The sequence below is a fragment of the Methylobacterium sp. J-090 genome (assembly GCF_022829345.1).
Classification (GTDB): domain Bacteria; phylum Pseudomonadota; class Alphaproteobacteria; order Rhizobiales; family Beijerinckiaceae; genus Methylobacterium.
On record NZ_JAKSXV010000066.1, the window covers coordinates 1 to 55,485 of the forward strand.

The 55,485-nt window shown below is 69.5% G+C and carries 53 protein-coding genes and 1 pseudogene (1 of these 54 only partly in view); 29 read left to right on the top strand and 25 right to left on the bottom strand.

Going from position 1 to position 55,485, the window contains the following annotated elements; translation table 11 throughout:
- Window positions 1–285 (bottom strand): annotated as a pseudogene (locus tag MKK49_RS10215) (oxalate/formate MFS antiporter); the annotation flags it as partial.
- A 330-nt stretch (window positions 286–615) separates the two neighbouring features.
- Here MKK49_RS10215 and MKK49_RS10220 point away from each other — a divergent pair.
- Both MKK49_RS10220 and MKK49_RS10225 read left to right on the top strand, forming a co-directional pair.
- Window positions 616–828: a CsbD family protein gene (locus MKK49_RS10220; RefSeq protein ID WP_056266563.1), complete on the top strand. Its 213-nt coding sequence runs from the start codon at window positions 616–618 to the stop codon at window positions 826–828.
- Window positions 829–938: 110 nt separating this feature from the next.
- On the top strand, window positions 939–1,343 hold the full coding sequence (locus tag MKK49_RS10225) for a CsbD family protein (protein ID WP_244028127.1): 405 nt from the start codon (window positions 939–941) through the stop codon (window positions 1,341–1,343).
- On the opposite strand, the gene MKK49_RS10230 is transcribed toward MKK49_RS10225, so the two are convergent.
- The gene (locus tag MKK49_RS10230) at window positions 1,324–2,250 is read right to left on the bottom strand and encodes a diguanylate cyclase domain-containing protein (protein WP_244028128.1); all 927 of its coding nucleotides are present in this window, start codon (window positions 2,248–2,250) and stop codon (window positions 1,324–1,326) included. The genes MKK49_RS10225 and MKK49_RS10230 overlap by 20 nt on opposite strands.
- A 235-nt stretch (window positions 2,251–2,485) precedes the next feature.
- On the opposite strand from MKK49_RS10230, the gene MKK49_RS10235 reads away from it, so the two are divergent.
- Complete coding sequence (locus tag MKK49_RS10235) at window positions 2,486–3,268, top strand: creatininase family protein (protein WP_244028129.1); 783 nt, start codon at window positions 2,486–2,488, stop codon at window positions 3,266–3,268.
- 13 nt (window positions 3,269–3,281) lie between these two features.
- Here the strand turns inward: MKK49_RS10235 and MKK49_RS10240 are convergent, their stop codons facing one another.
- Entirely contained in the window at window positions 3,282–3,797 is a 516-nt protein-coding gene (locus MKK49_RS10240) for a YcgN family cysteine cluster protein (RefSeq protein ID WP_244028130.1), read from the bottom strand.
- Window positions 3,798–4,053: 256 nt separating this feature from the next.
- Here MKK49_RS10240 and MKK49_RS10245 point away from each other — a divergent pair, with 256 nt between their 5' ends.
- The 3 genes from MKK49_RS10245 to MKK49_RS10255 are packed head-to-tail and all read left to right on the top strand — an operon-like array spanning window position 4,054 to window position 7,578.
- Window positions 4,054–6,264 carry a transglycosylase domain-containing protein gene (locus MKK49_RS10245; protein WP_244028131.1) on the top strand — a complete coding sequence of 737 codons (2,211 nt, stop codon included), beginning with the start codon at window positions 4,054–4,056 and terminating at the stop codon, window positions 6,262–6,264.
- Between the two features lie 34 nt (window positions 6,265–6,298).
- Window positions 6,299–6,985 carry a DUF1214 domain-containing protein gene (locus tag MKK49_RS10250; protein ID WP_244028132.1) on the top strand — a complete coding sequence of 229 codons (687 nt, stop codon included), beginning with the start codon at window positions 6,299–6,301 and terminating at the stop codon, window positions 6,983–6,985.
- Complete coding sequence (locus MKK49_RS10255) at window positions 6,973–7,578, top strand: hypothetical protein (protein WP_244028133.1); 606 nt, start codon at window positions 6,973–6,975, stop codon at window positions 7,576–7,578. Before MKK49_RS10250 ends, MKK49_RS10255 begins: the two co-directional genes overlap by 13 nt.
- Window positions 7,579–7,619: 41 nt before the next feature.
- On the opposite strand, the gene MKK49_RS10260 is transcribed toward MKK49_RS10255, so the two are convergent.
- Both MKK49_RS10260 and MKK49_RS10265 read right to left on the bottom strand, forming a co-directional pair.
- A complete protein-coding gene (locus MKK49_RS10260; RefSeq protein WP_244028134.1) occupies window positions 7,620–8,435 on the bottom strand; it encodes a hypothetical protein in 816 nt (271 codons plus the stop codon).
- Window positions 8,436–8,496: 61 nt separating this feature from the next.
- A complete protein-coding gene (locus tag MKK49_RS10265; RefSeq protein ID WP_244028135.1) occupies window positions 8,497–8,772 on the bottom strand; it encodes a hypothetical protein in 276 nt (91 codons plus the stop codon).
- Between the two features lie 428 nt (window positions 8,773–9,200).
- Here MKK49_RS10265 and MKK49_RS10270 point away from each other — a divergent pair, with 428 nt between their 5' ends.
- Entirely contained in the window at window positions 9,201–9,482 is a 282-nt protein-coding gene (locus MKK49_RS10270; RefSeq protein WP_409565051.1) for a hypothetical protein, read from the top strand.
- 53 nt (window positions 9,483–9,535) lie between these two features.
- Window positions 9,536–10,492: a glutathione synthase gene (gene gshB / locus MKK49_RS10275; RefSeq protein WP_244028136.1), complete on the top strand. Its 957-nt coding sequence runs from the start codon at window positions 9,536–9,538 to the stop codon at window positions 10,490–10,492.
- Window positions 10,493–10,540: 48 nt separating this feature from the next.
- Here gshB and MKK49_RS10280 read toward each other — a convergent pair whose 3' ends face one another.
- A complete protein-coding gene (locus tag MKK49_RS10280) occupies window positions 10,541–12,085 on the bottom strand; it encodes a cation:proton antiporter (RefSeq protein ID WP_244028137.1) in 1,545 nt (514 codons plus the stop codon).
- Between the two features lie 67 nt (window positions 12,086–12,152).
- Entirely contained in the window at window positions 12,153–12,662 is a 510-nt protein-coding gene (locus tag MKK49_RS10285; RefSeq protein WP_244028139.1) for an OsmC family protein, read from the bottom strand.
- Between the two features lie 257 nt (window positions 12,663–12,919).
- Here MKK49_RS10285 and MKK49_RS10290 point away from each other — a divergent pair, with 257 nt between their 5' ends.
- Entirely contained in the window at window positions 12,920–15,709 is a 2,790-nt protein-coding gene (locus tag MKK49_RS10290; protein WP_244028140.1) for a [protein-PII] uridylyltransferase, read from the top strand.
- Between the two features lie 103 nt (window positions 15,710–15,812).
- Complete coding sequence (gene grpE, locus MKK49_RS10295) at window positions 15,813–16,406, top strand: nucleotide exchange factor GrpE (protein ID WP_244028141.1); 594 nt, start codon at window positions 15,813–15,815, stop codon at window positions 16,404–16,406.
- Between the two features lie 88 nt (window positions 16,407–16,494).
- Here grpE and MKK49_RS10300 read toward each other — a convergent pair whose 3' ends face one another.
- The 6 genes from MKK49_RS10300 to MKK49_RS10325 form a co-directional block, all read right to left on the bottom strand.
- Window positions 16,495–17,454 carry a hypothetical protein gene (locus MKK49_RS10300; RefSeq protein WP_244028142.1) on the bottom strand — a complete coding sequence of 320 codons (960 nt, stop codon included), beginning with the start codon at window positions 17,452–17,454 and terminating at the stop codon, window positions 16,495–16,497.
- A gap of 101 nt (window positions 17,455–17,555) precedes the next feature.
- Window positions 17,556–18,266 carry an alpha-ketoglutarate-dependent dioxygenase AlkB gene (locus MKK49_RS10305; RefSeq protein ID WP_244028143.1) on the bottom strand — a complete coding sequence of 237 codons (711 nt, stop codon included), beginning with the start codon at window positions 18,264–18,266 and terminating at the stop codon, window positions 17,556–17,558.
- Window positions 18,266–18,904: a 2,3-bisphosphoglycerate-dependent phosphoglycerate mutase gene (locus MKK49_RS10310; protein ID WP_244028144.1), complete on the bottom strand. Its 639-nt coding sequence runs from the start codon at window positions 18,902–18,904 to the stop codon at window positions 18,266–18,268. The genes MKK49_RS10305 and MKK49_RS10310 overlap by 1 nt, the downstream gene beginning before the upstream one ends.
- Window positions 18,905–19,010: 106 nt before the next feature.
- Complete coding sequence (gene dapB / locus MKK49_RS10315; protein WP_244028145.1) at window positions 19,011–19,808, bottom strand: 4-hydroxy-tetrahydrodipicolinate reductase; 798 nt, start codon at window positions 19,806–19,808, stop codon at window positions 19,011–19,013.
- 107 nt (window positions 19,809–19,915) lie between these two features.
- A complete protein-coding gene (locus MKK49_RS10320) occupies window positions 19,916–20,599 on the bottom strand; it encodes a MarC family protein (RefSeq protein ID WP_244028146.1) in 684 nt (227 codons plus the stop codon).
- A 3-nt stretch (window positions 20,600–20,602) separates the two neighbouring features.
- Window positions 20,603–21,337 carry a class I SAM-dependent methyltransferase gene (locus MKK49_RS10325; protein ID WP_056090835.1) on the bottom strand — a complete coding sequence of 245 codons (735 nt, stop codon included), beginning with the start codon at window positions 21,335–21,337 and terminating at the stop codon, window positions 20,603–20,605.
- Window positions 21,338–21,544: 207 nt separating this feature from the next.
- On the opposite strand from MKK49_RS10325, the gene gloB reads away from it, so the two are divergent.
- The 8 genes from gloB (at window position 21,545) to lpdA (ending at window position 32,733) form a co-directional block, all read left to right on the top strand.
- Window positions 21,545–22,324: a hydroxyacylglutathione hydrolase gene (gene gloB / locus MKK49_RS10330; RefSeq protein ID WP_244028148.1), complete on the top strand. Its 780-nt coding sequence runs from the start codon at window positions 21,545–21,547 to the stop codon at window positions 22,322–22,324.
- A gap of 294 nt (window positions 22,325–22,618) precedes the next feature.
- Window positions 22,619–23,200, top strand: a complete 582-nt coding sequence (locus tag MKK49_RS10335) for a TetR family transcriptional regulator (RefSeq protein ID WP_056091556.1) — start codon at window positions 22,619–22,621, stop codon at window positions 23,198–23,200.
- A gap of 329 nt (window positions 23,201–23,529) precedes the next feature.
- A complete protein-coding gene (mdh, locus tag MKK49_RS10340) occupies window positions 23,530–24,492 on the top strand; it encodes a malate dehydrogenase (RefSeq protein WP_244028152.1) in 963 nt (320 codons plus the stop codon).
- A 102-nt stretch (window positions 24,493–24,594) separates the two neighbouring features.
- Window positions 24,595–25,791: an ADP-forming succinate--CoA ligase subunit beta gene (gene sucC, locus MKK49_RS10345; RefSeq protein WP_244028154.1), complete on the top strand. Its 1,197-nt coding sequence runs from the start codon at window positions 24,595–24,597 to the stop codon at window positions 25,789–25,791.
- An 8-nt stretch (window positions 25,792–25,799) separates the two neighbouring features.
- The gene (gene sucD / locus MKK49_RS10350) at window positions 25,800–26,684 is read left to right on the top strand and encodes a succinate--CoA ligase subunit alpha (RefSeq protein WP_244028157.1); all 885 of its coding nucleotides are present in this window, start codon (window positions 25,800–25,802) and stop codon (window positions 26,682–26,684) included.
- A gap of 184 nt (window positions 26,685–26,868) precedes the next feature.
- Complete coding sequence (locus tag MKK49_RS10355; RefSeq protein WP_244028160.1) at window positions 26,869–29,841, top strand: 2-oxoglutarate dehydrogenase E1 component; 2,973 nt, start codon at window positions 26,869–26,871, stop codon at window positions 29,839–29,841.
- A gap of 65 nt (window positions 29,842–29,906) precedes the next feature.
- On the top strand, window positions 29,907–31,220 hold the full coding sequence (gene odhB / locus MKK49_RS10360; protein WP_244028162.1) for a 2-oxoglutarate dehydrogenase complex dihydrolipoyllysine-residue succinyltransferase: 1,314 nt from the start codon (window positions 29,907–29,909) through the stop codon (window positions 31,218–31,220).
- Between the two features lie 112 nt (window positions 31,221–31,332).
- Complete coding sequence (lpdA, locus tag MKK49_RS10365) at window positions 31,333–32,733, top strand: dihydrolipoyl dehydrogenase (RefSeq protein ID WP_244028163.1); 1,401 nt, start codon at window positions 31,333–31,335, stop codon at window positions 32,731–32,733.
- Between the two features lie 34 nt (window positions 32,734–32,767).
- Here the strand turns inward: lpdA and MKK49_RS10370 are convergent, their stop codons facing one another.
- The 3 genes from MKK49_RS10370 to MKK49_RS10380 all read right to left on the bottom strand — a co-directional run bounded on the left by MKK49_RS10370 (window position 32,768) and on the right by MKK49_RS10380 (window position 37,498).
- On the bottom strand, window positions 32,768–33,982 hold the full coding sequence (locus MKK49_RS10370) for an MFS transporter (protein WP_244028164.1): 1,215 nt from the start codon (window positions 33,980–33,982) through the stop codon (window positions 32,768–32,770).
- A 291-nt stretch (window positions 33,983–34,273) separates the two neighbouring features.
- On the bottom strand, window positions 34,274–35,452 hold the full coding sequence (locus tag MKK49_RS24645; RefSeq protein ID WP_313899157.1) for an OmpA family protein: 1,179 nt from the start codon (window positions 35,450–35,452) through the stop codon (window positions 34,274–34,276).
- 1,014 nt (window positions 35,453–36,466) lie between these two features.
- A complete protein-coding gene (locus MKK49_RS10380; RefSeq protein WP_244028166.1) occupies window positions 36,467–37,498 on the bottom strand; it encodes a DUF2865 domain-containing protein in 1,032 nt (343 codons plus the stop codon).
- Between the two features lie 141 nt (window positions 37,499–37,639).
- Between MKK49_RS10380 and MKK49_RS10385 the strand changes: the two genes are divergently transcribed.
- A complete protein-coding gene (locus tag MKK49_RS10385) occupies window positions 37,640–38,164 on the top strand; it encodes a CreA family protein (protein WP_409565052.1) in 525 nt (174 codons plus the stop codon).
- A gap of 66 nt (window positions 38,165–38,230) precedes the next feature.
- Here the strand turns inward: MKK49_RS10385 and MKK49_RS10390 are convergent, their stop codons facing one another.
- Window positions 38,231–38,590 (bottom strand): hypothetical protein, encoded by a 360-nt coding sequence (locus tag MKK49_RS10390; protein WP_244028168.1) that lies wholly within the window; start codon window positions 38,588–38,590, stop codon window positions 38,231–38,233.
- Between the two features lie 336 nt (window positions 38,591–38,926).
- Here MKK49_RS10390 and cysS point away from each other — a divergent pair, with 336 nt between their 5' ends.
- Window positions 38,927–40,303 (top strand): cysteine--tRNA ligase, encoded by a 1,377-nt coding sequence (cysS, locus tag MKK49_RS10395; protein WP_244028170.1) that lies wholly within the window; start codon window positions 38,927–38,929, stop codon window positions 40,301–40,303.
- Window positions 40,304–40,360: 57 nt separating this feature from the next.
- On the opposite strand, the gene MKK49_RS10400 is transcribed toward cysS, so the two are convergent.
- Window positions 40,361–40,963: a TIGR00730 family Rossman fold protein gene (locus tag MKK49_RS10400; protein ID WP_244028172.1), complete on the bottom strand. Its 603-nt coding sequence runs from the start codon at window positions 40,961–40,963 to the stop codon at window positions 40,361–40,363.
- Window positions 40,964–41,184: 221 nt separating this feature from the next.
- Between MKK49_RS10400 and MKK49_RS10405 the strand changes: the two genes are divergently transcribed.
- A complete protein-coding gene (locus tag MKK49_RS10405) occupies window positions 41,185–42,765 on the top strand; it encodes a LysM peptidoglycan-binding domain-containing protein (RefSeq protein WP_244028173.1) in 1,581 nt (526 codons plus the stop codon).
- 174 nt (window positions 42,766–42,939) lie between these two features.
- Window positions 42,940–44,850: an ABCB family ABC transporter ATP-binding protein/permease gene (locus tag MKK49_RS10410; RefSeq protein ID WP_244028174.1), complete on the top strand. Its 1,911-nt coding sequence runs from the start codon at window positions 42,940–42,942 to the stop codon at window positions 44,848–44,850.
- A 343-nt stretch (window positions 44,851–45,193) separates the two neighbouring features.
- On the opposite strand, the gene MKK49_RS10415 is transcribed toward MKK49_RS10410, so the two are convergent.
- Both MKK49_RS10415 and MKK49_RS10420 read right to left on the bottom strand, forming a co-directional pair.
- The gene (locus MKK49_RS10415; RefSeq protein ID WP_244028175.1) at window positions 45,194–45,922 is read right to left on the bottom strand and encodes a hypothetical protein; all 729 of its coding nucleotides are present in this window, start codon (window positions 45,920–45,922) and stop codon (window positions 45,194–45,196) included.
- On the bottom strand, window positions 45,909–46,412 hold the full coding sequence (locus MKK49_RS10420) for a hypothetical protein (RefSeq protein ID WP_244028176.1): 504 nt from the start codon (window positions 46,410–46,412) through the stop codon (window positions 45,909–45,911). The genes MKK49_RS10415 and MKK49_RS10420 overlap by 14 nt, the downstream gene beginning before the upstream one ends.
- 343 nt (window positions 46,413–46,755) lie before the next feature.
- Between MKK49_RS10420 and MKK49_RS10425 the strand changes: the two genes are divergently transcribed.
- Both MKK49_RS10425 and MKK49_RS10430 read left to right on the top strand, forming a co-directional pair.
- Window positions 46,756–46,989 carry a hypothetical protein gene (locus MKK49_RS10425; protein WP_244028177.1) on the top strand — a complete coding sequence of 78 codons (234 nt, stop codon included), beginning with the start codon at window positions 46,756–46,758 and terminating at the stop codon, window positions 46,987–46,989.
- A complete protein-coding gene (locus MKK49_RS10430) occupies window positions 46,986–47,279 on the top strand; it encodes a type II toxin-antitoxin system RelE/ParE family toxin (RefSeq protein ID WP_244028179.1) in 294 nt (97 codons plus the stop codon). Before MKK49_RS10425 ends, MKK49_RS10430 begins: the two co-directional genes overlap by 4 nt.
- A 67-nt stretch (window positions 47,280–47,346) precedes the next feature.
- Here the strand turns inward: MKK49_RS10430 and MKK49_RS10435 are convergent, their stop codons facing one another.
- A complete protein-coding gene (locus tag MKK49_RS10435) occupies window positions 47,347–47,592 on the bottom strand; it encodes a HigA family addiction module antitoxin (protein WP_244028204.1) in 246 nt (81 codons plus the stop codon).
- A gap of 351 nt (window positions 47,593–47,943) precedes the next feature.
- On the opposite strand from MKK49_RS10435, the gene MKK49_RS10440 reads away from it, so the two are divergent.
- The 3 genes from MKK49_RS10440 to mscL all read left to right on the top strand — a co-directional run bounded on the left by MKK49_RS10440 (window position 47,944) and on the right by mscL (window position 50,055).
- Entirely contained in the window at window positions 47,944–48,654 is a 711-nt protein-coding gene (locus tag MKK49_RS10440) for a phosphatidylserine decarboxylase (RefSeq protein WP_244028180.1), read from the top strand.
- 9 nt (window positions 48,655–48,663) lie between these two features.
- A complete protein-coding gene (gene pssA, locus MKK49_RS10445; RefSeq protein ID WP_244028181.1) occupies window positions 48,664–49,542 on the top strand; it encodes a CDP-diacylglycerol--serine O-phosphatidyltransferase in 879 nt (292 codons plus the stop codon).
- Between the two features lie 69 nt (window positions 49,543–49,611).
- The gene (gene mscL / locus MKK49_RS10450; protein WP_244028182.1) at window positions 49,612–50,055 is read left to right on the top strand and encodes a large conductance mechanosensitive channel protein MscL; all 444 of its coding nucleotides are present in this window, start codon (window positions 49,612–49,614) and stop codon (window positions 50,053–50,055) included.
- On the opposite strand, the gene MKK49_RS10455 is transcribed toward mscL, so the two are convergent.
- Window positions 50,036–50,287, bottom strand: coding sequence for a hypothetical protein (locus MKK49_RS10455; RefSeq protein WP_244028183.1), 252 nt, complete (start codon window positions 50,285–50,287; stop codon window positions 50,036–50,038). The two genes, mscL and MKK49_RS10455, sit on opposite strands and share 20 nt — an antisense overlap.
- Window positions 50,288–50,430: 143 nt before the next feature.
- Window positions 50,431–50,841, bottom strand: coding sequence for a DUF1236 domain-containing protein (locus MKK49_RS10460; protein WP_244028184.1), 411 nt, complete (start codon window positions 50,839–50,841; stop codon window positions 50,431–50,433).
- Window positions 50,842–51,153: 312 nt separating this feature from the next.
- On the opposite strand from MKK49_RS10460, the gene MKK49_RS10465 reads away from it, so the two are divergent.
- Complete coding sequence (locus tag MKK49_RS10465) at window positions 51,154–51,453, top strand: hypothetical protein (protein ID WP_244028185.1); 300 nt, start codon at window positions 51,154–51,156, stop codon at window positions 51,451–51,453.
- Window positions 51,454–51,852: 399 nt separating this feature from the next.
- Here MKK49_RS10465 and MKK49_RS10470 read toward each other — a convergent pair whose 3' ends face one another.
- Window positions 51,853–52,587: a NepR family anti-sigma factor gene (locus tag MKK49_RS10470; RefSeq protein WP_244028187.1), complete on the bottom strand. Its 735-nt coding sequence runs from the start codon at window positions 52,585–52,587 to the stop codon at window positions 51,853–51,855.
- 356 nt (window positions 52,588–52,943) lie between these two features.
- Window positions 52,944–53,759: a class II glutamine amidotransferase gene (locus tag MKK49_RS10475; protein WP_244028189.1), complete on the bottom strand. Its 816-nt coding sequence runs from the start codon at window positions 53,757–53,759 to the stop codon at window positions 52,944–52,946.
- A gap of 266 nt (window positions 53,760–54,025) precedes the next feature.
- Between MKK49_RS10475 and MKK49_RS10480 the strand changes: the two genes are divergently transcribed.
- On the top strand, window positions 54,026–55,485 hold the 5' portion of the coding sequence (locus tag MKK49_RS10480; RefSeq protein ID WP_244028191.1) for a PAS domain-containing sensor histidine kinase. It continues 1,306 nt past the right edge of the window; 1,460 of the gene's 2,766 nt are visible here — the first part of the coding sequence; the start codon lies at window positions 54,026–54,028; its stop codon lies off the right edge, out of view.

Sequence of the window (55,485 nt, forward strand, 5' to 3'; positions counted from 1 at the left end):
GCGCGGGCCGTACTTGTCGACGAACCAGCCCTCGACGGGCACGAGCCAGGTCTCGAACAGGACGAACAGGGTGAAGGCCCACTGGATCGCGGCGCGGTCGAAGCCGAACTTCTTCTGGATGTCGGGCACGAAGAACGTCCACCCGTACTGGAGGTTGGCGATCATCACCATGCAGATCACACCGATGACCAGCTGGCCCCAGCGACCGAACGGGGGCGTGGCGACCGTGGCCGATGCGGCGTCGATGGTCCCACCGGGGACGGGCGCAGCGGTGCGCGCGGTCATGGCGTTGTCCTTGAATCAACTTTTGGTAATGCCCGCTGGTTCTAGCCGCAATTATTTTGAATTCAAGCAGCTTTGCCGTGACTTTGACCGGCCTTCATCTGCGAAAATTTTGCGGCATAGGCAGAAAAATTTTTAGACGAGGGTCTTTGTTCCTGGGTTGCCCCCGGCTGATCTTGCGGTGCAGCACGTCGATCTTGCGATGCAACAAGGTCGGCGCGGCCGGACTGCCGAACCTCCCGGAAGCGGAACATTCCTGCGCCCCGCACCGTTGCGCTTGACCCATGGCGGTCGGTCGCTTCCGGCGACCGCGAGCCTATCGAGGAGAGTTCGATGAGCAGCACGACGGACAAGATCAAGGGTCTGGCCAACGAGGCCGTCGGCAACATCAAGCAGGGCGTCGGCTCCGTCACGGGCAACGAGAAGCTTCAGGCCGAGGGCAAGGCCCAGGAACTGAAGGGCGAGGCCCAGAAGACCGTCGGCGACGCCAAGGACGGCATCAAGAACGCGGCCCAGAGCGCGGCCGATGCCGTGAAGAAGATCTGACATCGACCGCCGACGCGACCGGCACGGGTCACACGAGGTTCGAGCCGCATGAGGTTCGGGGCGGCGGATATCGGGTCCGCCGCCGGATCGAGAACGAGCGAGGTTTCAGGATGAACAGGGATCAGATCGAGGGCGGTCTGCGCAACCTGCGCGGCCGGGGACGCACCGCCCTGGGCGCCGTGACCGGCCGCCCGCGCCAGCAGATCGACGGTGCGGTGGATCAGGTCGCCGGAGCACTCCAGCACGGCTATGGCCGCGCCCGCGAGACGGCGGATGGCCTGCATCGCGACGGGACCCAGTTCATCGACGAGGCCCGCACCAGGGGCCGGGCCATCGCGGGCGATGTCCAGGACCGGGCGGAGGACCTGCACCGGCGCGGGCTGGACTATCGCGACGAAGCCGTCCGGCGGGGTCGGGACGTGGTCGCGCGTGCCGACGACAACCGGGGCACGACGCTCCTGATGGTGGCGGCGGCGGCCTTCGCCACCGGCTGGCTCATGCGCCGGACGCGATGAACCGCGTTTGGGGCGCGGTAGCGCCGGCGACGGGCCCCTGGCGCGCTCTCGAAGCCGGTCGGCCGGCCTTGGCCGCGTAGAGCGCCGCATCGGCCCGTGCGAGGATATCCTCCGGGGTCGAGAGGCCCGGGGAGCAGCGGGTCATCCCCAGGCTGGCGGAGACCATCACGGCGGTGCCGCACAATTCGAAGGGCTCCGTGAGGCTGGAGCGCACGGCGTCGGCGACGGATGGGAGGGTCGAGCCCGCACCATCCCCGGTCACCAGCACGAACTCGTCGCCGCCGAGGCGGAATGCCTGCGCCCGCGCCGCCGCTGCGAGGCAGGCGAAGCGGGCGGCCAGAAGGGTCAGCAGCAGATCGCCCGCGCCGTGCCCGAGCGTGTCGTTGATCGGTTTGAAGTCGTCGAGATCGAGCAGGATCACGCCGAAATCCGGACCGGCGGAATCGGCCAGCGCCGCGAGAAGCCGCTCGCGCAGGGCGAGCCGGTTTCCCAGTCCCGTGAGGTCGTCCCGGCGGGCCAGGCGATGCAGCCAGGCCCGTTCCGCCTCCTGGGTGGTGACGTCCCGGTCAATGCCGCGATACCCCACCAGTTCCCCGTCATCGAGGAGCGGCACGCCGCTCGTCTCGAGGACGACGATGCGTCCATCCCGGTGGATATTGTGATTGATGAGGCCGGCGAAAGCCCGCTTCTCGCGGACGATGTCCGAGAAGGCGGCCGCCACCCGGACGGCCTCGTCCGGCGGCATGAAATCGAACGGCGTCCGTCCCAGGATCTCGCTCGGCTCGTAGCCGAGGATGACCAGGGAATGACGCGAGGCGTAGGTGTAGCGTCCCTGGGCATCGACTTCCCAGATCCAGTCGGAATTGGTGTCGAGCATCGCGCGCAGGCGCGCGATCTCCTGCAGCATCCGTTCGGTGCCGGCGGGCGTCTCCGCGAGGGCGCTGAGCCTCGGGCGTCGATCGCTCCGACCCGGGGCGGACCCGGGATTGCGTGGGCGGGGAGGCGGGCTCATGCAGGACCGGTCGTGACGTCGCGTTGGCGAAGACTAGGGCACGCGACCATAAGGGTTCGTTACGGTACGGATGGTTTTGCCGGATCGACCCGCCTCGCGCGCCGCGACGGGACCGTTGGAGACAGGCCAGATGCCCATCCGTCGATGGTCCGACCTCACCACCACCGACCTCCGGGGCCGGGACATGCGCCGGGCCATCGCGGTGCTGCCGGTGGCGGCCATCGAGCAGCACGGCCCGCACCTGCCCCTCTCCACCGACGTGGACATCGCCGAAGGCTACCTCGCCCGCCTCATGGCCCTGCCGGCCGACGGCCTCGACGCCCTGGTGCTGCCGGTGCAGGGGGTCGGCAAGTCCGACGAGCACGATGCCTTCCCCGGGACCTTGAGCCTCACCACCGCGACGGCGCTGGCCGCCTGGGGCGAGATCGGCGCCGGCGTTCACCGGGCCGGCTGCCACAAGCTCGTCCTCGTCACGTCCCATGGCGGCAACAGCGGCCTCATCGACCTCGTGGCGGCGGATCTGCGCGCGCGCTTCGGCATGGTCGCCGTCACCACCGCGTGGAGCCGCTTCGGCTATCCCGAGGGCCTGTTCCCCGAAGCCGAGATCCGGCACGGCATCCACGGCGGCGGCATCGAGACCGCCCTGATGCTGGCGCTCCGCCCCGAGCGCGTGCGGATCGACCGGATCGCCGACTTCACCCCGCGGACCCTGGCGATGGAGCGCGACTTCACCCACCTGCGCGCCGGGCGCCCGGCGGCCTTCGCCTGGAAGGCCGGCGACCTCAACCCGGCCGGCGCCATCGGCGACGCCCGCCTCGGGACGGCCGAGGCGGGGCACGCCGCCCTCGACCACGGCGCCCGCGCCTTCCTCGAACTCCTGCGCGACGTCGATCGTTTTTCCCTGTCGCCCTGACGCCGTCGAGGCCTCAGTCCTCGGGGTCCTCGGTGGCGGGGATGCGGGCCGGCCAGGTCACGATGCGGTCCAGGAGTTCGTCGGCGGTGAACTCCTCCTCGTTGCCCGAGACGCGGCCCCGGATGGAGATGCCGGCTTCGTGGACGCTCGCCGCCCGGCCGCTCACGAGGGGATGCCAGTCGGGCAGGTCCTGGCCGTCGCGCACGAGGCGGTAGCCGCAGGTCGGCGGCAGCCACGGGATCGTGCGCACGGCCTCCGGCGTCAGGCGCACGCAATCGGGCACCCGCTTCTGGCGGCGCGGGTAGTCCCGGCAATGGCAGCCGTGCCCGTCCAGCAGGGTACAGCCCACATCGGTGTGGTAGACCTCGCCGGTGTCCTCGTCCTCGAGCTTGAGGAGGCAGCAGCGGCCGCAGCCGTCGCACAGGCTCTCCCACTCGGACGGCGACATCGTGTCCAGGCTCTTGGTGCGCCAGAACGGTTCGGTGGAGGCCGGCGGCCCGGACGGGCGTGCGGCCGTGCGATCCCGCATTCGGGAACCCCGGTTCAAGGTATGGAGCGATGGGACGGGCGAACCTTTCCCTTGCCGCAAGGCGCCCCGATGGGCAAGCGCCACCGACGCGCCCCAATCCGGCGTCAAGGTTAATCCGATCTTAATCCGCCGCGCGGGGCGCCGGGCGCGTTGCCCGTGGTATCGGGAGTCTCGCGAACCGGCGCGGAGCTTGATACACTGAACGCCGCGGCGCGGGCCGGGTCGGATCGCCCTCCAGGAACATGAAGAACAGATCGTGCGCCTGCCCAACGCCACCTCCCTGACGACCCGGATCAAGCGCGCGGCCCTGGCCTTCGACGCCTGGGTGAATGCGGGCCTCTACGACAGCGGGCGTTCCGCCGGCGAGACCTACGAGCGCTTCCAGGAGCGCATGAACGTGTTCTCCGTGCGGGGCTGGAAGCGCGGCGCCCTCGATCTGACCAGCGAGGCGGTGACGCTGGGCACCGGCGGCGCGATCGTGATGCTGATGCTCGCCCAGCCCGCCTTCAACCAGACCAGCGACAATTGGCTGAAGGCCCAGGATCTCGCCGTCACCTTCCTGGACCGCTACGGCAACGAGGTCGGCCGGCGCGGGATCAAGCACGACGACTCGCTCAAGCTCGACGACTTTCCCGACATCATGATCAAGGCCCTGGTCTCGACGGAGGACCGGCGCTTCTACGAGCATTGGGGCATCGACCCCATCGGCACCCTGCGCGCCCTCGTGTCGAATTCGCGCGGCGGCGGCAACACCCAGGGCGGTTCCTCGATCACGCAGCAGCTCGCCAAGAACCTGTTCCTGACCAACGAGCGCTCCCTCGAGCGCAAGGTCAACGAGGCGTTCCTGGCCCTGTGGCTGGAGAGCCATCTCACCAAGAACGAGATCCTGAAGCTCTACCTCGACCGGGCCTATATGGGCGGGGGCACCTTCGGGGCCGTCGCGGCGGCCGACTATTATTTCGGCAAGCCGCTCAAGGACATCTCGCTCGCCGAGGCCGCCATGCTCGCCGGCCTGTTCAAGGCGCCGACGAAATACGCGCCCCACGTCAACCTGCCGGCGGCCCGCTCCCGCGCCGTCGACGTGCTGCACAACATGGTCGAGGCCGGCTTCGTCACGGAAGGGCAGATCCAGACCGCCCTGCGCAATCCCGCGACGCCGGTGACCCGCACCCGCGACATCACGGCGGATTACTACCTCGACTGGGCGTTCGGCGAGATCAAGGGCATGGCCGATGCGGGCCGCTTCCGCAGCGACCGCGTGCTGACGGTCAAGACGCCCCTCGACCTGACCATCCAGAAGCGCGCCGACGAGGTGATTCAGAACACCCTGCGCCGCTACGGCGACCAGTACGAGGTCGACGAGGCCGCCATGGTGATCCTCGATCCCGACGGGGCGCTCCGCGCCATGGTGGGCGGGGCCGATTACGGCGAGAGCCAGTTCAACCGCGCCACCGACGCCCTGCGCCAGCCCGGCTCCTCGTTCAAGCCCTACGTCTACGCCGCCGGCCTCACCTCGGGTCTGTACCGTCCCGACACCCGCGTGGTCGATCGCCCGGTCTGCATCGGCAACTGGTGCCCGCAGAATTACGGCCGCTCGTTCTCGGGGGCGACGACCCTCACGGTGGCGGTGGCCAAATCCATCAACACGATCCCGATCCAGATCTCCATCGCGCTCGGCAAGGCCATGGGCATCTCCCACGAGGCCCGCGCGGCCAAGGCCGGGCGCGACAAGATCGTCGACACGGCCCATCGCATGGGCATCACCACCCCGCTCGCCGACACGCCCTCGCTGCCCATCGGCTCGGCCGAGGTCAACGTCATCGACCAGGCCGCCGCCTACGCGGTGTTCGCCAATGGCGGGCGCAAGGCCAAGCCCTACGCCGCCATGGAGGTGAAGAACTCGTCCGGCGAGGTGATCTACCGCCACGCCGACGAGCGGGTCGAGCAGGTGCTGTCGACCCAGGTGGTCGCCGACATGAACTACATGCTCACCAAGGTGGTGGAGGAGGGCACCGGCAGGCGCGCCCAGCTCGAGGGCATCAAGGTCGCGGGCAAGTCCGGCACCACGAACGCCTACCGCGATGCGTGGTTCGTGGCCTATACGGGCAACTACGTCGGCTCCGTCTGGTTCGGCAACGACGACCACACCTCGACCAACAAGATGACCGGCGGCTCGCTCCCCGCCATGGCCTGGCACGACGTGATGGAGACCGCCCACCAGGGCATCGAGCTCAAGGCCATGCCGGGCCTCAAGGAGGTCGGCCGCGCCGTGGCCCAGACCCCGGCCGCCGCCCCGGTCAACCCGGCGGCGAGTGCGGCCGGAAAGCTGTCGCGGCGCTCCTTCGAGGTGATCGGCGGCGTCAACGGCCTGTTCCGCACCGTCGAGGCCAGCGGCGTGGCGCCGCGCCCGGCCGGTGATGTCGCCGACGGGACCAGCCCCGCCGCCGGCCGCATCGCCACCCCGTGAGCGTGAAGGCGTTGGTCGTATGAGAGCCGCCGACATGGCCGCGCCCGTGCGCGCGGAATCCCACGCGGGCGCCGGCGCCGGTGTGCCGACCGCCGCGGCGCGCGTGGCCGGCGCCGTGCGCGAGGCCGTGCGCCGGGCCTCCACCGTCAGCCTCGTCCTCTACGCCCTGGCGCTCGGGGCGGGGCTCGGGCTCGCCACCGCCGACTACGCCACGCGGGGCGGGTACCCGTTCGGCGGCGTCGCCGTCGGAGCCTGGACGGCGTGGCCGCGCACCGGCTCCGTGGGGGCGGACCCCTATGCGCGGGCGGTGAACGCCCGCCGCGGCGAGATTCCGCTCGCCATCGGCGAGGGCATGCTGCTCACCGCCGCCCAGGACGACGAGGGCCGGATGCTCGACGCCACCTGCACCTACGCCATCGCGGGCATCACCCCGCCGGCGCGGGCCTGGACGGTGACGGTCGCCGGACGCGGCCCGCGCGACCCGGACCGCACCATCGTGCGCGAGGGCTACACCTCGACGGAGACCCTGCGCGAGCGCGACGGGCGCTTCGTCATCACCCTCTCGCCCGAGGTCCAGGCCGGCAACTGGCTGCCGATGCCGCGGGCGAGCGGCCCCGTGCGCCTGGCGCTGCGCCTCTACGATACGCCTGTGGCCGCGAGCGCCGGTACCCTCGACCGCACGGCCGTGCCGGCCATCACCCGTACGGGATGCGCCGCGTGACGCCCCGGGGCCGCTTCCTCCTCGCCACCCTGGCGGGCCTCGTCCTGGCGGGCCTCGTCCATATCGGCGTGGTCCTCCTCATCCCGCGCCTGTCGGAGACCGACGCCCTGTCGCGCGCCCGCACCGGCGAGAGCCTCGATCACGCCATGCCGGTCTACACCCTGGTCACCGGCGACGGCCCGGCGCCGCCCGAAGCCTGGCTGCCCATCCCGGATCCGGCGGTGGCGGTCGGCATCTGCGCCTACGACCTCGCCGACGGTCCCATGCGGGTCTCGGCCCGCACCGGTCCCCTGATGCTGTCCCTCGCGGTGCATGGGCGGCGCGGCGCCTTCTACGCCGTCACCGACCAGGCGGCCGTGCGCGGCGCCCTCGACCTCGTGGTGCTGACCCGCGCCCAGTACGACGAGGCCCTCGCCAACGCCGACGAGAACGACGTGAGCCGCGACGTCCGCATCGTCGCGCCCGACCTCAGGGGCTACGTGGTGGTCCGGGTGATCGCCGCCCTGCCGAGTCAGCGGCCCGCCGCCAACACGGCGGTCCAGGCCGTGTCCTGCACCGTGGACCTGCCGGCCGAGGACAAGGCGGGCGGCTGACCGGGATCGACCGGTTCCGGGCGGCGCGAGTCTTCAGATCTTCAATTCTTGGCGACGATGGGCCGGGCCGGGATGGCCCCGGCCGCGTCCATCGCTTCCCCCGCCGCGAAGCCGCACCGGCCCTCCGCTTCGAGGGGGACCAGGGACGCGAGGATCGGCGTGCGCTCCGCCAGGGCTCGGAGCACGCGATCGACGAGGGCCGCCTCCGGCGAGGGGACGGCGACGAGGAGGTGGTCGAGGGCGTAGCGGTAGCGCGTGAGGCGCAGATCGGTCTCGATCCGGACCCAGGCGACGAGGCAGCGGTTCTCGGCCACCCGCATGGCGGCGTGGCGCACGTCGCGGTCGTCGAGGGTCTTGGAAAAGGGCAGGCTGCGCAGGCGCAGGGCATCCGCCTGGATCACCCGGGCGGCGGTGGCGGCGAAGACCGGCAGCAGGCGTGCATCCGCACCGATATCCTCGGACAGCCGATGATAGCGGGATACGGGCGAGCGGAACGGGCCGTCCATGAGGGCGGCGTAATAGGCCTCCGGCGCGTCGGGCCGCCAGGAGGCCGGCAGCACCCGGCTGCGGGTGAGGTTGGCCAGGATGTCCGTGAAGGCCTCGCGTCCGCCCGACGGCATCAGGAAGCGCCAGGCGCGGTCGCGCAGGGTGCCCTCGTCGTCCGTGAGGGGATAGGCCGAGGCCGGCTCCCCCCGCTCCCGCGCCGCCAGGGTCCCGGTGGTCTCGATCAGGCCGTTCCAGGCCCCCGGCTTCGGGCGGCCGAAATCGCCCTGCTGCGCGCAACCGGCGGTGAGCGCCAGGATCGCGGCCAGGATCGTGGTCGTCGGGAGGGCGGTGGCGGCCGGTCGCGGCATCATCGTATCCGGTCGTCGGAAAGGCCTCGGCGGAGCCCGCGTGACGGACGCGGCGGAGACGGGATCAGGAGCGCCGCCGCAGGCGGGGCGCGCGCTTGTCCGGCTCGGCCGGCTTCTCCGGTTCAGCCATGCGCTCGTAGCGGATGCCGGTGAACAGCAGGATCGCCCCGCGCGGGTCCCGCACCGTGTCGTCGGTGCGACGGAAGCGGCGGCGGCCCTCCGCCGGGAAGGTCACGACGGTGGCCGTCGGACGCTCGGGACCTCCCGTATCTGGTGACCTGTCGAGGTTCATCGGCTGCGATCCCGTCCCATTGTTCTCGTGCGTCACGGACTTGCCCATGGGCTCGCCCGGCGCCGTCTCGGCCGCGGGGACGGGCCTGACAAGGGCCGTCCGTTCGCGGTGCTGACGGCGAGATCATCACGGGGTGGTTAACGGATTGTTGCGGACGGGTGCCGCGAGGCGCACCCGGGACCATCCGGGCGACGCCCCGCCGAGCGGGACCGTCCGGTGTGACAAAGGTGTCACGCCGGACGAGAAATCTCTGGCGCATGGATTGCTAGGGTCTCGTCGCCCATGGCGGGCAATCCCTCCCTTGAACTCGGCCCCGCTCGCTCGCGCGAGCGGGGTTTTTTTCCGGCCGACCGGAGGAGGCCGGAGTGCCGCCCGACTGTCGCGGGAACAAGCGTGGGCTTTCGCGCGCTTGCTAAGCGCCGGGGCGGCCCGATATGCCCCAGTCAATCTTTCTCCGAACGCAAGGACACCGCAGGATGCGCGTGGTTACGTCACGACCCTTGAGCCTCTCGACGGCCCTGAAGATCGCGCCGCTCGCCCTGATGCTGCTGGCGACCGGTCCGGCTCAGGCCCAGCGCGAGGACCAGGGCTTGCAGCTCGGCTGCGCCAACGACTATTTCCGCCTCTGTGCCGGTGTCGATCCCAACAGCCAGGACGCCGACCGCTGCATGGAGCGCAACCGTGCCCGCCTGTCGCCCGAGTGCAAGGCCGCCATCGGTGACTACGACAAGCGCACCGGCGGCAAGTCGCAGAAGTAGGCCTCCTGGGCGGCTCTCGGGCATTTCCTGAACTTGCAAGAGGCTTGAGAGCCATGGCCCTAACCGTCGCAGTCCAGATGGATTCCATCCGGGCGATCCGCATCGCCGGTGACACCACCTTCGCCCTGCTGCTCGAAGCGCAGGCGCGGGGGCACCGGCTCCTGCACTACACCCCCGACCGGCTGTCCCTGCAGAACGGCCGGGTCACCGCACGGGTGGAGACCCTGACCGTACAGGATGTCGAGGGCGCGCATGCCGTCCTCGGCGCGCCCGACCGCATCGACCTGTCGGAGGCGGACGTGGTGCTCATGCGCCAGGACCCGCCCTTCGACATGGCCTACATCACCGCCACCCACATGCTGGAGCGGCTGCCGGCCTCGACCCTGGTCGTGAACAACCCGGCCGAGGTCCGCAACGCGCCCGAAAAACTGTTCGTCCTCGACTTCCCCGCCCTGATGCCCCCGACCCTCATCACCCGCGACAAGGCGGAGATCGAGGCGTTCCGGGCCGAGCACGGCGCCGTCGTCATGAAGCCGCTCCACGGCCACGGCGGCGCGGCGGTGTTCCGGGTGCTGCCGGAGGACGCCAATTTCGGCTCGATGTTCGACCTGTTCTCGGTGACGTTCCGGGAACAGTGGGTGGTGCAGCGCTTCCTCCCCCGGATCACCGAGGGCGACAAGCGCATCATCCTCGTCGACGGCGAGCCCCTGGGCGCCATCAACCGGGTGCCGGCCCTGAACGACATCCGCTCGAACATGGTGCGGGGCGGGGCGGCCGCGGCGTCCGATCTCACGCCGCGCGAGCGCGAGATCTGCGCCACCATCGGCCCGGAGCTGCGCCGGCGCGGCTTGATCCTCGTCGGCATCGACGTGATCGACGGCAACCTCACCGAGATCAACGTCACGTCGCCCACGGGCATCCGGGCGATCAAGCGCCTCGGGGGTCCCGATCTGGCGGTGTCCGTGTGGGACGCCATCGAGGCCCGGGTGAGCACGGTGCTCTCCGCCTAGGGCGTCGGCCCGAACGGTGGAGACCGGCTTTCGGGACGACGCTCCCGTTCACCGCTCGGCGCGCGGCGTCGCGTTGAGCTCGGCCCAGTCGAACTCCTCCTCCAGGACGTAGTAGGCGTCGTCGCCGATCTCGCCGGAGCGGCGCAGGGCCAGCACCCGGTCGCGGGCGGCCTCGATGGTGCCGCGCCGCGCGGCGTCGGCCGGCAGGGTCTCGGAGGCGAACCCGTCCTCTTCCTTGCCGGCCTGGTCGAGGGCCGCGCGGAATTCGTCCCGCAGGGCGTCCACGTGGGCGCCGGTCTCGCCCTCGAGGCTGTGGAGCGCCGCGCCGTAGGCCTGCGTGCGACCGTACCCGATCTCGCGGCCCACGGGATCGTCGTCCTTGAGGCCGAGGCGCCCCAGCAGCGGACGCAGGGTCAGGCCCTGGACCGTGAGGGTGCCGATGATGACGCAGAAGGCCGTGAGCACGATGAGGTCGCGGTAGGGAAACCCGGGATCGCCCTCGGGCAGGGCCAGCGCCGTCGCGATGGTGACGATGCCGCGCATGCCGGCCCACGCCACCGCCGTCGCCGCGCCCGGGCCGCTGTCGTCGCTGGTCTCGCCCCGTGCGCCCAAGCGTGAAAAGTGGTTGGCCGACAGCACCCAGACGATGCGGACCACCACCACGGTGAGGAACACCGCCCCGCCCACCAGGGCGTAGGAGATCTGCTGCTCCCGGGTCAGCCGTTCGAGGATCGGGCCGATCTGCAGGCCGATGAGCACGAAGGCGAGCACGTTGAGGACGAACACCGCCGTGTCCCACACGGCGTAGGAGACGATGCGGGTGCGCGGCGGCGTGCGCCCGGCCGTGAGCCGCGCGGCCGTGATGGCGAAGGTGACCACGGTCAGCACGCCCGACAGGTGGACGTGCTCGGCCCCGATCCAGATGCCGAAGGCCGCGACGAACTGCAGGACGATGACGCTCGGCGCGTCCGTGACCGGCCGCATGGCCCGCGTGTAGGCGAAGGCCAGGACGGGGCCGACGACGAGGCTCCCGAGGATGCCGACGAGGAAGGCCGGGCCGATCTCGGCCAGCGAGAAGGTCCCGGTCACGGCGGCCGTGACGCCGAGGCGATAGATCAGGAGAGAGCCCGCGTCGTTGAGCAGGCTCTCCCCGCGGAGGATGGTGGTGAGGCGGTGCGGCAGCTCGACGTGGCGCAGCACCGAGAGCGCCGCCACGGCATCGGGTGGGGCGACGATGGCGCCGAGCACGATGGCGGCCGCGATGGGCATGTCGGGCACGAGGAGCTTGGCCACCAGGGCTACCGCCAGGGTCGAGGCGACCACGGCGCCGAGCGCCAGGCCGGCGATGGGGCGCCAATGGGTCCGCAGGTCCCGGAGCGAGGTGGCGTAGCCGGCGTCCAGCAGGACGGGGGCGAGGAACAGGGCGAGCGCCAGTTCCGGGTCGAGGACGAGGTTCGGCACCGCCGGGACGAAGGCCAGGGCGATGCCGCCCAGTGCCAGGAATACCGGGTAGGGTGCGCCCACCCGCCGCGCGACGGCGGCCAACAGGACGGCGCCGAACAGGACGCCGACGATCCACTCGAAAATCATCATGTGGAAGGGGAGATAGGGCCGGCGCGCCCGAAACGCAGATCTCCCCTTCGCCGATCAGTCCCGCCGGTCAGTCCCGCGTCGTCGAGACCGACAGGTCCGGCTTGTGGTTCAGGGTCTGGAACACCACGCAGTAGCGCTCCGTCAGCTTGAGGAGCTGGTCGAGCTTGTCCTGGGGGGCGTCGGTGTCGAGGGCGAAGGCGAGACGGATCGCCCGGAAGCCCACGGGGGCTGCCTTGTCGACGCCGAGCGTGCCCCGGAAGTCGAGGTCGCCCTCGGCGCTCACGGTGCCGGCGCGGAGCTCGATTTCGAGGGCGGTCGCCACCGCCTTCAGGGTGACGCCGGCGCAGGCGACGAGGGCCTCCAGCAGCATGTCGCCCGAACAGAGTTCGGCGCCGGACCCTCCCGTCGCCGGGTGCAGGCCGGCCACCGCCAGGGCCCGGCCGGTCTCGACCTTGCAGGCGATGGACGTGTCGTCGAGGCTGCCCCTGGCGCGCAGGGTCACCAGAGCGGAGTCGGCGTCGGTGCGGTACTGATCCTTCAGCGGAGCCTGGAGCGAGCGCAGGGCCGACGAGTCCATGGGCGTTTCCTCGTGTGTTTTATGGGGGTTGGTCGCGAACCTAGCGCCTTCGGGCGGCGGCTGCCAGATCGGTCGAATGCGCCGCCGGCCGGTCCGGAACGGGCCTGCGGACGGGGTTTCGCCCCGCGCGGGCCCGATGCCACGACATTCCTGGCCCGGAAGGGCCGCCGTTCGGGTGCCGGGCACGATTCCCGTCGACCTCGGGGGGGTGAGGGGGCCCCTGGCGCCGATCCGCCAACATGCTAACGGGGTTGACTATGTTCGACGCCGTTGCCGCCCTCGCCGATGTCCTCGAGAATCTCGACCGCGACGCCCGGGAGGCGACGCGCCTGCGGGCCGTCCTCGTGCCGGAGCTGCGGCGGGTGATGGAGCTCGGCCGGGCCGATGCCGAGGCCCGGCTCATGGAGGAGCGCGACGGCCTCGCCTGCGCCCGGCGCCTGAGCGACCTCACGGATGCGGTGATCCGCACCATTCACGATGCCGTGGTCTGGCGGCTCTATCCCAACGACAACCCGTCCACGGGCGAGCAACTCGCCGTAGTCGCCACCGGGGGCTACGGCCGGGGCACCATGGCGCCGGGCTCCGACATCGATCTCCTGTTCCTGCTGCCCTACAAGCAGACGGCCTGGTCCGAGAGCGTCGTCGAGGCGATGCTCTACGTGCTGTGGGACCTGAAACTGAAGGTCGGCCACGCCACGCGCTCCGTGGAGGAGTGCCTGCGCGAGGGCCGCGCCGACATGACCATCCGCACCTCGCTGCTGGAAGCGCGGTTCCTGTTCGGCACCCGGGCGCTCTACGAGGAGCTCGTCACCCGCTTCGATACCGAACTCGTGATGTGGACGGCGCCCGAATTCGTCGAGGCGAAACTGCGCGAGCGCGACACCCGCGTCACCAAGGCCGGCGCCTCGCGCTACCTCGTCGAGCCCAACGTCAAGGACGGCAAGGGCGGCCTGCGCGACCTCAACACCCTGTTCTGGATCGCGAAATACACCTACCGGGTCCGCGACCAGAGCGAACTCGTGCCCGCCGGCCTGTTCACCCCGGAGGAGTACCGGGTGTTCGAGCGCTGCGAGGAATTGCTGTGGCGGGTGCGCTGCCACATGCACTTCATCACCGGCCGCTCCGAGGAGCGCCTGTCGTTCGGGCTGCAGCCGAAGGTCGCCGAGCGCTTCGGCTACGAGGCGCGCGGCGGCCTGTCCGGCGTCGAGCGCTTCATGAAGGCGTATTTCCTCATCGCCAAGGAGGTCGGCGACCTCACCGCCATCGTGTGCGCGGCGCTCGAGGCCCGCCACGCCAAGCGCACCCCGGTCCTCGACCGCTGGATCGGCCGCTTTCGCGATCGCTTCCGCGCCACCGCCATCGAGGCGGAGGATTTCGTCGACGATCACGGCCGGATCAACCTGCGCGACGGCGACGTCTTCGTGAAGGACCCGGTGAACCTGATCCGGCTGTTCTGGCTCGCCGACCGCCACAACCTGCCGATCCACCCGGACGCGACGCGCGTGGCCAACCGGTCCTTGCGCCTCATTGGCCATTCGCTCCGGTCCGACGAGGAGGCCAACCGGCTGTTCCTCGACATCCTCACGTCCAAGAACTCGCCCGAGACCATCCTGCGCCTGATGAACGAGGCCGGTGTGCTCGGCCGGTTCATCCCGGATTTCGGCCGCATCGTCGCGATGATGCAGTTCAACATGTATCATCACTTCACCGTGGACGAGCACCTCCTGCGCGCGCTCGGTGTCCTCACCGCCATCGAGTCCGGGCGGACGGAGGAGGACCATCCCCTGGCGAGCCGGCTCATCGACTCGATCTCCAACCGGCGGGCCCTGTTCGTGGCCGTGCTGCTGCACGACATCGCCAAGGGCCGGCCGGAGGACCATTCCATCGCGGGGGCGGCCATCTCCGAGAAGCTCGGGCCGCGCTTCGGCCTCAAGCCCGCCGAGACCGAGACGGTGGCCTGGCTGGTGGAGCACCACCTGCTCATGTCGATGACGGCCCAGAGCCGCGATCTGTCCGACCCGAAGACCATCGAGAAGTTCGCCGGCATCGTGCAGACCCTGGAGCGGCTGAAGCTCCTGATGATCCTCACCGTGGCCGATATCCGCGCCGTGGGGCCGGGCGTGTGGACCGCGTGGAAGGGCACGCTGCTGCGCACCCTCTACGACGAGACCGAGGTGGTGCTCTCCGGCGGCCATTCCGAGATCGCCCGCACGGACCGGGTCCGGATGATCCAGATGGGCCTGCGCGAGCAGCTCGCCGACTGGGAGTCCGACGCGTTCGACGCCTATGCCGGGCGCCACAACCAGGCCTACTGGCTGAAGGTGGACGCCACCCGCCAGTTCAAGCATGCGGGCTTCCTGAAGACCCTCACGGCGGAGGGGCGCACCGTCGCCACCGCCGACGAGACCGACCCCGTGCGGGGCATCACCGAGCTGACGATCTACTCGCCCGACCATCCGCGCCTGCTCGCCATCGTCACCGGGGCCTGCGCGGCACTCGGCGGCAACATCGTCGACGCGCAGATCTTCACCACCACGGACGGTTTCGCCCTCGATTCGATCCTGCTGTCGCGGGCGTTCGAGCGGGACGAGGACGAATTGCGCCGGGCCAAGCGCATCACCACGGCCATCGAGCGGGCCCTGCGCGGCGAGATCCGCATCGCCGATCTCGTGGCCGACCGGCATCCGCCGGACAAGCGCACGCCGACCTTCCTCGTGCCGCCGGACATGTCCATCGACAACGCCCTGTCGAGCCGCGAGACGGTGATCGAGATCACCGGTCTCGACCGACCGGGCCTGCTCTACGAACTGACGGCGGCCCTCGGGCGGCTGAGCCTCAACATCACCTCGGCCCACGTGGCGACCTTCGGCGAACGGGCCGTGGACGTGTTCTACGTCACCGACCTCACCGGCACGCGGGTGACCCAGCCCGACCGGCAGGTGGCGATCCGCACCGCCGTCATGGAGGTGTTCGCCAGCGATGTCGCCGCCATGCGGGCGGAGGGGCTCGACGCCCTGCTCGAATCCCCCCCGCCCCGCGAGGCGTGAGCGTGCCGCGCGAAGCCTAACCGGGGCCTGCGCTTGATTTCACGGGCGCCCCGCCTGATATCAGCGCCAATCCCCGGCAACCCCGATCCGACGAAAAGTGACGATGGCGAACAGCATGGAGCACGACCCCACGGTCGAGACCGACGCGGCCGCGCAGGCCGAATCGACGCCCGAGGGCGCCCCGGAGGCCCCGGCGCTCGCCGCCCTCGTGGCCGAGCGCGACGAGTTCAAGGACCGCGTCCTACGGACCCTGGCCGAGATGGAGAATCTGCGCCGGCGGACCGAGCGCGAGGTCGCGGATGCCCGCACCTACGCCGTCACCAACTTCGCCCGCGACATGCTCAACGCCGCCGACAACATCCGGCGCGCCCTCGAGAGCGTGCCCGAGGCCGAGCGCGCCGGGGCCACCGGCGCGTTCAAGGCGCTCCTCGACGGAATCGAGCTGACCGAGCGCGACCTCGGCAAGACCCTGGAGCGCCACGGCGTGAAGGTCATCGATCCGAAGGGCCAGCGCTTCGACCCGAACCGCCATCAGGCGATGTTCGAGGTGCCCGATGCCGAGGTTCCGAGCGGCACCGTCGTGCAGGTGATGCAGTCCGGCTACGTCATCGGCGACCGGACCCTGCGCCCGGCCCTCGTCGGCGTCGCCAAGGGCGGTCCGAAGGCGGCCGCCGCCAATCCGGCCGACGCGGCCTGAGGGCACCCCGCTTCTTCCAGGCGATCCCGCTCGGAAACGGAAGGGCGACGGGGCGACAGGCCCCCGTCGCCCTTCGGCGTTTCGAGCGCTACTTCAGCTGCACGCTGTCCACGACCTCGCGAAAGTGCGCGAGGACGCCCTCGCGGTGGTCGGCCCGCACGACGCCGACGGCGCGCAGGTACCCGTCGGGGGCGAAACGGATGGTCTGCGAGATCACGACCGGCGTGCTCGAGGCGATATCCGTCGCCCGCGCCACGATCTCGTGCCAGTCGACGCCCTTCTGGCGGTAGCTCTGCGAGCGCTCGACGATGAAGTCCTTCATGGTCTGGTTCGAGGCCAGAGCCGTGCGGGCGAAGGCCTCGCGCTGCTCGGGCTGGGGCGGGGGCTGGACCGCCTGGGCCAGCACCAGGATCGGCTGTTCGAGGCCGAGCATCTGGTCCTTGGGACCCTGCGTCATCAGGACGGAATTGCCGGCCAGCACCCGCACCGGCCGGAAGCCGGCCGGATCGCCGATCCGGAACGGCAGCGCGGCGACCTGCTGCTCCAGGGTGAGTTCGGGACGGATGTGGACGCCCGTGAGCATGGCCACCATGCTCTCGTCGGTCTCGGCGTCGGGGGTGGTCTGGGCGATGATGATGCCCGTCACCGTGGGATCGCCGACCAGCAGCATCCACTTCTTGATCGACGGGCCCGCGCTCGGATCGGCCGCCGGCTGCTCGCCGGTGAACAGCACCGCATCGACGTCGCCCGCGACCTTGATCGCCTGACGGTTCGAGACGACGAAGCCCTGCTGCTTCAGGTTCGCGTCGGTGAAGCTCTGCTCCAGCTCGGCGAAGGCGTTGGGCGGCAGTTCGACCACCGAGACCGTGGCGCCGCCCTCCACCCGCTCGAACCCGGAGAACCGCTTCGACGAAACCATGTCCGGCGGTGGCTGGAAGCCGAAGCGGGAGCTCGGCGGAAACACCGGGTCGGCCGCGCGGCCCGCCTGCGTCAGGCCGAGGAGGAGGGCCAGGATCGTGACGGGACGGGCGAGGCTACGCAGACGCATCGAGTCGTTTCTCCGCAAGAGCCCGGTCTCGCGCCGGGCCTCGGTCCCATCCGACGCCGGACGGGGCCCATGGCGATGGGTCGGCCCCAGCCCCGCCCGTGTCAAGCCGTCGGCGCCCGCTCGGGCCGCGTCACGCGGCGCAGGGTGAGGTTGCATCGCCCGTCCGGAGGCAGGAACGCAGGCATGCCCTCGCCGCCGAGGAGATCGGGTGGGCGCGGCAGGATGCGGTCGATGCCGTGATGGACGAGGCGCGCGGCCCCGCCCATGACGAGGGCGTCGCCCGCGTTCAGGCGGACCGAGCGCGTCGGATCGCCCCGGTTCACGCCGCCGTAGCGGAACAGGGCGGAGGCCCCGAGCGACAGGGACAGGACGGGGGCGTCGAGGGCCGCCTCGTCGCGGTCCTGGTGCAGGCCCATGCGCGCGTCGGCGGCGTAGAGGTTGACGAGGGCTGCCTCGGGCGGGTCCGGATAGCCGGCGAGGTCGTCCCAGGCGCGCAGGGCGACGTCGGGAATCGCCGGCCACGGCGCGCCCGTTTCGGGGTGATGGGCCTGGTAGCGGTAGCCGGCGGCGTCCGAGACCCAGCCGAGGGGACCGCAATTGGTCATGGTCACGGAGAACGGCCGCCCCGTGCGCGGCATCCGGGGCCGGTAGGGCGGCGCCACCGCGAGGCGGGCGGCGAGCTCCGCCGCCAGGCGCGTGCGGGCGGGCCCGTCGAGGTAGCCGGGGTGGAGGATCAGCCCCGGCAAGAGTTCGACCGAAACGGGTTCGATCGAAACGCGTTCGACCGGAACGCGTGCGACGGGCGGCGCCATCACACGTCGTGATCGATGTCGCGCTCCAGGACCGACTTGCTCTCCACCGTGGTGTCGGCCTTGAGGTGGTAGACCAGGGGGATGCCCGTGGCGATCTCGAGGCTGGCGATGGTCTTGGTGGTCATGCCGTCGAGCACCATCACGAGGGCGCGCAGGGAATTGCCGTGGGCGGCCACGAGCACGCGCTCACCGGCCATGACGCGGGGCAGGATGGTCTGGATGTAGTAGGGCAGCACCCGGGCGGCGGTGTCCTTGAGGCTCTCGCCGCCGGGCGGCGGGATGTCGTAGGAGCGGCGCCACTGGTGCACCTGGGCGTCGCCCCAGCGCTCGCGGGCATCGTCCTTGTTGAGGCCCGACAGGTCGCCGTAATCGCGCTCGTTGAGGGCTTCCGAACGGATGGTCTCCACGTCGGGCTGGCCCATCTCCTCCAGCATCAGCGCGCAGGTGCGCTGGGCGCGGCGCAGGTTGGAGGTGAAGGCCACGTCGAACCGATGGCCCTGCTCGCCGAGCCAGCGGCCGGCGGTCCGGGCCTCGGCGATTCCGAGTTCCGTCAGCTCCGGATCGCGCCAGCCCGTGAACAGCTTCTTGAGGTTCCACTCGCTCTGGCCGTGGCGAGCGAGGACAAGCAGGCGCTCCATCGCGGATCGATCCCCTGAATCTGATTATGGTGCGACGCAGCATGAGGCTGAGCCGGTCGGGTATGTGGGCGCCCGAAGCTGAACGGGCAATGACGACAGGCCCTTATCAGAGCCCGAGGACGTCGGCCATGCCGTACAGACCCGGCGGGCGGTCGAACGCCCATTGCGCTGCACGCACGGCGCCGCGGGCGAAGATGCCCCTGTCCTCGGCGTGGTGGCTCAGCGTCAGGCGCTCGCCCGCGCCGGCGAAGACGACGCTGTGGTCGCCCACCACCGTGCCGCCGCGCAGGGTGGCGAAGCCGATGTCGCCGGGCCGGCGCGCACCCGTATGGCCGTCGCGGGTCGAGACCCGGGTGTCGGCCAGCGCGACGCCGCGCCCCTCCGCCGCCGCCTCGCCCAGCAGCAGGGCGGTGCCGGACGGGGCGTCGACCTTCATGCGGTGATGCATCTCGACGATCTCGATGTCGAAGTCCTCGCCCAGGGCCGCGGCGACCTTGCGCACGAGGCCGGCGAGGAGATTGACGCCCAACGACATGTTGCCCGAGCGCACGATGCGGGCGTGGTGGGCCGCCGCCGCGAGCTTCTGCAGATCCGCCTCTTCCATGCCCGTCGTGCCGACCACGTGGACGATGCGGGCCTGCGCCGCGAGTTCGGCGAAGAACGTGGTGGCGGCCGGCGTCGTGAAGTCGAGGACGCCCTCGGCGGCGGCGAAGGCCGGCAGGGGGTCGTCGGTGACGGGCACGCCGAGGGGCGCGAGGCCGGCGAGCACGCCGGCATCCTGGCCGAGCACGGGCGCGCCCGCGCGCGCGATGGCGCCCGACAGGGTGCAGCCCTCGGCTTCCGCCACCGCGCGGATCAGCATCCGCCCCATGCGCCCGCCGGCGCCGACCACCACGAGCCGCATCCCGTGCCCTTTCCGAATGACGTCAGCCTTGTGCGGTACAGCCTCGGGTGAATGCTGCCAAGGCGAAGGCTGCGAAGGAAGGCCGCCAAGGACAGCGACGCCATCGCTCAGCGTGGGGGCAGCAGGGGCCCGAGCACGTCGGTGACGCCGTTCACGGTGATCTGTGTGCCGACGCACAGGAGCAGGAAGGCGAAGAGGCGTCCGAGCACCCGTGCGCCCACGGGGCCGATGAACATCACCACCCGGTCGGCCGAGCCGTAGACGAAGCGCACGATCACCGCGATGGCCAGGGCCGCGAGCGACATGCCGATGTAGAAGCCGATCCGGTCCGGTCCCGGCGCCGGCCGGTTCGAGCCGAGCGCGATGGCCACCGCGATGGTGCCGGGGCCGGTGGTGAACGGCAGGGTGAGGGGGAAGAACGCGAGTTCGGCGAGATTGTCGGGCGTGCTCCCCTTGGCCTCGGCGTGCTTGCGGGCCTCGCGCGCTTCCGGCGCCGTCAGCAGGGTCCAGGCCGAGGCCGCCACGACGAGGCCTCCGGCGATGCGGAGTGCGGCGAGGGACACACCGAAGAAGTTGAGGATCGGCGCCCCCGCCCACAGGGCCGAGAGCATGATCAGCGCCGCGTAGAACCCGATGCGCTTGGACAGCTCCACCCGCTCGGCATGGGAGTTCTGCGCCGTGACCTGGGCGAAGATCAGCGCCGAGCCGATGGGGTTCACGATGGAGAACAGGCTCGACAGGGCGAGCACGAAGCTCTGCAACGCGGCCTCTGGGGCGAAGAAGGACAGCATGGATCAGCCGGGGGAGGGGGCCGGCACCAGGGCGCGGGCCGGGGCGAGGCGGGTCGCGCGCCGGACCCGCCGGACGGCGACGGGCCGGTAGAGCTGCTTGGTCGCATCCACCACGTGCAGCCCGGCGAAGGGCAGGGACAGGCCGGTGCCGAGGCGCTCCCAGGCCCCCGCCGTCTGCAGCCAGACGCGGCTCTGCACGGGCGGCATGTACAGGGCCTCGGCCCAGCCCTCGGGCGAGAACTGGGTCGTGCGCATGAGCCGGGCGAGCTGCGAGCGGCTGTAGGGCTGGCCGTGGCCGAAGGGGGTCGCATCGCGCCGGGCCCAGACGCCCCGGCGGTTCGGCACCACCAGGATCATCCGTCCCCCCGGGGTCAGAACCCGCCAGACATCCTGCAGGAGTTCCGTGGGGCTCTCGACGGATTCCAGCGCATGGACCAGGATCACCCGGTCCACGGCAGCCTCGGGCAGAGGCATCATCGTCGGGTCGGCGAGCGCCGAGCACGAGCGTCCGCTGCCGGGCCAGTTCACCACCCCCTGCGTCGCCGGCATGAAGGCCAGCGTCCGCTCGGCGATGACGTGGACGGGCCCGAGATAGGGCGTGGCGTAGCCGAGCCCCAGGACGCGCAGGCCCGAGACCGAGCCGAGGAAGCCGTGGATCGCGCGGGCGACGATGCGGTGCGTCACCCCGCCGAGTGGGCTGGCGTAGAAGGCGCGCAGGTCGGTGACGTCGAGGCGCATGGCGGGGGTCCGGCGCGGCCGGCGTATCTGTCCGGAGGATCGGCGAGGGCGCTCCCGCATCAATGGGGGGGCGAGCCGCCTCCGGCAACCCCGCCAACCCCGAACCACGAAACTCCGAGCCGCGAAAACCCGCCGGAACCGGATCTCGCCCGGCCCGGTTCCCCGCCGACATCGGACCGCAACGCCAAGAACGCCGAGGACAACGCCATGCCCGCTTCCCGACCGGACATCCGGACCTTCCTGTGCCGCAGCGACAACATCGGCGTGCTCCTGCACGACCCCGAGACGGGCGCCTGCGCCGCCATCGACGTGCCGGAAGCCGCCCCCGTCCTCGCGGCCCTCGACGCGGCCGGCTGGACCCTCACCGACATCCTCGTGACCCACCGGCACACGGATCACATCGAGGGCATCGCCGAGGTGAAGCGGCGCACGGGCGCCAGGGTCACGGCGCCGGCCCGGGCGGGTTTGGCCGTTCCGGAGGTCGATGTCGCCGTGTCCGAGGGCGACGTGGTGCGGGTCGGGTCGCTGTCGGCCGAGGTCTGGGAGACGCCGGGGCATTGCGCCGACCACGTCACCTACTGGTTCGAGGCGGCCGGCCTGGTGTTTGCCGGCGACACCCTGTTCACCCTGGGCTGCGGCCGGGTGATGGAGGCCGAGCCGGAGGTGCTGTGGCGTTCGCTCCAGCGCTTCGACGGCCTGCCCGACGACACCCGGGTCTATAGCGGGCACGATTACGTCCTGTCGAATGCCCGCTTCGCGCGGGCCGCCGAGCCCGGCAACACGAGGCTGGCGGCCCGGATGGACGAGGCCGAGCGGGCCAAAGCGGAAGGTCGCTTCCTCGTTCCGACAACCCTGGGTGACGAGCGGGCGACCAATCCGTTCCTGCGCGCCGGCGAGCCGGCCCTGGCACACGCAGTGAATCTCAGCGCCGGAACCGAGGCGGTGCACGTGTTTACTGCATTGAGGGCCTGGAAGAATAAGTTCTGACCCGCTAAAGGGCGGGACAGCGTCTCGCATTTGCGAGACGCTGGGCCTCGCAGACGTACACGTCGTGGTGATCGACGCTGGCGATTTGACAAGGAGGTCCGCCCCTCCTCCAGCCATGGCCGGTGTTCCCGAACGATGCAGCCTCCCGGCCCGCCCTTCGTCTTTGGGAAAGGCCTTGCCGCGGTCAACGATTCCGAGGGCCATAGCCTCGACGACGGACCCCGGAAGCCATCCTCCGATCGCTCCTCGGCCAACCGTGCCGGCCGCTCCGCGCCGCGCACCGCGCCCATCGCCGTGGATGCACGGCTCCTGGCCGTGGCCACCGAGCACCTGCGCCGCCTCGGCCCGAAGCGGGTGACGGTGGTGGCCGTGGCGGCGGAAGCCGGCATGACCCACGCCAACGTCTACCGCTATTTCCCGTCGAAGGACGCGCTCCTCGACGCCGTGGCCGGACGCTGGCTGCGCGACGTGGAGGCGGAACTCGCCCGCATCGCCGATGCGCCCGACCCCGCCGACGACAAGATCGAGCGCCTGCTCTCGGCCCTCGCCTCGGCGCAGCGATCGACCCTCGCCAACGAGCCGAACCTGTTCTCCGTCCACCTCGACGCGGCCGTGGGCGCGCGGCCCATCGCCCGGCGCCACCGGGTCCGCCTGCGCGGCCTCGTCGAGCGGGTGGTGGAGGAAGGCATGGCGACGGGCGCGTTCGTGGCGCGCGATCGCGAACGGGCCATCGCCTACATCTTCGACGCGAGCTACCGCTTCACCCATCCGCTGGCGATCCAGCACGATGCCGACCTGCCGGGAGACCTCATCGAGGCCCGCCTCGGTGCCGTGATTCTCGCCATCCAACGGGTGCTCCGGACGGGGGCGCTCTGACCTCCGTGACAGAACGATTCCTCTGTCACCGGCAAGATTTCAGCCTTCGGCGCGACTGCGAATTTGCCTAAAGCCTTCGCAACTTTATGTTTTCGCCTCTGCCTCGCCGAGGCGTCCGAGGCACGGTCTGGCCCGGACCCTGCAGGGCCGATCCATCATCGGTTGAAGACGTGGGCCTTTTCCGCCACACACCGCCGCAACGCACACACCGCCGAAGAAGGCTTGGCCCACGAAGGCTCGGCGGCGCAAACCGCCGACGCTGGGAGCGCCCCGTCACACAAGCGGAACACCGCCCATCCATACCCGATCACCGGAGGCTCGTTTTACCCATGGCACGCAGCAAGATCGCGCTCATCGGCGCCGGACAGATCGGTGGCACCCTCGCGCATCTGGCCGGGTTGAAGGAACTCGGCGACGTCGTCCTGTTCGACATCGTCGATGGCGTGCCCCAGGGTAAGGCCCTCGACATCGCCGAATCCGCCCCCGTCGACGGTTTCGACGCCGCCTATTCGGGCGCGAGCGACTATGCCGGCATCGCCGGTGCCGATGTTGTGATCGTCACGGCCGGCGTGCCGCGCAAGCCCGGCATGAGCCGCGACGACCTCATCGGCATCAACCTCAAGGTGATGGAGGCGGTGGGCACCGGCATCAAGGAGCACGCCCCCGACGCCTTCGTGATCTGCATCACCAATCCCCTCGACGCGATGGTGTGGGCCCTGCAGAAGTTTTCGGGATTGCCGACCAACAAGGTCGTCGGCATGGCCGGTGTGCTGGACTCGGCTCGGTTCCGCCACTTCCTCGCCGACGAGTTCAAGGTCTCGGTGGAGGACGTGACCGCCTTCGTGCTCGGCGGCCACGGCGACGACATGGTGCCGCTGGTGCGCTACTCCACCGTGGCCGGCGTGCCGCTGACCGATCTGGTCAAGCTCGGCTGGACCACCCAGGAGAAGCTCGACGCCATGGTCGAGCGCACCCGTAAAGGGGGCGGCGAGATCGTCAACCTGCTGAAGACCGGCTCGGCCTTCTACGCGCCCGCCGCCTCCGCCATCGCCATGGCCGAGAGCTACCTGCGCGACAAGCGCCGGGTCCTGCCCTGCGCCGCCTATCTCGACGGCGAGTACGGCATCGACGGCATGTATGTCGGCGTGCCCATCGTCATCGGCGCGAACGGCGTCGAGCGCATCCTCGAAGTCACCTTCAACGACGACGAGAAGGTGATGTTCGACAAGTCCGTGAACGCCGTGAAGGGCCTCATCGAGGCCTGCAAGACCATCAACCCGGCGCTCGCCTAAAAAGACGGAGGCTCGACGGCGGACCGCGCAGGCGGTCCGCCCGAGCGAAGCCCCACCGAAACTGGGAGGCCCGGCCCGGCCGGGACGAGGGAGGAGTTTGGCATGAACATCCACGAATACCAGGCCAAGGCGGTTCTCAAGGAGTTCGGCCTGCCCGTCTCGCGCGGCGTGCCGATCTTCAAGGCCGAGGAGGCCGAAGCCGCGGCGAGGGAGCTCGGCGGCCCGGTCTGGGTGGTGAAATCCCAGATCCATGCGGGCGGGCGCGGCAAGGGCACCTTCAAGGGCGCCCCCGAGGGTGCCAAGGGCGGCGTGCGCGTTACCAAGTCCCTCGACGAGGTCAAGCAATTCGCCGGCGAGATGCTGGGCCAGACCCTGGTCACGATCCAGACCGGCGAGGCCGGCAAGCAGGTGAACCGCCTCTACATCGAGGACGGCGCCCAGATCGAGGCCGAGTTCTACCTCTCCATGCTGGTGGACCGCGAGACCGGACAGGTCGCCTTCGTCGTCTCGACGGAGGGCGGCATGGACATCGAGACGGTGGCCCACGACACGCCGGAAAAGATCGTCACCTTCTCGGTGGACCCCGCCACCGGCGTGATGCCCCATCACGGCCGCGCCGTCGCCAAGGCGCTCGGGCTCACCGGCCCGCAAGCCAAGGAGGCGGGTGAACTCACCACCAAGCTCTACACGGCGTTCACCGCCAAGGACATGAGCATGCTGGAGATCAACCCCCTGGTGCTCACGGGCGACGGCCATCTCAAGTGCCTCGACGCCAAGATCTCGTTCGATTCGAACGCCCTCTACCGCCACCCCGACATCGTGGCCCTGCGCGACGAGACCGAAGAGGACGCCAAGGAGATCGAGGCCTCCAAGTACGATCTCGCCTACATCGCGCTGGACGGCACCATCGGCTGCATGGTCAACGGCGCCGGCCTCGCCATGGCGACCCTGGACATCATCAAGCTCTATGGCGAGGAGCCGGCGAACTTCCTCGATGTCGGCGGCGGCGCGAGTGAGGAAAAGGTCACGGCGGCCTTCAAGATCATCACCGCCGACCCGCAGGTGAAGGGCATCCTGGTCAACATCTTCGGCGGCATCATGAAGTGCGACGTGATCGCCAACGGCGTGATCGCGGCGGTGAAGGCGGTCGGCCTCGAAGTGCCCCTAGTGGTGCGGCTCGAAGGCACCAACGTCGAGAAGGGCAAGGAGATCATCCGGAATTCCGGCCTCAACGTGATCCCGGCCGACGACCTGGATGATGCCGCGCAGAAGATCGTCGCCGCCGTGAAGAAGGGCTGAGAGTACCCATGTCCATCCTGATCGACGCGAACACCAAGGTCATCTGCCAGGGTTTCACCGGCAAGAACGGGACCTTCCACTCCGAGCAGGCCATCGCCTACGGCACCAGGATGGTCGGCGGCACCTCGCCGGGCAAAGGCGGCGCCACGCATCTCGGCCTGCCGGTCTTCGACACGGTGGCGGAGGCCCGTGAGGCCACGGGCGCCGACGCCTCCGTGGTCTACGTGCCGCCGCCCGGTGCCGCCGACGCCATCTGCGAGGCGATCGCGGCGGAGATACCGCTGATCGTCTGCATCACCGAGGGCATTCCGGTCCTCGACATGGTGCGGGTGAAGCGCTCCCTGGAGGGTTCGAAGTCCCGCCTCGTCGGCCCGAACTGCCCCGGCATCGTCACCGCCGGCGAGTGCAAGATCGGCATCATGCCGGCCAACATCTTCAAGCCGGGCTCCGTCGGCATCGTCTCGCGCTCGGGCACGCTCACCTACGAGGCGGTGTTCCAGACCACCAATGCCGGCCTCGGCCAGACCACGGCGGTGGGTATCGGCGGCGACCCCGTGAAGGGGACCGAGTTCATCTCCATGCTCGAACTGTTCCTCGCCGACGACCGGACCGAGTCCATCGTGATGATCGGCGAGATCGGCGGCTCGGCCGAGGAAGAGGCGGCGCAGTTCATCGCCGACGAGGCCAGGCGCGGCCGCAAGAAGCCCATGGTCGGCTTCATCGCCGGCCGCACGGCGCCTCCGGGCCGCCGCATGGGACACGCCGGCGCCATCATCTCCGGCGGCAAGGGCGGCGCCGAGGACAAGATCGCCGCGATGGAAGCGGCCGGCATCCGGGTCTCGCCCTCGCCGGCGCGCCTCGGCAGCACCCTGGTCGAAGTTCTCAAGGGCTGACGCCGACGGGATGCGCAAGCCTGTGTTGCGCCGCATTCAGGCGCGCGCACCCATATGAGGCACCAACGGACGCGGTTCGACCGCGTCCGGTCTTCGAAATCCGATCCCTGGCGCCCGGCGCCGGATCGGGCGGCGGTCGCTCCGGACGGGGGGACCTTGAGCCAAGCGGTAGGATGACTGAACGATGGCACGCCAGGACGCGCTCGAAACCTCGTTCCTCTACGGCGGAAACGCCGCCTACATCGAGGAGCTGCAGGCGGCCCATGCCCGCGATCCGAACTCCGTCGACCCGGAGTGGCAGGACTTCTTCCGCTCCCTGAACGAGGACAAGGGCGCGGCCGAGAAGAACGCCGCCGGCGCCTCGTGGCAAAAGCCGAACTGGCCGGTCCACGCCAACGGCGAGATCGTGTCGGCGCTCGACGGCAACTGGGCCACCGTCGAGAAGGCGATGGGCGAGAAGATCCGCGCCAAGTCGGACACCGCGACGGCGCCGGCCAAGGGCACCGTCGTGGCCTCGGCCCCCGGCATCTCCGTCGAGCAGGCGACCAAGGATTCCGTGCGCGCGATCATGCTGATCCGCGCCTACCGCATGCGCGGCCATCTGCATGCCAAGCTCGATCCCCTCGGCCTCGCCCCGCGCGGCGACCACGAGGAGCTGCACCCGCAGCATTACGGCTTCGAGGAGAAGGACTGGGACCGCCCGATCTTCCTCGACAACGTGCTCGGCCTCGAATTCTCGACGATCCGCGAGATCGTCGAGATCCTGGAGCGCACCTACTGCCAGACACTGGGCGTCGAGTTCATGCACATCTCCAACCCGGAGGAGAAGGCGTGGATTCAGGAGCGCATCGAGGGCAAGGGCAAGGAGATCACCTTCACCCCCGAGGGCAAGCGCGCGATCCTGAACAAGCTCATCGAGGCGGAAGGGTTCGAGAAGTTCCTCGACCTCAAGTACACCGGCACCAAGCGCTTCGGCCTCGACGGCTCGGAGGCGATGATCCCGGCGCTCGAGCAGATCATCAAGCGCGGCGGCGCGCTCGGCGCCCACGAGATCGTGCTCGGCATGGCCCATCGCGGCCGTCTCAACGTGCTCTCCAACGTGATGGCCAAGCCCTTCCGGGCGATCTTCAACGAGTTCAAGGGCGGCTCGGCCAACCCGGCGGAAGTCGAGGGCTCGGGCGACGTGAAGTACCACCTCGGCGCGTCCTCGGACCGCGCCTTCGACGGCAACAACGTCCACCTGTCGCTCACCGCCAACCCGTCCCACCTCGAGATCGTCGATCCGGTGGTGCTCGGAAAGGTGCGCGCCAAGCAGGACCAGCGCGCCAACCCGCATGTCCACCGCACCAGCGTCGTGCCGCTGCTCATCCACGGTGACGCCGCCTTCGCCGGACAGGGCGTGGTCGCCGAGTGCCTCGGCCTGTCCGGCCTGAAGGGGCACCGCACGGGCGGGTCGATCCACTTCATCATCAACAACCAGATCGGCTTCACCACCGATCCGCGCTTCTCGCGGTCCTCGCCGTACCCGTCGGACGTGGCCAAGATGGTGGAAGCCCCGATCTTCCACTGCAACGGCGACGACCCCGAGGCCGTGACGTTCGCGGCCAAGATCGCCATCGAGTACCGGCAGAAGTTCGGCAAGCCCGTCGTCATCGACATGCTGTGCTACCGCCGCTTCGGCCACAACGAGGGCGACGAGCCGGCCTTCACCCAGCCGAAGATGTACCAGCGCATCCGCAAGCACCCGACGGCGCTCGAGACCTACGGCAAGAAGCTCGTCGCCGAGGGCGTCCTGTCCCAGGAGCAGCTCGATACCCGAAAGGCCGAGTTCCGCGCGATCCTCGATGGCGAACTCGAAGTCGCCAACAACTACAAGGCCAACAAGGCCGATTGGCTCGACGGCCGCTGGTCCGGCTTCAAGGCCGTGCGCGAGGATGTCGACGATCCGCGCCGCGGCAAGACCGGCGTGCCGGCGGAGATCCTGCGCGAGATCGCCCAGCGCATCACCACGCCGCCGCCCGGCTTCCACCTGCACCGCACGATCCAGCGCTTCTTCGACAACCGCGCCAAGGCGGTGGAGAGCGGCCAGGGCATCGACTGGGCGACGGCCGAGGCCCTCGCCTTCGGCTCCCTGCTGCTGGAGGGCCACCGCGTCCGCCTCTCGGGCCAGGATGTCGAGCGCGGCACCTTCTCCCAGCGCCACGCCGTGGTGATCGATCAGGAGAACGAGCAGCGCTACACCTCGCTCAACTCCATCCGCGAGGGCCAGGCGAGCCTTGAGGTCATCAACTCGATGCTCTCGGAAGAGGCGGTGCTCGGCTTCGAGTACGGCTACTCGGCGGCCGAGCCCAACGCCCTGGTGCTGTGGGAGGCGCAGTTCGGCGACTTCGCCAACGGCGCCCAGGTGGTCATCGACCAGTTCATCTCGAGCGGCGAGCGCAAGTGGCTGCGCATGTCCGGCCTGACCCTGCTGCTGCCCCACGGCTACGAGGGCCAGGGGCCGGAGCATTCCTCGGCCCGCCTGGAACGCTTCCTGCAGATGTGCGCCGAGGACAACATGCAGGTGGCCAACTGCACCACGCCGTCGAACTACTTCCACATCCTGCGGCGCCAGCTCAACCGCGAGTTCCGCAAGCCGCTGATCCTGATGACGCCGAAGTCGCTCCTGCGTCACAAGCGGGCGGTCTCGACCATCGACATGATGGCGGAGGGATCGAGCTTCCACCGCGTGCTGTGGGACGACGCCGAGCGCGAGGACGACACCACCAAGCTCGTCAAGGACGACAAGATCCGGCGCGTCGTGCTGTGCTCGGGCAAGGTCTACTACGACCTCTACGACGAGCGCGAGAAGCGCGGGCTCAACGACGTCTACATCCTGCGCGTCGAGCAGCTCTATCCGTTCCCCCTCAAGGCGCTGGCCGGCGAGATGTCCCGCTTCCGCAACGCCGAGGTGGTGTGGTGCCAGGAGGAGCCGAAGAACATGGGTCCCTGGGCCTTCGTCGAGCCCTACCTCGAATGGGTGCTCGGTCAGGCCCAGTCCTCGGTCAAGCGCGCCCGCTACGTCGGCCGCCCGGCCTCCGCCTCCACGGCGGTGGGCCTGCTTTCCAAGCACCAGGCCCAGCTCCAGGCCTTCCTCAACGAGGCGCTGGCGGTCTGACGCCGCACCGCGTTCCCGATCTGACCGCGCACCGGCGCGCCCGATAATCCAGGCGGACACACACCATGGCAACCGACATCCTCGTCCCGACGCTCGGCGAATCCGTGAGCGAGGCCACCATCGGCCGGTGGTTCAAGAAGCCGGGCGACACGGTGGCGGCCGACGAGCCCCTGGTGGAACTGGAGACCGACAAGGTCACCCTCGAGGTCAACGCACCGGCCGCGGGTGAGCTCGGCGAGATCCTGGTCAAGGACGGTGAAACCGTCGAGCCGGGCGCGCTGCTAGGCTCCATCGTCGAGGCCACCGGCGGTGCCAAGGCGGCGGCTCCGAAGAAGACCGAGCAGAAGGCCGAGACCCGTTCCGAGGCGCCGGCCGAGGACAAGGGTGAGCGGAAGTCCGCCGAGGCACCGGCCGAGAGTTCGTCGGCCGGCTACGGCAATCACGGCGATGGCGCCCCGGCTCAGGCCCGCGAATCCGGCGACAACGGCCCGGCCGTCTCCAAGATGGCCCGGGAATCCGGCATCGATCCCGCAACTCTGAACGGCTCGGGCAAGGACGGTCGCGTCACCAAGGGCGATATGCTGGAGGCCAAGGCGAAGGGACCGTCGGCGCCGGCGGCGGCCCCCGCCAAGGAGGCCAAGCCCGCCGCCCCGCGTGCGCCGTCGAAGCCGGACGATGCGGCCCGCGAAGAGCGCGTGCGCATGACGAAGCTGCGTCAGACCATCGCCCGCCGTCTCAAGGACGCGCAGGACACCGCCGCGATGCTGACGACGTTCAACGACGTCGACATGTCCGCCGTGATGGCCATGCGGAGCCAGTACAAGGACATCTTCGAGAAGAAGCACGGCACCAAGCTCGGCTTCATGGGCTTCTTCACCAAGGCGGTGATCGGCGCCCTCAAGGACGTGCCGGCCGTCAATGCCGAGATTGACGGGCAGGACCTCGTCTACAAGAACTATTACCACATCGGCATCGCCGTCGGCACCGACAAGGGCCTCGTCGTGCCGGTGGTGCGCAACGCCGACGACCTCTCCATCGCGGGCATCGAGAAGACGATCGCGGGCTTCGGCAAGAAGGCCCGCGACGGCAAGCTCTCCATCGACGAGATGCAGGGCGGCACCTTCACCATCACCAACGGCGGCATCTACGGGTCGCTGATGTCGACCCCGATCCTCAACGCGCCGCAATCGGGCATCCTCGGCATGCACCGCATCGAGGAGCGTCCCGTCGTGCGGGGCGGAAAGATCGAGGCGCGGCCGATGATGTACCTCGCCCTGTCCTACGATCACCGCATCGTCGACGGGAAGGAGGCCGTGACCTTCCTCGTGCGCGTCAAGGAAGCCCTGGAGGACCCGGCACGCCTCGTGCTCGACCTCTAAGGCCCGGCAGCTGCCGTCCGCCGGCCGCGTCGATCGCGGCCGGACGCTTCCGCGCGCTTCGTATCCGATGGTGGGGCATGACCCGCCGCCCAATTCAGCGAGTCAGAATCCCATGTCCTACGATCTCGTCGTCATCGGTACCGGCCCCGGCGGCTATGTCTGCGCCATCCGGGCGGCCCAGCTCGGTCTGAAGACCGCCGTGGTGGAGAAGCGGGCGACGCACGGCGGCACCTGCCTCAATGTCGGCTGCATCCCGTCCAAGGCCCTGCTCCACGCCTCCGAGGCGTTCGAGGAGGCGGGCAAGCACTTCGCCGACATGGGCGTGATCGTGAACACGCCCGAGCTCGATCTCGCCAAGATGATGGCGTTCAAGCAGGACGGCGTCGACGGCAACACCAAGGGCGTCGAGTTCCTTCTGAAGAAGAACGGCATCGACAGCTATCGGGGAACCGCACGCCTCGCGGGGGCCGGCCGCGTCGAGGTGCTGTCGGAGGATGGCGGCAACCAGCTTCTCGAGACGAAGAACGTCGTCATCGCCACGGGCTCGGACGTCACGAAGCTCCCCGGCGTCACCATCGACGAGACCATCGTGGTCTCGTCCACCGGCGCTCTCGAACTGCAAACGGTGCCCAAAAAGCTCCTGATCATCGGCGCCGGCGTCATCGGCCTCGAACTCGGCTCGGTCTGGCGCCGCCTCGGCTCCGAGGTCACCGTGGTCGAGTATCTCGACCGGATCCTGCCGGGCATGGACGGCGAGGTCGGCAAGCAGTTCCAGCGCATCCTCGGCAAGCAGGGGGTGCAGTTCAAGCTCTCGTCCAAGGTCACGGGCGTCGAGGTCAGCGATGGCGCCGCCACCGTCACGGTGGAGCCCGCCGCCGGGGGCGAGGCCGAGAAGCTGGCCGCCGACGTGGTGCTCGTGGCCATCGGCCGGGTGCCCTACACCGAGGGCCTCGGCCTGGAGACGGTGGGGGTCGGCCTCGACAACAAGGGCCGCATCCAGACCGACAGCCACTACGCCACCAACGTCACCGGCATCTACGCCATCGGCGACGTGATCAGCGGGCCGATGCTGGCCCACAAGGCCGAGGACGAGGGCGTGGCCGTGGCCGAATTGCTCGCCGGCCAGTCGGGCCACGTCAATTACGGGGTGATCCCGAACGTGGTCTACACCTATCCCGAGGTCGCCTCGGTCGGAAAGACCGAGGAAGAGCTGAAGAAGGACGGCATCGCCTACAACAGCGGAAAATTCCCCTTCACCGCCAACGGCCGCGCCAAGGTCAACCACACCACGGACGGCTTCGTGAAGATCCTGGCCGATGCCACCACCGATCGGGTGCTCGGCGTCCACATCGTCGGAGCGGATGCGGGCAACCTCATCGCCGAGGTCGCGGTGGCGATGGAGTTCGGGGCGAGCGCGGAGGATGTCGCGCGCACCTGCCACGCCCATCCGACCCTCACCGAGGCGGTCAAGGAAGCGGCCCTCGCCGTGGCCAAGCGCGCGATTCACATCTGATGGCACCCGGCGGGCCCGCAGATGCGAGCCCGTCTCAGGATTCCGTCGGCACCAGGGGCGGCAGGCGGGAGAGGCGCAGCGCGATGGCGAGGGCCAGCCCGTAGAGGCTCGCGAAGAACATCACCACGCCGGTCCAGCCCGAATGGGCGAAGAACCAGCCGCCCGCCGTGCCGAGCACCGACGAGCCGAGATAGTACAGGCACAGGTACACCGACGAGGCCTGGGCCCGGTCGCGCAGGGCCCGGCGCCCGATCCAGCTGCTCGCCACGGAATGGGCCCCGAAGAAGCTCACCGTGACCACGACGATGCCGAGGATGATGAGCCAGAGTTGGCTCGACAGGGTCATGGTGATGCCGCCCAGCCCGAGCAGGATGGCGAGCCACAGCACCTTGCGGCGCCCGAGCCGGCTCGCGATCTCGCCCGTGAGCGCCGAGGAGAACGTTCCGAACAGGTAGACCACGAAGATCGCCCCGATGGCGGTCTGGCTCAGGTCGAATGGCGGATCGAGCAGGCGAAAGCCGATGTAGTTGTACACACTGACGAACCCACCCATGAGCAGGAACGCCTCGGCGAACAGCCACGGCAGGCCCGGATCGCGAAAGTGCTGGCCGAAGGTGCCGGGCACCTCGCGCCAGCGCATCCGGTTGGCGGTGAAGCGCTGTGAATCCGGCAGGCTGAAGAGGAAGGCGATGGCCGCGAGCAGGGCCAGGACGCCGATGGTGCCGAGACCCCAACGCCAGGAGGCGTGGTCGGCGATGATGCCCGCGACGAGGCGGCCGATCATGCCGCCAAGCGCGTTGCCGCCGATGAGGAGCCCCATGGACAGGCCGATGGCGCGCCCGTGCATCTCCTCGCTGAGATAGGCCATCGCCACCGCCGGCAGGCCGCTGGCCGCGAGTCCCGTCAGGGCGCGCAGGGCGAGGAACCCGTGCCAGCTCGGCACCAGGACCGCCACGATGGTGAGTACCGCCGAGGCGAACAGGGATGCGACCATGATCGGCTTGCGCCCCCAGACTTCGGAGAGGGGGCTCACCACCAGCAACGCGATGGCCAGCATCGCGCAGGGCAGGGAGAGGGCGAGGCTGCTCTCGGCCGGCGAGACGTGGAATTCCTCGGCGAAGACCGGCATCAGGGGCTGCACCCCGTAGAGCACGGCGAAGGTGGAGAATCCGGCCGCCGCGAGCGCCAGGGTGGTACGGCGGAAGGCCGGCGTTCCGGCCTCGATCAACCGGGGTTGCGTCTCGTCCATGCCGGCTCCCGTCTCGGATCGACGCGCCGGTTCAGCGACGAGCCGTGTCCGGACGCCCTTCCGGATGACCCGTGCGCGACCGGTATATAGGTCGGGGCCGGGGACCGGAAACTGGTCCCGCATCGCCGCGGAGCGATTCCGATCGGGACCGGCTCGGCGCGAGGCGCCGGACATCCGGACGGCTTTCACCGGACTCCCGTTGCACCGGCATGCCCGGAGCGAGAGCCGGCCGTGGCCGAGAGGCACGCGAACCGCCCCGGCCAAATCCCTTCGGTCCAGCCAGCGGGAGGTCTACCGTGGCGCCGGAGCGGCGTCCCCCTGTTGCTGGATCAGCGGGGTGATGCGGCGGACCGTGACCCTGCGGTTCTCGCGCGAGGCGTTCTGGGTGTTCACCTTGAGGGACTGCTCTCCGTAGCCCTGCGTGGTCAGGTTCTCCGGTGGCACGCTGAAGTTCTGACTCAGCACGGTGGCCACGGACTGGGCCCTGCGGTCCGACAGGGACAGGTTGTCGACGTCCGACCCCACCGCATCGGTGTAGCCCTCGATAAGGAACACCTCCTGCGGATTGGCCTTGATCGCCCGGTTGATCGCCGCCGCGATGGTGGAGAGGCGTGCAGCCTGATCCGGCGTCACCGTGAACGAGCCCGTGTCGAAGGTGATCGTGTCGATGTCGATGCTTCGCATCCGGGCGCGCAGCTGCGGGCTGTAACGCACCTGATCCAGGGTGTAGCGCCGGTCCACTGCCACCACCGGCGGGGCTGAGAGGGCCTCGTAGACGGTACCCTCGTCGGCGCCGTCGTAATCCACCACGTAGCGGTTGCGCGGGATGCGGATGTCCGGCGGGGGCAGATCGACCACGTCGTCGTAGATCGGCCGCCGCGCGCCGCCGCCGAAGGCGTTGTCGATAATCACGACCTCGCGGCCATCGCGGAACCGGCGCGACCGACGCACGAGCCGGCCGTCGTCGTCGACGATGGTGACGATCTGCTCGCCGCCCGGCCGATCGAGATACGTGATCGTGTCGCCGCCGCGCCGCTCGCTGCGATAGCCGCCGCGACCGAGATCGCGGAAGCGTTCGTTCTCGTCGTGCCGGATGAAATAACTGTCACGGTCGCGCACGATGATGCGGCCGGGCTCGCGGATGTAGGTCCGGCCATCCTCCTGGAACTCGCGCCGGTCGCGGCGGACCCGGTCGAAGTCACGGGTCTCGTCGTCGTCTCGAAACCCGCCAGGGATGTAGCCGGGCCGGCCCGGGGCGTTGAAGCCTGAGCGCGGACCGGCGCGCTCGAACGCGTCGCGGCGCTCGCGGTCCTCGCGCCGGTCGTCGCTGCGCCGATCGTCACCGCGCAAGGTCTCGTCACGCGGGCCACGGTCGCGCACCCCTTGATCGCGCGGGTCCTGGTCACGCGGGCCACGGTCGCGCAGGCCGTCGTCGCGATTGCCGCGCGGGTCGGTCCGGTCCGGCGGCACACCCGGTCCCCGTCCGTCCGCGCCCGGCGCGCCGGGTGGAGTGAACGGGCGCCCCGGCACGCCGGGTCGAGCGTTCGGCGCGACCGGGGGCGTGCTTTCAGGAGTGGGCTGCGGCGCAACCTTCGGCGCCGCCGGTTCCGTCGGCGATTGAGTGGCTCGGGGATCGGCCGGCTGAGCCGGCCTTGCGGGTTGAGCCGCGTTGGGAGCGCGCGGGTCGGCGGCCGCGGGTGGGGTCGGCCGGTTCGGTGACGGGGGAACCTGCCGCTCAGCCGGGGCGGCATCGGGACCGCGCCGTCCCGGCTCGGGCGCATTCGGACGCTCGGGCTCCGTACCCGGCGCGCGCCGGCTCGGCTCGGCCGGACGGGCCGGCGCCGGCTCGGGCACGCGCTCCCGGGTGGCTGGTGGACTCTGCTGCTCCTGCCGGCCGGGACGCTCCTGTCTCTCAGGACGCTCCTGTCTCTCAGGGCGTTCTTGCCGATCGGGGCGCTCCTGCCGAGGCGCCGGACGTTCCCCTGTCCCACGGTCCTCCCGGGGATCGCTGCGCTCCTGGCGTGGGGCAGCCCGCTCGCGCTCCTGTCGCGGCTCGGGGCGCTCCTGCCGGGGTTCCGGTCGCTCTGGCCGGGGTTCGGGCCTTTCCTGTCTGGGGGCTGGCCGGTCCTGCCTCGGCTCCGGCCGCTCCTGACGCTCCGGCCTCTCTTGGCGTTCCGGCCTCTCTTGGCGTTCGGGCCGCTCACGGGTAGGCGGACCGCCGCGCGGTCCTTCGCCACCGGGGCCGCGTGGTCCCTCGCCGCCGGGCCCGGCCTGCGCCAGCTGAATCGTGCCGCCCGCCGCCCAGCTGGGGCCGGCCTGGAAGGCCCCCGACAGGGCCAGGGCCGGCAGGATCGTGCCGGTGAGGAGGAGCAGGCGGATGGGCCGCATGGAAGGCACTCACGGTCGTGGATGAGGCCTTCGGAACAGGATTGGGGCCGGATGGTTCCCGTTTCGACCGCTTCCGGTCTCCGGCTCTCTGATCCGTCAGGGGGTTCCGGTGCGGGTCTGGCCCTGAACCGAGAACAGGTTCGGCGCGATGATCCGGACGGGCTGGCGTTCCTCGCCCGCGGCCGCGGCGGGCGCGGCCTCGATGGCGGTATGCTCCGCCACGGCGCCGGTCTCGGTGGTCACGAGGCCCGTGCGGTTCGCCGCGTCGGCGGCCAGGACCGCCGCGGTCTTGTCGGCCCGCCCGACGAGGGTGAGGCGCACCTTCGGTCGCGACAGGGCCTCGGCCTGCATCGGCGTGACGAAGATATCGCCCTTGTGGCGCACCAGCATGCTCTCGGCCTTGACCAGGGACTGAGCCCAGCTCTGACCCTCCCGCTTGCACGAGCAGTTCGGGGTGAACGTCGTGCGGAACTTGAAGGCGTTGGCGAGCGACACGTAGGCCTTCGAGCCCCGGAGCGTCGCGGCGTGCTTCAGGGCGTCGTCGCCATAGGGCATCGAGTAGGCGGCGGCCTCTGCGCCCGGGCACAGGGCCTGGCACAGGTCGTCGGCGCCCTCGCGGCCGTCGGGCAGATTGGCCATGGGGAAGTAGGCGCCGTCGCAGGTGCGCACGCAGACCACCTGGGCACCGCCCCGGGCCCGCGGCTCGCGCGGCGTTCCGTCCAGGGCGTTGAGCGCCACGCGGCTCGCCGTGTCCGTGCAGGCGGAGGCCACGGCCGCCGTGAGCTGCCGGCGGCGCGCGGCGGTGACCTCCCCGTTCTCGGCGCCGTATCCGGCGTTGAGGGCACGGATGCGCTGCTCCACGGCTCCGCATTGCGGTGGCCGCGAATCGAAGAACAGGAACCGGCCGCCCTCGCAGTTCAGGGTGCGGTAGTAGGCGTTGAGGCGGCCGATCTCGTTCTGGAGCGCCCGGGCGGTGTTCGCGCCGTCGCTCAGGTTGGCGAGCTCCGAGCGGTAGCGCAGGCAGGCGTCCGTGGATTGCGCCTGCACGTCCCCGATCGTCCCGAAGGTCGCGAGGGTCACGGCGAGCGCCCGGACGAGCGTGCGGATCTGCGGGAGGATCAGCGGCATGGCCTGACAGGATCGGGAGTGGAACCTTGCCGACTCCGGGAATCGGCGCGGCGGCGAAGCGGAAGTTTTGTACCCGCCCTCGCGCGGAGGCGACAGCCTTCCCACATGCGCCCCAGCCGAGTTGGGGGGGAATGCATGACGATGTGGCTTCGGGGTCTCACAGGGGGAATGACGGCGGTCATCGTCGCGGGGGCGCTCGCGGGCGCCGCGCCGGCCAGGGCCGAGGAGGCCGACCGGATCTTCGACAAATCGACGGTCTGGCGCCCGCTCACCCCCAACGACAAGCTGGTGGTCTACGGGATCGACGATCCCGCCGTGGCCGGTGTCGCGTGCTGGTACACCCAGCCCGAGAAGGGCGGCATCAAGGGCACCCTCGGGCTGGCCGAGGACGTCTCGGACATCTCCCTGGCCTGCCGCCAGGTCGGTCCCGTGCAGTTCAAGGACAAGCTCGGCCAGGGCGAGGTGGTGTTCAGCGAGCGCCGATCCTTGATCTTCAAATCCATGCAGATCGTGCGCGGCTGCGACGCCAAGCGCAACACGCTGATCTACATGGTCTATTCGGACAAGGTGATTCAGGGTTCGCCCAAGAACTCCACCTCGGCCGTGCCCCTGATGCCGTGGGGGACCGAACTCCCGCCGAAATGCGCCGACGCCATGAAGAAGTAGGCGGCCGCGGACGCACATCCGGCCAGGATCGATCGGGGCGATCGGTCCTGGGATCGGTCTTGGCGGTCAATCCTGGCAGGTGATGCGGATCGGGCGCTCGGCCTGCTTGATCACCGGGACCGCGGGGATCGCACCGGTGTATTCGTCCTGGGCGGCGACGCCGAAGGAGCCGGCGGCGGCGAAGCCCTGGGCCTCGCACCAGGCATTGGCCACCACCTGGCCGCAGCTGCTCTCGCCATTGGTAAGGCAATCGCCGACGCCGTAGCCTTCGCCGGCCGGAATCAGGAAGGTCTTCTCCACCTGCGGCGCGGTCTTGGCCTGTGGCGCGGTCTTGGCGGGGCTCTCGCCGTCGCCCCCCGCGAGCGCGGCCGACGAGATCAGGGCGAGGGCGAGGAGAGCGCCGATTTCGGCGGCCGGGCGGCGCATGGGCAAAACCTCGATGGAGGGATTCGGGTTCGGGGAAATCTCAAGGGTCGAAATCTCACGGGTCCAGGTAAACAAACCCTTTCCGCCACGGATCGCTTTCGATAGGCGGCGGGGCGGCGCTGTTCTCGAATTGCTCATGGATTCGGGGTAGCCCAGGACGGCTCGCGGAACCGTCGCCTTCGCGCAACAGGCGGCCCGTGCAGCGCGGCCGCCCACCCATTGGACGGGCCGGTCGCGGCGGAGTACCGACGCCGGGAAGCGGCGAGAAACCAAGGCGCTAGGGGCGGTCGAAGCACGCGGCACACGCGGCCCGCCCGAGGGACGAGGGACGGTTTCATGGCCCCGATGTTGCGGCTCTACAACACGCTGACCCGGCAGAAGGCCGCGTTCACGCCGATCGATCCGAGCCATGTCCGGATGTATGCCTGCGGGCCGACGGTCTACGACGCGGCCCATATCGGCAATGCGCGCCCGATCATCGTCTTCGATCTGCTGTTTCGGCTCCTGCGCCATCTCTACGGCCCGGCGCACGTCACCTACGCCCGCAACGTCACCGACGTGGACGACAAGATCAACGCCCGCGCGGCGGCGCGCGGCATCACCATCCGCGAACTCACCGACGGGACCCTCGCCGCCTTCCACGACGACATCCGGCGCCTCGGCGTGCTGATGCCGGAGGACGTCAACGTGGCGGGGGCGCGTCCCAGTTTCGTCGAGCCGCGCGCCACGGACCATATCGCCGAGATGATCGCCATCATCGAGGGGCTGGTGGCGGCGGGCCACGCCTACGTCGCGGCGGGCCACGTGCTGTTCGACGTGCCCTCCATGCCCGATTACGGCGGCCTGTCGAAGCGGCCCCTCGACGAGATGGAGGCCGGCGCCCGCGTCGAGGTCGCCCCCTACAAGCGTTCGCCCCTGGATTTCGTCCTGTGGAAGCCCTCGAAGCCCGGCGAGCCGTCCTGGCCCTCGCCCTGCGGCCTCGCCGAACCGGGCCGTCCCGGCTGGCACATCGAGTGCTCCGCCATGTCGTGGAAGCACCTGGGGCAGACCTTCGACATCCATGCCGGCGGCATCGACCTCATCTTCCCGCATCACGAGAACGAGGTCGCCCAGTCGCGCTGCTGCTTCGGCACCGACGTGATGGCCCATGTCTGGCTCCACAACGGCTTCCTGCAGGTGGAGGGGGAGAAGATGTCGAAATCGCTCGGCAACTTCATCACCATCCGCGACGTGCTCAAGGACTGGCCCGGTGAGGTGGCTCGCCTCGCCATGCTCAAGACGCATTATCGTCAGCCCATCGACTGGACGCTCCGGGGCCTGGAGGAGGCGAGCCGAACCCTGGAGCGCTGGTACGGGATCGTCGGCGATGCGGCCGCCGGGATGATCCCGGCCGGGGTGCTCGAACCGCTGAGCGACGATCTCAACACCGCCTCGGCGCTGGCCGAACTCCACCGCCTCGACGATCCCGCCAGCCTCAAGGCCGGCGCCAACCTCATGGGCCTGCTCACCCAGACTCAATCGGCCCGCGAGCAGGGCAGCATCCGGGCCGCCGGGGTGGACGTGTCCCGGGTCGAGGCCCTGATCGAGGCCCGCCGCGCGGCCCGCGCCGCCAAGGACTGGGCCGCCTCAGACCGCGTCCGCGACGAGCTCCTGGCGATGGGCGTCGCGGTGAAGGACGGCAAGGACGGCACCACCTGGAGCGTGGCGCCGTGATCGCCCCCTCCGGTCTTATCCGAACGTCGTCCGACCCCCCGATCGGCTAGAGTGACATCACAGCCGCTCGGTCACGAACGCCTCGGCCTCGGGGGAGGTGGGGGCCTCGGCGGCGGCGTCGCGCAGGAGCCCGACCACGGCCTCGGCCTCGTGGGCCACGAGGTAGCTGAGGTCGAGGCCCTCGCGGATGAAGCCCTGGGCCCGCATGTGGTCGAGGAGCGTCAGCAGGGGCGTCCAGAAATCGGCCACGGAGAGCAACAGGATCGGCTTCCTGTGCTGGCCGAGCTGCGCCCAGGTGAGCTGCTCCACCAGTTCCTCCAGGGTGCCGATGCCCCCCGGCAGGGCCACGAACGCGTCGGAGCGCTCGAACATCAGCCGCTTGCGGGTGTGCATGTCCTCGACGACGATGGTCTCCTGGATCTCGTCGAGCATGCGCTCGCGCGACTTCAGGAAGCTCGGGATGATGCCGGTGACGTGGCCCCCGTTCTCGAGGACGGCGCGGGCCACCGTGCCCATCAGTCCGACATTGCCGCCGCCGTAGACGAGGCCGAGGCCGGCTTGCGCCAAAGCCTTGCCCAGGGTCTCGGCCGCCGCCGTGAAGGCGGGGTCGCCGCCGAAGCCCGAGCCGCAATAGACGCAGACGGTTCTTACCGGGGCCATGCGTCGCCTCCCATCCGGGTCCGGCCGCCCGGACGGCGCGCCGCGTCCACGGGCCAAAGTGCTGATTTTATGGGAGATCCGGCCGTCGGGCAGCCATCGGTGTTTGGTGTTCCGGTCATGTTCGTTAATATGTCGCCGTCAAGTGCCGATTTGTCGCCGGGGCAGGTCGAGGTTCGACTGCGTTCTCGCCGCCCGGACGATGGAAGAGGGAGTGGTGCGTCATGAAGGCGGAGTTGCGACGGAGCATCTTCCTCGCCTGCGTGGGGCTTCTGGGCGGCTTCACCCTCGTCGTCACCCTCTACGGCGCGAGCGAGTTGTTCAAGCAGGGATTCGGCGCACCGGAGGGCCGGGCTGCGCCCCTCGCCACCGAGCCGGCCCCGAGCCGGGGGGAGGGGAGTCCCGTCGCGCCGGGAAAGCCCCGGTCGGACCGGTCGCCGGGGCCGGGCCAGATGTCCGCCCTGTCGTCGGGGGACAATCCGGCCGCGCCGGGGGGCGTGTCGCCGCCGGCCGGCGGGGAGGCGTCCGCGCCGACCTTCGACATCATCCGCGTCGAGCCCTCGGGCGAGACCGTCATCGCGGGCCGGGCTGCGCCCAACACCACCGTCGAGATGCTGCGCGACAACGAGCCGATTGCCCGTGTGCTCGTCGACCCGTCCGGCCAGTTCGCCATCGTGCCGCCTGCCCTGTCCCCCGGCAGCAGTGAGATCACCCTGCGCTCCACGGGGGCCGACGGCCGGTCCCTCGTCTCCCGGGAGAGCGTGGCGGTGGTGGTGGCCGCGAAGCGCGACGCCAAGCCCCTCATCGCCCTGACCTCGCCCGACAAGCCCACGGTGGTGCTGTCGCAGCCCGATCCGGCGGCCCCGGCGCAGGCCGCCGCCGACCCCCGGGATGGCGACACCACCGCCAAGGGCGACACCAAGACCGCTGCCAAGGGGGACTCGAGCAAGGGGGACTCGAGCAAGGCGGACCCGAAGTCGCCGGCGCAGGCTGATGCCCGACCATCCGCGAAGCCGGAGGGGACGCCGGTCAAGATCGTCAGCGTCGAGGCGGAGGAGGGCGGGCGGCTCTACGTCACCAGCCAGGCCCAGCCCGGGGCGACGGTGCGGCTCTACCTCAACGACACCCTGGTGGCGCCGGGCAGCGCCGGGGCCGACGGGCGCGTCGCCTTCACCATCGGGCGCGGGGTCCAGCCGGGCGCCTACGCCATCCGCGTCGACCAGGTCGATCCCGTGTCCGGCAAGGTGAAGACCCGCTCGGAGGTCGCCTTCACGGTCCCGGTCCCGGCGTCGAAGCCGGCCGGGATCAAGCCCGCCGCGGCGAAACCCGCCCCCGTCGCCTCCGCCGCACCGGCGCCGGCCGGGCCCGGACCGTCGACGCCTCCGGCGAAGATTGCCCTGTTGCCCCAGCCGCTTAAGGCCGATCCGCCCCGGACCGGGGCCACCCTTCCCACCCCGGCGATGACAGGTCCGGGCCCCCGGCCCGGCACCGAATCCCAGGCGCCCGAATCCCAGGTGCCCGAGCCGAAATTCGCCAACGAATCCAAAGTCATGCCCGAACCGAAGCCGGCACCGGAGGCACCCCGCACGGTGTTCGTGCCCGAGATCGGCACGGCGCGGATCGTGCGGGGCGACAGCCTGTGGCAGATCAGCCGGCGCACCTACGGCAGCGGCACCCGCTACACGGTGATCTACGACGCCAACCAGCCCCAGATCCGCAACCCGGACCGGATCTATCCGGGCCAGATCTTCGTCCTGCCCACCGACGGCACGGCGGCGGTGACGGGCGCGCAACGGCGCGGCTGACCCCGTCCCGCCCGCGGCGGCGCGGACCGGCGCGCGCCGGAAAACCCCGCCGTTCCGGACCGGCGCATCCGCCCGGCGCGCCGACGCGGGGCCGCCCCGCGCCGGCGCGCGGCTGTCATTGGACGCGGGCCGGCTTATATCCGTTCACAATTCAGCCGACACCGAGACCCACCCATGACCCCCGACCCCGCGCAAGCGGCGAGCGGCACGCCGCCCGCGCGCCCCGGCCTCGTCGCCACCTATCGCCGCCTGTGGCCCTACCTCTGGCCCTACGGCCGGCCCGACCTGCAGCGGCGGGTGTTCCTCGCGTTCGGCCTGCTGATCGTGGCGAAGTTCGTCACCATGGTCACCCCGTTCACGTTCAAGTGGGCGACGGACGCCCTGGTGGCGATGACCGACGCCAAGCCCGGCGCCGCGATCCCCACGGGATTGCTCGCCGCACCCATGCTCCTCATCGGGCTCTACGGCCTGTCGCGGATCGCCATGGCCGGGCTGACGCAGGTGCGCGACGGGCTGTTCGCCAAGGTGGCGATGCACGCCGTGCGGCGCCTGGCCCTGCAGACCTTCGAGCACATGCACCGCCTGTCCCTGCGCTTCCACCTCGAGCGCAAGACCGGCGGCCTGACCCGGGTGCTGGAGCGCGGCCGCGGCGGCATCGAGGAGCTGTCGCGCCTGATGGTGCTGACCCTGGTGCCCACCATCGTCGAGTTCGTCCTCGTCATCGGCGTGCTGGCCTACGAGTTCGACTGGATCTACTCGGCCGTCGTGTTCCTGATGGTGGCGGCCTATCTCGGCTTCACCTGGAAGGCGACGCAGTGGCGCATCGAGATCCGGCGCCGGATGAACAACTCCGACACCGACGCCAACACCAAGGCGGTGGATTCGCTCCTGAACTTCGAGACGGTGAAGTATTTTGGCGCCGAGCGCCGCGAGGCCGAGCGCTACGACGCCTCCATGGCCAAGTACGAAAAGGCCTCGACCCAGACCTACGTCTCGCTGGCCGTCCTCAACGCCGGCCAGGCCGTGATCTTCACCATCGGCATGACGGTGGTGATGTGGCTCGCAGCTAGAGACATCCTGGCCGGGCGCACCACCATCGGCGGGTTCGTGCTGGTCAACACCATGCTGATCCAGCTGTCGATGCCCCTCAACTTCATGGGCATGATCTACCGCGAGATCAAACAGGCGTTGATCGACATCGACGACATGTTCCTCATCCTCCACCGCAACCCCGAGATCGCCGACCGGCCGGACGCGAAAGTGCTCCAGGCCCGGGGCGGCACGGTGGAGTTCCGGGACGTGCGCTTCGCCTACGACCCCGCCCGGCCGATCCTGCGCGGCGTCTCCTTCACGGTGCCGGCGGGCCAGACGGTGGCCATCGTCGGCCCCTCGGGCGCCGGCAAGTCGACCCTGTCGCGGCTCCTGTTCCGGTTCTACGAGCCGCAGGGCGGGCGCATCCTCATCGACGGCCAGGACATCGCCGGGGTCACCCAAGGGTCCCTGCGGACGGCCATCGGCATGGTCCCGCAGGACACGGTGCTGTTCAACGACACCATCGGGTACAACATCCGGTACGGCTGCTGGGACGCCACGGACGCCCAGGTGCGCGAGGCCGCGTCCCTGGCCCAGATCGACCGCTTCGTCTCCGCCCTGCCCGAGGGCTACGACACCCCCGTGGGCGAGCGCGGCCTGAAACTCTCCGGCGGCGAGAAGCAGCGCGTCGCCATCGCGCGCACCATCCTCAAGGGGCCCCCGATCCTCGTCCTCGACGAGGCGACCTCGGCCCTCGACAGCTTCACCGAACGCGAAATCCAGGATGCCCTCGACAAGGTGTCTCGCGGCCGCACCACCCTCGTCATCGCCCACCGCCTCTCGACGGTGGTCAACGCCGACGAGATTCTGGTGTTGGACAAGGGGGTGATCGTCGAGCGTGGGACGCACCAGAGCTTGCTGGATGCCGGCGGGGTCTATGCGTCGCTGTGGAGCCGGCAGCGGGAGGCCGATGCGGCATTGGCGGTTTTGCAGGGGGTGGAGGGGGAGCGGGGGCGTGTGGGGGTGGTGCGGGCTGTGGAGCCGGTGGAGTGAAAGCGTTTCTCCCTCGCTGGCTCGTACAGTCCTCTGTCACTTCGGCGGCTGAAAAGTGAAGCTTTGACGCGTCACGTGGATCTTGGAGCCGCATCAGGCTGCAGCGACTAAGATTTCTGTCGTTGATTGAAAATCTTAATCTGCGATGCTTCGCTTCCAGGCGGAAACCCAGCAAAGCAGACGTCGCCTTCGTGCCTACTCACGTCTCATTGCGGACGTTCGTTATTGCTTTGGGCGCACTGTCTGAGTCAGTATGGCTCTGATCACCGCGTCTCGATGTAGAGGCTTGTCGCTCACGAGAGCGCGCGAGCCGCTGAGACCAAGCCAGCAAAGATAGCGCGCGTCATGAGGCGAACTTATCGAACACATTGAGGAGTAGCATCTCGATGTGTGCCGCGACCGAGTTAGCACCAACTTTCAGACTGTTTGGGTGGCCACAGCCGTTTCGCAGGTTTAAGCCAGCCACGAGTTGCGTCTTCACGTTCTTGCCAACCATCCCGATGGCCGCGATCCGGTCAAGGAAGTCGACTTCCTTCATGCGCCCTAGGTCGTCCGTAGTCGCCGCGACCTTCCACTTCCCATCCACCTTCTTCGCCTCGGTGTTGAAGGCTGACAAATGATTAGCCACTACCTCGTTGTGCAGTACGCCGACGGCGGCTAGCCACGACATGACGATGGCCGAGCGATAGAGGGCCGCTTCATGGCATTGGATGGCCTCGGCCACAAAGGCGCGCGTTGTGTCGTCCTTGATTAAGGCCAAATGCTTGCGTAAGTCCTGGGCGACCTTCGCGGCGGCGGGCGAGAGCTTGCTAACACCAAGTTCTTCGAGCCGCGCATGGCCCTTTTCTGACACCTCATAGCCGCAGGGCATCCTGAGAGTTGTGCCCTTCGCCTTCGTCAGGATATCAGCGATGTTCCATGTCTTAATACTGCAGCCGGCTTCCTCCGCCCGCGCCATGATGGCGGGATTCTTCACCGGCTGGTCGAGGCTTGCGATAACCAGAAGAACCTTGTCGGCCCGGGATAGGCCGTCGCGCTGAAGGGCAAGCTTGAGATCGTCAGGAATGAGCAAGTTTGACCTTCAAGCGCGCTAGTTCGTTCGCAGACAGGGACATCTGATCGCCCGTCATCGTCATGAGAATCTTCCCAGAGACGAGCCGATTCAGGGTCGAGCTAAGATTCCAACTCATGCTCTGATTATAGTATCCATTATCTTGCTGCATGTCGGTAAGTAGCTCCTTGCGGGTGAAGCTCTTTCGACCTTGGCATAATTGGAGGTGAGCGGCGGCAGCCACCGCGAGATCCCTCGCGGACTTGCATTCGAGCCGAGCTGAGACTGTCTGCGCCGAGAGGTTGGCAATTTCGGCGAGAACGTCCCCGTCACCGTCTCCGTTCTCTAGCTCGTTAATCGGTGCTAGGGCGTCGAAGGTGCCGGGAGGCGCGGCACCGGTCAACGACTCGATATGGCTAAAGAGGTCCTTCACGGCCTCGTTGTCGTAGACGGCGTCGCCTTCATACTCGAACTCGATGTGACCCATCTTAATTTTGAGCTTGGTCGGCATTGTCACTCCTACGACGCGAAGGGTAGCAAAGAAACACGCTTGGATGGAGTGGCGGCGAAGCTTGCGCCTGAAGTTGCTGTGGATGGGCAGACAGTTGAGAGTGGAGCCATCAACCGAAAGGAGCCCGGGTTAGTCGGCCCCTGGGTGCTTCTCGCGGTAGACGTTGAGGAAAGTCTCGACGCGGCCGCTGATGGCCAGCGACGCGTCGTGCGCGTCCAGAGGCTGGTAATCTCGGCGCTCGGAGTGCGGTGGACATTCTCGGTAAGTTGCGCGGTGGTGCTCATCTTCCGAATGCCGCCCTGCTCCCTTCCTGTCAAAGACAGATCTCGTGCATAATACCCACATGACCGAGCTTCTGGATCAAGCCGTCGCGCGCGTCCGCGCCCTCCCGCCCGAAACACAGGACGCGTTCGCCCGCGTCCTGCTGAGGCTCGCGGGCGACGAGGACGACCAGGCCGTCTATCAACTCACGCCGGCGGAAGCGGCGTCCCTCGCCAAGTCCCTCGAACAGGCCGAACGCAGCGAGTTCGCGAGCGACGAGGAGGTGCGGGCCGTCTGGGCGAAGCACGGCCTTTGAGGCTGCGCTACACCCCGGAGGCGGTGGCCGAACTCGCCGGCGTCCTCGACGGGATCGCGGACCAGTCGCCACAGGGCGCGCGTCGCGTCCGGTCGCGCATCCTGAAGACGATCGATCTTCTCACCGAGCATCCCCACAGCGGCCAGCGTACGAGCCATCCGACGCTGCGGCGCATCGTGGTGCGGCCCTATCCCTACCTGATCTTTAACCGCGTCACCGACGCGGAGCTGATCGTCATCGGTGTCCGCCATGCCGCCCGTGACCCCGCCTCCATGCCGGATGCGTCCTGACGCGGAACGGCTGCACGCGCGGGGCGACTGACAGCGGGAGTGGCAAGGTCCGAACGCTCGTGCGGCCTCAAGACTGCTTGTCGGCTTGCGCGATATCGAAATTGTCCTGCATCCGCATCAGCGTGTCCCTCGATACGCCGAACGCCTTTTCGAGGCGCAGGGCCATGTCCGGCGACAAGGCGGCTCGTTCGTTGACCAGATCGAGCAGGGCCGGGTGGGGCACCCCGAGGGCAACGGCGGCATCCCTCAGCGACAGGTTGAGGTTCTCCGTGAGTTCGCGGACGAATCCGCCCGGATGGGCCGGGTTCTTCATCCGGATTCCGTGATCGGTCACTGTGTCTCCCTCCTTCGCTGAGCGCAGTCCTCCTGCCGAAGCCAGTGTTCGCATCGTGCCGAGCGGTCGCAACCGGCTCCCTCTCCTGAAAGGAGAGGGTTGGGGTGAGGTGTGGGACCTATTCGGAGAGTTCGCACACCTCACCCTGTCCCTCTCCTTCCAGGAGAGGGGACCCGCGCTCGACCGCATCCTGTCTGGTGGCGTCGTCTCGCTGCCGCCCCGACCTAACTGCAAAACCCCCCAAAGGTTGACGCGCCCCTCTCGCCCTGCCATCGCGCGGAGTCCGGATTCCCGTTCGCGCCCGTGCAGGGCCACGATCTGAAAGACCGCATGTCCGACCTCCTCGAGACGATTCGCCGAACCCTCGTGCCGATCCACAAGGAGGGCTATCCGTTCATCCTCATCGGCATCGTGCTGACGGTGATCGGCGGGTACTTCGCCCAGTTCCTCGGCTGGATTTTTCTGATCCTCACCCTGTGGGTCTGCTACTTCTTTCGCGATCCGGAGCGCGTCACGCCGGTGGGCGACGGCCTCGTGGTGTCGCCGGCCGATGGGCGGGTGAACCTCATCTCCACCGTGCTGCCGCCGCCGGAGCTCGACCTGCCCCAGGAGCCGATGCTGCGCATCTCGGTGTTCATGAACGTGTTCGACTGCCACGTGAACCGCGTGCCGGTGACGGGCCGGATCGGGCAGATCCACTACACCCCCGGCCTGTTCCTCAACGCCGAGCTCGACAAGGCCAGCGACGACAACGAGCGCAACGGCCTCGTGATGGAGACGACCCACGCGGGCGCGCCGCTCCGCATCGGCGTCGTGCAGATCGCCGGGCTGGTGGCCCGCCGCATCGTTGGCTGGGTCCACGCCAACGACACGTTGAGCGTCGGCGAGCGCTTCGGCCTCATCCGCTTCGGCTCGCGGGTCGACGTCTACCTGCCGGTCGGCACCCGCGTCCTCGTCGGCCTCGGCCAGAAGGCGGTGGCGGGCGAGACCGTGCTCGCCGACCTCGCCGGCGGGCCCGAGCGCACGTTCCGCCGCATCTGAGGGATGAGCATGGACGATCTGTTCCCGCCCTTCGCCCCCGACGCCAACGAGCCGCGGCCGCGCCGGTTCAAGCCGGTGCCGTTCCGGATGATCGCGCCCAACATGATCACCCTGATGGCCCTGTGCCTCGGGTTGACCGCCATCCGCCTCGCCTTCGAGGGCAAGTTCGAGCCCGCCGTCATCGCCATCGTGGCCGCCGCCTTCCTCGACGGCATCGACGGGCGCGTGGCGCGGATGCTCAAAGGGACCTCGCGCTTCGGGGCCGAACTCGATTCCCTCGCCGACTTCGTCAATTTCGGCTGCGCCCCGGCGCTGATCCTCTACGGCTTCGCCCTCAAGGAGCTGAAATCGGTGGGCTGGATCGTCGCCCTCATCTTCGCCATCGCCATGGCCCTGCGCCTCGCCCGCTTCAACGCCATGCTGGACGATCCCAACCGCCCGGCCTGGAAGAAGGACTTCTTCGTCGGCATGCCCGCACCCGCCGGGGCGCTGACGGTGCTGCTGCCCCTCTACCTGCACTTCCTCGGCCTGCCCCTGGAGCGCTGGGCCGCTCCGGTGGTGCTCGGCTACATGCTGTGCATCGCCCTCCTCGTCGTCTCCACGGTGCCGACGTTTTCCGGCAAGACCGTGGGCAAGCGGGTGCCGCGGGAGGCCGTGCTGCCGATCTTCCTCGTGGGGGTGGCCGCCTTCGGGCTGCTGATCTCGTTCCCGTTCGAGGCCATGGTGGCGCTCGCCCTCGGCTACCTCGTCACCCTGCCCATCGGCGCGGCGCAGTACCGCCGCCGGGCCAAGGCCGAGGCGCGGGCGGCCGCCTCACTCCCCGCGCCCGTAATGCCCGACGACCGCGACCCCGGCGGCTCCGAGCGCGATCGCGCCGTGGACAGCTGACCGCATCGCCTGTTGCATCGCAACAGTATCGCCTAGTCTTCGCGCGACGAATCAGGCGCGGAGACCACGATGCTCGAAGAATTTAAAAAGTTCGCCCTGCGCGGCAACGTGGTCGATCTCGCCGTCGGTGTGATCATCGGCGCGGCCTTCGGCGCCATCGTCACCTCGGCGGTGCAGGACGTCTTCATGCCGATGATCGGCGCCATCACGGGCGGCCTCGATTTTTCGAACTACTACATCGCCCTGTCGTCGAGCGTGCAGAAGGGCGCCGCCTATGCCGACGCGAAGAAGCAGGGCGCGGTGATCGGCTACGGCCAGTTCCTCACGGTGGCGATCAACTTCATGATCGTCGCCTTCGTGCTGTTCCTCGTGATCCGGGCCATGAACCGCCTCGTCAGCCGCGAGGAGGCCAAGCCCGCCCCCGAGGTGCCGGCCGACGTGAAGGTGCTCATCGAGATCCGCGACCTCCTGGCGACGAAGCCGTCCGCTCCGGTCAGCGCGCCTTCCCGGTAAGATCCTCGACGAGGCCGTCCAGCGCCTGCTCGACGGCGCCCGTGCCCTCCTCGTGGGTCTTCAGCCGCACTTCGAGGCGCTTGAGCTGGGGCCCGAACGCCGCCGGCGTCACCGGGTCGCCGAGATATTCCGGCGCGGCCTCGTCCGTGGTGAAGACCGAGCGCAGCTGCTGGCCGAGGTGGTCGCGCACCGGCTCCGGCAGGGCCGCGTCGGGCAGGGGGTGGTCGCTCACGGTGACATCTCCCGATCATCTTGCAGACGAGGCAACGATCCGGCCGGGGCAAGTGTTGCGCCGGTGCCGACAAATGATCGCTCGCGCCATAAGAAAAAGCCCCCGTCGCCGGGGGCTTTCTCGAAGTCCGAGGCTAAGTGGGATCAGTCGATGACTTCGACGATCCGGCGGCTGCGATCGACGAGGACCGGACGGTCGTTGACGATGGTGTAGCGCGAGTCGCGGGCGTTGTACTCGTCCGGCACGTCGTAATAGGTCACGCCGGCGCTCGGCAGCACGGTGCCGACGCGGACATCGCCGTCATAGGCGTAGGACGAGCGGCGCTCGCGGGTGACGTACTGGCGGAAGCGCGGACGGTCGTCGATGCCGAGGATGCCGCCCACGGTGCCGGTGGCCGCACCGACGGCGCCGCCGACGATGGCCCCGATGGGGCCGCCCACATCGGCCCCGTCCTGGGCGCCGCGCTCGGCCCCGCGCACGAGGCCCTGGGCCTGTGCGGCCACCGGCAGGCTGAGGGCGAGGGCCGAGGCGGCCAGAAGGATCTTGAGGTTCATGGTTCGCGTCTCCCAATAATGTGTCCCGCGTCGCTGTGAAGCGCTGCCGGGTTCGGGATCTCAACGTGCGACCCCCGCAAAGGGATGCCGAAAAAACCTGGCTCCGGATCCGCACGGTCGGGGATCGAGCCCGATCCGGCTGTCCAAGGATGCCGGGACGGGCCGACCGGAATGGGTCCGGGCCTCATCCCGCGACCTGTCGATGATGTGAGAAAGGGCACAATGCCTTTATGGCGGGCATATAAGCCTGCGGATGATGCAGCCTGCGCGGGACGTTGATTAAATTATAGTCCACTCGCACAGAAGAGCATCATGAAGTCTTTCGCCGTCATCCTCGCCGCCGCTCAGATCCTCGCCCTCGGCACCGGCGCCGCCATTTCCCAGTCGCGGACGTGGAACGCCCTGAAGCAGGCGCCGACCTACCGCGCGCCGCAGCAGACCATCGAGATCCCGCGCCAGACCACGCCCCGCGATCCCACCGGCATCCTGCGCGGCCAGGGCGTCAGCAGCCTGTACGGCGGCATGGGCAACATGGGCGGCGGCTCCGGCCGCAGCGCGAACACCGGCATCGGTCTCGGCGGCATCGGCGCGTCGCAGGGCGCGCGGAACTAGGGGGTTGGGGGGGGGCGCGGCAGTTTTAGGCTCGAATCGCGACATTCGAGGAAAACCAACCGTTTGGCGCGCGTCCCCTCGCCCCGCCTGCGGGGCTACAGAATTCACACATCTACGTTTTTACTGGCAGAGCGCGTTCCTCTCCCCCCTGCGGGGAGAGGTTAGGAGTGGGGGTGGTTGGGTGACCCTGAGCCGGCTGAGGCCAGCGGAGCCACCCCCACCTCCAACTCCTCCCCGCAAGGGGGAGGAGTGCCGCGTCGCGCTGACAATGTGTGAAGCCGGAAGGTTTGCGGGGAGAGGGGAATGCGCGCCTGCGGCCGACGCAACAGGCGAACGGCCGGCGCGCGGTCAACCCGCCCTCCGCGACCACCCGGACGCAGCACCGGACAACGCCTCCCCTCAATCCTTCGGCATCGCCGACTGGATCAGCCGGTCCGACGACAGGTCTTCCTCGTCGTAGCCCAAAAGTTCGGCGAGGCGCCCGCGGGCGCGGCTGACGCGGCTCTTCACCGTGCCGACCTTACAGCCCATGATGGCGGCGGCCTCTTCGTAGGAGACGCCCTCGGCGCCGACGAGCACCAGGGCCTCGCGCTGGTCGGGCGGCAGCTTGGCGAGCGCCGTCTGCAGGTCCTCGACGTCGAGGCGGTCGCCCTGGTGCGGGGCGGTGGCGAGGCGCGCGGCGTAGGAGCCGTCCTGGTCCTCGACCTCGCGCACCCGCTTGCGGTGGTCCGAGTAGAAGATGTTGCGCAGGATCGTGAACAGCCACGCGTTCAGGTTGGTCCCGGGCTGGAACCGCGCGCGGTGCTGCCAGCCCTTGAGCAGGGTGTCCTGCACGAGGTCGTCGGAGCGGGCCGGGTTGCTCGTGAGCGACAGGGCGAAGGCGCGCAAGCTCGGCACGGCGGCCAGCAGGCCGTTGCGGAACTCGGGCTCGATGGCCTCGCCGCGGGCCTTCAGGGCCGCTTCGAGCTTCTCGATGAGTTCGGCGAAGCGGCTCGGCTGCTCGTCCGTGGGCAGGCGGTCGTAGACCGTGCGCAGGTGATCGCCGAGATGCGTCCGGATGTTGGACGACAGGTTCGGACGGGCATCCGCCGGGGCTTCGATGTCGGAGACTGTGTCGATCGCGTCGCGGGTCATGGCTCGTCGTGTTCTGGTCGATCGCGGGGGAGGAGCCTCCGGCGCGCGGTTGGCAAGCGCGCGAGGCCCGTCGTTTGAACGCGTTGTAGCGCATCCCGCCCGGCCACGCATCCCGGCCCGCAACCGTCAGGGTTGCGTCGTCCCCGGCATCAACAGCCCCGCGGTTCGACCCATCGCGCGGGCAGCGCGGGGTATCTCTCCCTGCAAAGCGTCTTCGCACATCCCGCGGGATGCTCTGGTCCCCTCTCCTTCCAGGAGAGGGAGTACCGATGTGCCCTATGTCGGCATCCGAATACCGTTCGGTCCCCCGTCCTTGTACAAGGACGTCCTCATCGCACTTCGTTGATTGTCTTCGGTCAACAGCCGCAGGGGGAGGTCACCCGCGCGGACGGCCGGCCGTCCGGCTTGAGGATGCGCACGGCCCCGTCGCGGAGCGAGAGCACGTGGCCGCGCTCGACGTCGGTCCAGCACTCGTCGCGGGTGAGCGCCTTGGTGGCGATCACCGTCACCACGTCGTCGGTGCCGGTCTCCTGTGCGAAATCGACGCGCCAATCCTCGTCCACCAGGGTGGCGGTGCCGAAGGGCGCGCACCGGGTGAGGTAGCACAGGCGCTTGCCGCAATGGGCGTAGAGGGTGCGGCTGTCCGACAGCAGCATGTTGAACACGCCGAGGCCGTGGAGTTCGGCGCAGAGGTCCGCCACGGCGCGGTCGAGGCGCGCCGGGCTCGGCAGGTCGGGCCAGCGCTGCTGCAGCTGGTCGAGCATCCAGCAGAAGGCGTGCTCGCTGTCCGTGGAGCCCACGGGCTTGAACCAGGTGAGCGGCCACTTCTTCACGCCCTTGAGCTGGCCGTTGTGGGCGAAGGTCCAGCGCCGGCCCCACAATTCCCGGCTGAACGGGTGGGTGTTCTCGAGGTTCACCCGGCCGCGATTGGCCTTGCGCACATGGGCGATGACGATGCGGCTCTTGATCGGCGTCCGGCGCAGGAGTTTGGCGAGCTCGGATTGGGCGCTGGGTTCCGGCTCGTGGAAGGCGCGCGCCCCCCGTCCCTCGTAGAACGCGATGCCCCAGCCGTCCGCATGCGGACCGGTCTCGCCGCCGCGCCGCGCCAGGGCGGCGAAGGAGAACCGGATGTCGGTGGGCACGTTCGCGCTCATGCCGAGCAATTCGCACATGGGAGAGTTTCTTGGGCGTTTCTTGAGCGAGGGGCGAATCGGGCGAGGGGACGAATCTTGGGCGAGGGACGAAATCTTGGGTGAGGGACGAATCTTGGGCGAGGGGGACGAACGGCAACGGGTGGGGAATCGAAGGGTTGCGCGATCGAGAGCTAGAGCATGATGGGCAAAAGCGGAACCGCGGAAGTTTCGCTCCGGGCCTGGGGGCGGTCGGCGCCCTCTGTTTTTCCTCGCGTGCACCACAATCGCAGGGTAATTCGCCCCGCATGAGCGCCGGGACCAGCCAAGACGTCAGCCATGACCCCGAAACCCTCTCGCGCGAGCAGCTCGAAGCGGAGGTCCGCCTCCTGCGCGCGCAGTCGGCCTCCCTCGCCCAGATGTTCGAGCAGGCCCCGAGCTTCATCGCCCTCCTGACCGGTCCCGAGCATCGCTTCGTCCTGACGAACGCCGCCTACCAGCGCGCCATCGACCACCGCGCCGTCCTCGGGCGCACCGTGGCGCAGGCCCTGCCGGATGCCGCCGCCCAGGGCTACGTCGATCTGCTCGACGCGGTGTTTCGCTCCGGCCGGCCGCACCGGGCCACGGCCGCCCGGTTCGACGTCCAGGCCGCGCCGGGCGGGCCGGTCCACGAGCGCTATCTCGATTTTGTCTACCAGCCCATCACCGATGCGAACGGGGCGGTCAGCGGCATCTTCGTGGAGGGCCACGACGTCACCGAGCGCACCCTCGCCGAGGCGGCGCTGCGGGAGAACGAGGCGCGCTACCGGACCCTGTTCGAGAGCATCGAGGTTGGGTTCTGCATCGTCGAGATGAAGTTCGAGGGTCCCCGCGCCGTCGATTACCGCATCGTCGAGGCCAACCCCGCCTTCGTCCGGCAGACGGGCGCCGACGTCGCCGGCCAGTGGGTGAGCGCCTTCGCGCCCAACCTCGAGCGGCACTGGTTCGACACCTACGGGCGCGTGGCGCTGACCGGCGAGCCCGCGCATTTCGAGCATTACGCCGACGTGTTCGGGCGCTGGTTCGACGTGCGGGCCCTGCGCACGGGCGACCCCGCTTCCCACCGCGTCGCCATCTTCTTCTCCGACATCACCGACCGGCGAACGATGGAGGCGCGCGCGGAGGCCGGCGAGCGCGAATTGCGCCTCATCACCGACGCGCTGCCGGTCCTCATCTCCTTCATCGGCGCCGACCACGTCTACCGCTTCGCCAACCGGGCCTACGACGAATGGTTCTCCGTGCCCGCCGAGCGGATCATCGGCCGGGACGTCCGCGACCTCCTCGGGCCGGAGGCCTACGCGGCGCGCCGGCCGTTCATGGACCGGGCGCTGGCGGGGGAGGCGGTGACCTTCGACCTCGATTGGCCGCACCGCGACGGGCGCTCCCGGGTCGCGGAGATCCGCTACCTGCCCCGCCGGACCACGGAGGGCCGCGTCGACGGCATCCACGTGTTCGTGCAGGACGTGACCGCGCGCAAGCAGACCGAGGCCGACCTCGAGCGCCAGGTCGCCGCCCGCACGGCGGAGCGCGATCAGGTCTGGCAGGCCTCCTCGGACCTGCTCTGCGTGGCCAATTTCGACGGCTACTTCCTCAGCCTCAACCCGGCCTGGCCCCGGACCCTGGGCTGGAGCGAGGCCGAGATGAAGGCGCGCCCGTTCCTCGACTTCGTCCATCCCGACGACGTCGCCGTCACCGTGGAGGCGGCGCGCGGCCTGGCGCGCGGCGAGGC

Bases quoted from the DNA above. Each gene is read 5' to 3' on its own strand.
- MKK49_RS10220 (WP_056266563.1), top strand. From the start codon at position 616: ATGAGCAGCACGACGGACAAGATCAAGGGTCTGGCCAACGAGGCCGTC.
- MKK49_RS10225 (WP_244028127.1), top strand. From the start codon at position 939: ATGAACAGGGATCAGATCGAGGGCGGTCTGCGCAACCTGCGCGGCCGG.
- MKK49_RS10230 (WP_244028128.1), bottom strand. From the start codon at position 2,250: ATGCTGCAGGAGATCGCGCGCCTGCGCGCGATGCTCGACACCAATTCC.
- MKK49_RS10235 (WP_244028129.1), top strand. From the start codon at position 2,486: ATGCCCATCCGTCGATGGTCCGACCTCACCACCACCGACCTCCGGGGC.
- MKK49_RS10240 (WP_244028130.1), bottom strand. From the start codon at position 3,797: ATGCGGGATCGCACGGCCGCACGCCCGTCCGGGCCGCCGGCCTCCACC.
- MKK49_RS10250 (WP_244028132.1), top strand. From the start codon at position 6,299: ATGGCCGCGCCCGTGCGCGCGGAATCCCACGCGGGCGCCGGCGCCGGT.
- MKK49_RS10255 (WP_244028133.1), top strand. From the start codon at position 6,973: ATGCGCCGCGTGACGCCCCGGGGCCGCTTCCTCCTCGCCACCCTGGCG.
- MKK49_RS10260 (WP_244028134.1), bottom strand. From the start codon at position 8,435: ATGATGCCGCGACCGGCCGCCACCGCCCTCCCGACGACCACGATCCTG.
- MKK49_RS10265 (WP_244028135.1), bottom strand. From the start codon at position 8,772: ATGGGCAAGTCCGTGACGCACGAGAACAATGGGACGGGATCGCAGCCG.
- MKK49_RS10270 (WP_409565051.1), top strand. From the start codon at position 9,201: ATGCGCGTGGTTACGTCACGACCCTTGAGCCTCTCGACGGCCCTGAAG.
- gshB (WP_244028136.1), top strand. From the start codon at position 9,536: ATGGCCCTAACCGTCGCAGTCCAGATGGATTCCATCCGGGCGATCCGC.
- MKK49_RS10280 (WP_244028137.1), bottom strand. From the start codon at position 12,085: ATGATGATTTTCGAGTGGATCGTCGGCGTCCTGTTCGGCGCCGTCCTG.
- MKK49_RS10285 (WP_244028139.1), bottom strand. From the start codon at position 12,662: ATGGACTCGTCGGCCCTGCGCTCGCTCCAGGCTCCGCTGAAGGATCAG.
- MKK49_RS10290 (WP_244028140.1), top strand. From the start codon at position 12,920: ATGTTCGACGCCGTTGCCGCCCTCGCCGATGTCCTCGAGAATCTCGAC.
- grpE (WP_244028141.1), top strand. From the start codon at position 15,813: ATGGCGAACAGCATGGAGCACGACCCCACGGTCGAGACCGACGCGGCC.
- MKK49_RS10300 (WP_244028142.1), bottom strand. From the start codon at position 17,454: ATGCGTCTGCGTAGCCTCGCCCGTCCCGTCACGATCCTGGCCCTCCTC.
- MKK49_RS10305 (WP_244028143.1), bottom strand. From the start codon at position 18,266: ATGGCGCCGCCCGTCGCACGCGTTCCGGTCGAACGCGTTTCGATCGAA.
- MKK49_RS10310 (WP_244028144.1), bottom strand. From the start codon at position 18,904: ATGGAGCGCCTGCTTGTCCTCGCTCGCCACGGCCAGAGCGAGTGGAAC.
- dapB (WP_244028145.1), bottom strand. From the start codon at position 19,808: ATGCGGCTCGTGGTGGTCGGCGCCGGCGGGCGCATGGGGCGGATGCTG.
- MKK49_RS10320 (WP_244028146.1), bottom strand. From the start codon at position 20,599: ATGCTGTCCTTCTTCGCCCCAGAGGCCGCGTTGCAGAGCTTCGTGCTC.
- MKK49_RS10325 (WP_056090835.1), bottom strand. From the start codon at position 21,337: ATGCGCCTCGACGTCACCGACCTGCGCGCCTTCTACGCCAGCCCACTC.
- gloB (WP_244028148.1), top strand. From the start codon at position 21,545: ATGCCCGCTTCCCGACCGGACATCCGGACCTTCCTGTGCCGCAGCGAC.
- mdh (WP_244028152.1), top strand. From the start codon at position 23,530: ATGGCACGCAGCAAGATCGCGCTCATCGGCGCCGGACAGATCGGTGGC.
- sucC (WP_244028154.1), top strand. From the start codon at position 24,595: ATGAACATCCACGAATACCAGGCCAAGGCGGTTCTCAAGGAGTTCGGC.
- sucD (WP_244028157.1), top strand. From the start codon at position 25,800: ATGTCCATCCTGATCGACGCGAACACCAAGGTCATCTGCCAGGGTTTC.
- MKK49_RS10355 (WP_244028160.1), top strand. From the start codon at position 26,869: ATGGCACGCCAGGACGCGCTCGAAACCTCGTTCCTCTACGGCGGAAAC.
- odhB (WP_244028162.1), top strand. From the start codon at position 29,907: ATGGCAACCGACATCCTCGTCCCGACGCTCGGCGAATCCGTGAGCGAG.
- lpdA (WP_244028163.1), top strand. From the start codon at position 31,333: ATGTCCTACGATCTCGTCGTCATCGGTACCGGCCCCGGCGGCTATGTC.
- MKK49_RS10370 (WP_244028164.1), bottom strand. From the start codon at position 33,982: ATGGACGAGACGCAACCCCGGTTGATCGAGGCCGGAACGCCGGCCTTC.
- MKK49_RS10380 (WP_244028166.1), bottom strand. From the start codon at position 37,498: ATGCCGCTGATCCTCCCGCAGATCCGCACGCTCGTCCGGGCGCTCGCC.
- MKK49_RS10385 (WP_409565052.1), top strand. From the start codon at position 37,640: ATGTGGCTTCGGGGTCTCACAGGGGGAATGACGGCGGTCATCGTCGCG.
- MKK49_RS10390 (WP_244028168.1), bottom strand. From the start codon at position 38,590: ATGCGCCGCCCGGCCGCCGAAATCGGCGCTCTCCTCGCCCTCGCCCTG.
- cysS (WP_244028170.1), top strand. From the start codon at position 38,927: ATGGCCCCGATGTTGCGGCTCTACAACACGCTGACCCGGCAGAAGGCC.
- MKK49_RS10400 (WP_244028172.1), bottom strand. From the start codon at position 40,963: ATGGCCCCGGTAAGAACCGTCTGCGTCTATTGCGGCTCGGGCTTCGGC.
- MKK49_RS10405 (WP_244028173.1), top strand. From the start codon at position 41,185: ATGAAGGCGGAGTTGCGACGGAGCATCTTCCTCGCCTGCGTGGGGCTT.
- MKK49_RS10410 (WP_244028174.1), top strand. From the start codon at position 42,940: ATGACCCCCGACCCCGCGCAAGCGGCGAGCGGCACGCCGCCCGCGCGC.
- MKK49_RS10420 (WP_244028176.1), bottom strand. From the start codon at position 46,412: ATGCCGACCAAGCTCAAAATTAAGATGGGTCACATCGAGTTCGAGTAT.
- MKK49_RS10425 (WP_244028177.1), top strand. From the start codon at position 46,756: ATGACCGAGCTTCTGGATCAAGCCGTCGCGCGCGTCCGCGCCCTCCCG.
- MKK49_RS10435 (WP_244028204.1), bottom strand. From the start codon at position 47,592: ATGAAGAACCCGGCCCATCCGGGCGGATTCGTCCGCGAACTCACGGAG.
- MKK49_RS10440 (WP_244028180.1), top strand. From the start codon at position 47,944: ATGTCCGACCTCCTCGAGACGATTCGCCGAACCCTCGTGCCGATCCAC.
- pssA (WP_244028181.1), top strand. From the start codon at position 48,664: ATGGACGATCTGTTCCCGCCCTTCGCCCCCGACGCCAACGAGCCGCGG.
- mscL (WP_244028182.1), top strand. From the start codon at position 49,612: ATGCTCGAAGAATTTAAAAAGTTCGCCCTGCGCGGCAACGTGGTCGAT.
- MKK49_RS10460 (WP_244028184.1), bottom strand. From the start codon at position 50,841: ATGAACCTCAAGATCCTTCTGGCCGCCTCGGCCCTCGCCCTCAGCCTG.
- MKK49_RS10465 (WP_244028185.1), top strand. From the start codon at position 51,154: ATGAAGTCTTTCGCCGTCATCCTCGCCGCCGCTCAGATCCTCGCCCTC.
- MKK49_RS10470 (WP_244028187.1), bottom strand. From the start codon at position 52,587: ATGACCCGCGACGCGATCGACACAGTCTCCGACATCGAAGCCCCGGCG.
- MKK49_RS10475 (WP_244028189.1), bottom strand. From the start codon at position 53,759: ATGTGCGAATTGCTCGGCATGAGCGCGAACGTGCCCACCGACATCCGG.